At 58.0% G+C, this 55,202-nt stretch carries 35 protein-coding genes and 1 tRNA gene (1 of these 36 running past the window's edge); 21 read left to right on the top strand and 15 right to left on the bottom strand.

The genetic code is table 11. From position 1 onward, the window contains the following. Positions 1-135: 135 nt before the first annotated feature. A complete protein-coding gene (locus DSM3645_RS28420) occupies positions 136-3,978 on the top strand; it encodes a PVC-type heme-binding CxxCH protein (protein ID WP_002653182.1) in 3,843 nt (1,280 codons plus the stop codon). Between the two features lie 50 nt (positions 3,979-4,028). Here the strand turns inward: DSM3645_RS28420 and DSM3645_RS15540 are convergent, their stop codons facing one another. The 4 genes from DSM3645_RS15540 to DSM3645_RS15525 all read right to left on the bottom strand — a co-directional run bounded on the left by DSM3645_RS15540 (position 4,029) and on the right by DSM3645_RS15525 (position 9,574). Further along, on the bottom strand, positions 4,029-5,753 hold the full coding sequence (locus DSM3645_RS15540; RefSeq protein ID WP_131282620.1) for a chloride channel protein: 1,725 nt from the start codon (positions 5,751-5,753) through the stop codon (positions 4,029-4,031). Positions 5,754-6,435: 682 nt separating this feature from the next. Next, positions 6,436-6,876, bottom strand: coding sequence for a hypothetical protein (locus DSM3645_RS15535; RefSeq protein ID WP_002653178.1), 441 nt, complete (start codon positions 6,874-6,876; stop codon positions 6,436-6,438). Between the two features lie 141 nt (positions 6,877-7,017). Further along, positions 7,018-8,022 (bottom strand): DUF1559 domain-containing protein, encoded by a 1,005-nt coding sequence (locus tag DSM3645_RS15530; RefSeq protein WP_002653177.1) that lies wholly within the window; start codon positions 8,020-8,022, stop codon positions 7,018-7,020. Positions 8,023-8,371: 349 nt separating this feature from the next. Beyond that, complete coding sequence (locus DSM3645_RS15525) at positions 8,372-9,574, bottom strand: AraC family transcriptional regulator (RefSeq protein WP_002653175.1); 1,203 nt, start codon at positions 9,572-9,574, stop codon at positions 8,372-8,374. Between the two features lie 384 nt (positions 9,575-9,958). Here DSM3645_RS15525 and DSM3645_RS15520 point away from each other — a divergent pair, with 384 nt between their 5' ends. From DSM3645_RS15520 to DSM3645_RS15510, 3 genes are read left to right on the top strand one after another with little or no spacing between them, the layout of a single operon-like run. Continuing rightward, the gene (locus DSM3645_RS15520) at positions 9,959-11,263 is read left to right on the top strand and encodes a carcinine hydrolase/isopenicillin-N N-acyltransferase family protein (RefSeq protein WP_002653174.1); all 1,305 of its coding nucleotides are present in this window, start codon (positions 9,959-9,961) and stop codon (positions 11,261-11,263) included. Positions 11,264-11,323: 60 nt separating this feature from the next. After that, positions 11,324-12,127, top strand: a complete 804-nt coding sequence (locus DSM3645_RS15515; RefSeq protein ID WP_116344413.1) for a BPL-N domain-containing protein — start codon at positions 11,324-11,326, stop codon at positions 12,125-12,127. Between the two features lie 53 nt (positions 12,128-12,180). Beyond that, positions 12,181-12,879 carry a hypothetical protein gene (locus DSM3645_RS15510; protein ID WP_237564826.1) on the top strand — a complete coding sequence of 233 codons (699 nt, stop codon included), beginning with the start codon at positions 12,181-12,183 and terminating at the stop codon, positions 12,877-12,879. Between the two features lie 43 nt (positions 12,880-12,922). Here the strand turns inward: DSM3645_RS15510 and DSM3645_RS15505 are convergent, their stop codons facing one another. Further along, a complete protein-coding gene (locus tag DSM3645_RS15505; RefSeq protein WP_050769446.1) occupies positions 12,923-13,399 on the bottom strand; it encodes a VOC family protein in 477 nt (158 codons plus the stop codon). A 497-nt stretch (positions 13,400-13,896) separates the two neighbouring features. Here DSM3645_RS15505 and DSM3645_RS15500 point away from each other — a divergent pair, with 497 nt between their 5' ends. From DSM3645_RS15500 to DSM3645_RS15470, 6 genes are all read left to right on the top strand, one after another. Further along, positions 13,897-14,829 carry a YybH family protein gene (locus DSM3645_RS15500; protein ID WP_116344511.1) on the top strand — a complete coding sequence of 311 codons (933 nt, stop codon included), beginning with the start codon at positions 13,897-13,899 and terminating at the stop codon, positions 14,827-14,829. A 34-nt stretch (positions 14,830-14,863) separates the two neighbouring features. Next, the gene (locus tag DSM3645_RS31370; protein ID WP_131282616.1) at positions 14,864-16,477 is read left to right on the top strand and encodes a protocadherin; all 1,614 of its coding nucleotides are present in this window, start codon (positions 14,864-14,866) and stop codon (positions 16,475-16,477) included. 103 nt (positions 16,478-16,580) lie between these two features. Next, positions 16,581-17,228, top strand: a complete 648-nt coding sequence (locus DSM3645_RS15485) for a hypothetical protein (protein WP_002653168.1) — start codon at positions 16,581-16,583, stop codon at positions 17,226-17,228. Positions 17,229-17,261: 33 nt separating this feature from the next. After that, positions 17,262-18,923, top strand: coding sequence for a HEAT repeat domain-containing protein (locus tag DSM3645_RS15480; protein WP_002653167.1), 1,662 nt, complete (start codon positions 17,262-17,264; stop codon positions 18,921-18,923). Positions 18,924-19,215: 292 nt separating this feature from the next. Further along, a complete protein-coding gene (locus DSM3645_RS28410) occupies positions 19,216-24,141 on the top strand; it encodes a PVC-type heme-binding CxxCH protein (protein ID WP_050769394.1) in 4,926 nt (1,641 codons plus the stop codon). A 58-nt stretch (positions 24,142-24,199) separates the two neighbouring features. Next, positions 24,200-25,225, top strand: coding sequence for a ThuA domain-containing protein (locus DSM3645_RS15470; protein ID WP_002653165.1), 1,026 nt, complete (start codon positions 24,200-24,202; stop codon positions 25,223-25,225). A gap of 43 nt (positions 25,226-25,268) precedes the next feature. Here the strand turns inward: DSM3645_RS15470 and DSM3645_RS15465 are convergent, their stop codons facing one another. Together DSM3645_RS15465 and DSM3645_RS30930 are read right to left on the bottom strand one after the other, a co-directional pair. Then, a complete protein-coding gene (locus tag DSM3645_RS15465; RefSeq protein ID WP_002653164.1) occupies positions 25,269-26,660 on the bottom strand; it encodes an RtcB family protein in 1,392 nt (463 codons plus the stop codon). 737 nt (positions 26,661-27,397) lie between these two features. Continuing rightward, positions 27,398-27,565, bottom strand: coding sequence for a hypothetical protein (locus DSM3645_RS30930; protein ID WP_202594948.1), 168 nt, complete (start codon positions 27,563-27,565; stop codon positions 27,398-27,400). Between the two features lie 298 nt (positions 27,566-27,863). On the opposite strand from DSM3645_RS30930, the gene DSM3645_RS15455 reads away from it, so the two are divergent. Continuing rightward, positions 27,864-29,201 (top strand): GDSL-type esterase/lipase family protein, encoded by a 1,338-nt coding sequence (locus tag DSM3645_RS15455; protein ID WP_002653162.1) that lies wholly within the window; start codon positions 27,864-27,866, stop codon positions 29,199-29,201. Positions 29,202-29,323: 122 nt separating this feature from the next. Here the strand turns inward: DSM3645_RS15455 and DSM3645_RS28405 are convergent, their stop codons facing one another. From DSM3645_RS28405 to DSM3645_RS15440, 3 genes are all read right to left on the bottom strand, one after another. Beyond that, positions 29,324-31,744 (bottom strand): protein kinase domain-containing protein, encoded by a 2,421-nt coding sequence (locus DSM3645_RS28405; protein ID WP_002653161.1) that lies wholly within the window; start codon positions 31,742-31,744, stop codon positions 29,324-29,326. A 5-nt stretch (positions 31,745-31,749) separates the two neighbouring features. Beyond that, a complete protein-coding gene (locus DSM3645_RS15445) occupies positions 31,750-32,358 on the bottom strand; it encodes a sigma-70 family RNA polymerase sigma factor (RefSeq protein WP_002653160.1) in 609 nt (202 codons plus the stop codon). Between the two features lie 579 nt (positions 32,359-32,937). Then, positions 32,938-33,008, bottom strand: a tRNA-Gly gene (locus DSM3645_RS15440). 580 nt (positions 33,009-33,588) lie between these two features. On the opposite strand from DSM3645_RS15440, the gene DSM3645_RS15435 reads away from it, so the two are divergent. Beyond that, positions 33,589-37,686 (top strand): DUF1592 domain-containing protein, encoded by a 4,098-nt coding sequence (locus tag DSM3645_RS15435; protein WP_002653157.1) that lies wholly within the window; start codon positions 33,589-33,591, stop codon positions 37,684-37,686. A gap of 30 nt (positions 37,687-37,716) precedes the next feature. Beyond that, the gene (locus DSM3645_RS15430; protein WP_040351880.1) at positions 37,717-39,021 is read left to right on the top strand and encodes a DUF1552 domain-containing protein; all 1,305 of its coding nucleotides are present in this window, start codon (positions 37,717-37,719) and stop codon (positions 39,019-39,021) included. Positions 39,022-39,039: 18 nt separating this feature from the next. On the opposite strand, the gene DSM3645_RS28400 is transcribed toward DSM3645_RS15430, so the two are convergent. Both DSM3645_RS28400 and DSM3645_RS15415 read right to left on the bottom strand, forming a co-directional pair. Beyond that, on the bottom strand, positions 39,040-39,876 hold the full coding sequence (locus DSM3645_RS28400) for a formyl transferase (protein WP_002653155.1): 837 nt from the start codon (positions 39,874-39,876) through the stop codon (positions 39,040-39,042). 553 nt (positions 39,877-40,429) lie between these two features. Next, positions 40,430-41,404, bottom strand: coding sequence for a DUF4886 domain-containing protein (locus DSM3645_RS15415; protein WP_161603353.1), 975 nt, complete (start codon positions 41,402-41,404; stop codon positions 40,430-40,432). A 269-nt stretch (positions 41,405-41,673) separates the two neighbouring features. Between DSM3645_RS15415 and DSM3645_RS15410 the strand changes: the two genes are divergently transcribed. From DSM3645_RS15410 to DSM3645_RS30925, 8 genes are all read left to right on the top strand, one after another. After that, positions 41,674-43,032: a Gfo/Idh/MocA family oxidoreductase gene (locus DSM3645_RS15410; protein WP_002653152.1), complete on the top strand. Its 1,359-nt coding sequence runs from the start codon at positions 41,674-41,676 to the stop codon at positions 43,030-43,032. 223 nt (positions 43,033-43,255) lie between these two features. Continuing rightward, complete coding sequence (locus DSM3645_RS15405; RefSeq protein WP_002653151.1) at positions 43,256-43,795, top strand: sigma-70 family RNA polymerase sigma factor; 540 nt, start codon at positions 43,256-43,258, stop codon at positions 43,793-43,795. After that, a complete protein-coding gene (locus tag DSM3645_RS15400; RefSeq protein ID WP_002653150.1) occupies positions 43,792-45,201 on the top strand; it encodes a hypothetical protein in 1,410 nt (469 codons plus the stop codon). Before DSM3645_RS15405 ends, DSM3645_RS15400 begins: the two co-directional genes overlap by 4 nt. 57 nt (positions 45,202-45,258) lie before the next feature. Next, a complete protein-coding gene (locus DSM3645_RS15395) occupies positions 45,259-46,227 on the top strand; it encodes a DUF1559 domain-containing protein (RefSeq protein ID WP_002653149.1) in 969 nt (322 codons plus the stop codon). A gap of 120 nt (positions 46,228-46,347) precedes the next feature. Continuing rightward, entirely contained in the window at positions 46,348-46,767 is a 420-nt protein-coding gene (locus DSM3645_RS15390) for a hypothetical protein (RefSeq protein ID WP_002653148.1), read from the top strand. 121 nt (positions 46,768-46,888) lie between these two features. Further along, positions 46,889-49,855, top strand: a complete 2,967-nt coding sequence (locus tag DSM3645_RS15385; RefSeq protein ID WP_050769392.1) for a PVC-type heme-binding CxxCH protein — start codon at positions 46,889-46,891, stop codon at positions 49,853-49,855. Between the two features lie 69 nt (positions 49,856-49,924). Then, entirely contained in the window at positions 49,925-51,310 is a 1,386-nt protein-coding gene (locus DSM3645_RS15380) for a hypothetical protein (protein WP_002653146.1), read from the top strand. A 61-nt stretch (positions 51,311-51,371) separates the two neighbouring features. Then, positions 51,372-51,965 (top strand): hypothetical protein, encoded by a 594-nt coding sequence (locus DSM3645_RS30925; RefSeq protein ID WP_202594947.1) that lies wholly within the window; start codon positions 51,372-51,374, stop codon positions 51,963-51,965. A gap of 76 nt (positions 51,966-52,041) precedes the next feature. On the opposite strand, the gene DSM3645_RS15370 is transcribed toward DSM3645_RS30925, so the two are convergent. The 3 genes from DSM3645_RS15370 to DSM3645_RS15360 all read right to left on the bottom strand — a co-directional run. After that, positions 52,042-52,854, bottom strand: a complete 813-nt coding sequence (locus DSM3645_RS15370; RefSeq protein ID WP_002653144.1) for a hypothetical protein — start codon at positions 52,852-52,854, stop codon at positions 52,042-52,044. Positions 52,855-52,972: 118 nt separating this feature from the next. Then, positions 52,973-53,359, bottom strand: a complete 387-nt coding sequence (locus DSM3645_RS15365) for a hypothetical protein (protein ID WP_002653143.1) — start codon at positions 53,357-53,359, stop codon at positions 52,973-52,975. 447 nt (positions 53,360-53,806) lie between these two features. Further along, positions 53,807-55,202 carry the 3' portion of a serine/threonine-protein kinase gene (locus DSM3645_RS15360; RefSeq protein WP_002653142.1) on the bottom strand. It continues 884 nt past the right edge of the window, so the window shows 1,396 of its 2,280 coding nt (coding positions 885-2,280); its start codon lies off the right edge, out of view; it ends in the stop codon at positions 53,807-53,809.

The raw sequence follows: 55,202 nt of genomic DNA, 5'->3' as shown, positions 1-55,202 counted from the left end.
CTGGACGATCTAAAGGCCCGCAATTACAGGGTTTGCGGCACTTGTGTTCGCGATTTCCGGTAGTTACTGTAAGACCGGCTTGAGCCCCGAGTTGTGATTTTTTTCGCCTCACATTCCTTCCAAGTACCGCCAGAAATGAAAAAACTTACCTACCTACTGAGCGCCTTTGCGCTGATCGGAATGGTCCTCGCATCGCCTGTGAATGCTCAGAAATGCCTCCTTCCCAACTTCGAAATAAAACTGCTGGCCGAAGTCCCAGAAATTGAACATCCGTCGGTCGTCACCTGCGATGACCAGGGAAATCTGTTCGTTGGTCTCGACCCGATGGACATGCGGGGGCCGACGACCAAAGAGTTCGATCGGATCGTGCGGTTCGAGATGGACGCCGCTGGCCGGCCGACGCGTAAGACGGTCTTTTGCGAAGGTTTGGCCGCCGTGTTTGGCATGGTCTGGCACGACGGAGCGCTCTATGTGTTGCACGCGCCGCATTATTCGGTCTTTCGAGATACTGACGGTGATGGGATCGCCGACGAACGCAAAGAACTGGCCGATGGCTTTGGTCCGCCGGCTGGCGTCTACGGCTTCAATGATCACATCGTGACCGGCACGCACTTGGGGATGGATGGTCGCGTCTATATCAGCGTCGGCGATAAAGGAATCCCGAAAGCGGTCGGCGCCGACGGCTCGACCATTACGCTTGAAGGGGGCGGCATCGCCCGAATGAAACTCGATGGGACCGAGCTGGAGATCGTCTCGTCGGGAACGCGCAACCATTTGGATGTCGCGATGGACTCGCTCGACAATATGTTCACCTATGACAATACCGACGACGGAGTCGGCTGGTGGACCCGCTTCACGCATCATGTGCCGTCCGGCTACTTTGGCTATCCGTACGACTATCACCCCCATCCCGAACGTCACTTGCCGCGCATTTCGGAGCATGGAGGCGGTTCGCCGGTGGGCGCCGACGCCTATCGAGAAGCGGCCTGGCCGGCTGATCTGGTCGACGTCCCTTTCATGTGCGAATGGGGTAAACAAAAAGTGCAGCTCTTCCGTCTGACCCAAGATGGCGCTACCTTCAAGTCGCAGATGGAGGATTTTCTGGTCGCGGACGACAGCGGCGAACCCTTTCGCCCGCAGGATATTTGCTTTAGTCCCAACGGCAAGCACATGTATGTCGCCGACTGGAACTACAACGGCTGGGTCAACAAGCAGGTGAAAGGCCGCCTGTTCCGCGTCACCTACACCGGTGATCAACCGGCAGTCGCAAATGAACCGCCGCGAGCGCCGTTTCAAGCGGCGACCGTTGACCAATGGATCGCATCGCTGGCGCATCCTTCGCACGCCGAGCGAATGCGGGCCGAGTTCGCGATCGCCAAGTCAACCGACGGGGTGAAAAAGGCGAATCAACTGCTGAGCGACTCCGGCGCTGCTCCCCTGGCCAAGATTCATGCGATTTGGGCTGGCTCGGTCCATCGCGAGAGTGATGCGATTCCGGCGGGTGAAAAAGTCGATTCAACCGGTGTTTGGATCTCGGCATTGAACGACGCCAACGCCGACGTTCGCGCCCAAGCCGCCAAAGCGCTGGGATTGCATCGCAGCCAGCACGCGATCGATTCGCTTGCTCAGCGACTTCAAGCGGACAACGACGCGACGGTTCGGTTGCACAGCGCCGTCGCGCTGGGGCGCATCGGCGACATGCTGGCCGAGCAAAAGTGGCGCAGCGTCGATAGCGGTGAGCCCGGCGTCGTGCGAGCCCGCGAAGACGACAAGCACTATGTACTGCCGTCGCAAGGGGACCGCGATTTGGCCCAAGTGCTGTGGCCGGCGCTGGCCGATGCAGATCCGACCGTGCGTCACTGCGTGATGCAGGCCCTACGTCAAGTGAACAATTGGCAAGACGCCGCGGCGTATTTGCAGGACGAGAAGACTGCCGCTGCCGCCCTGGTGACGTTGACCGGCGTCTATGACCTGGCGGCGATCAACGCGTTGCAACAGTACGCTTTGCAGGGATCGAAGCCCGCCGAACAGGCGCAAGCGGTCGCCGCACTCAAAGAAGTTTACATGCAGGCTCCTCCCTACGAAAAAGGTTGGTGGGGAACGCAACCGGCCCGAGGAAAACCGGCCCGCAGCAAAACGATCGCCTGGTCTGGGACTGAACCGGTTGCGGCGACCTTGCGTGACGTGCTCAACTCCGCCGCGCCCAGCGAAGTGCGATTAGCGGCGATCCAGGCGCTGCAAGATGTGCAGGACGATCGTTGCAAGGCGCTGCTGCGTAAAATCGCGGCGGCGGGCAAGTCAGCGGAAGAGTCGACCGCGGCGATCGCCGCGCTGGGCCAGCTGAAAGATCGTGAATCGGCGACGTTGTTCGCGTCGATCGCCGCTAACGATCAATTGGCGGATGCGACGCGACGAGAAGCGATCAAAGGCCTGGCGGTGCTTGGTTCAGACTCAGCGATCGATCAGCTGTTGGCGATTACCGCGGCCGCTAACAGTACGGCCGCGCTGAAGATCGTCGCCCTCGAGACTTTGAGCACGCTTAAAAGCGACAAGTCGATCGAGCCGGTCCGGAAGCTCTTGTCAGACGGCAATCCCGCGATTCGCGTGGCGGCGATTCAAGCGTTGGGCGCAATCCAAGGAGAAGAAGCGGTCTCTGCTTTGGTCCAGTCGCTGCAAGATGAGAACGTTGATGCTCGCAAAGCGGCTTTGGCGACTCTCGCATTGCTTAACTCAAGCGAAGCGATCCCAGCGATGTTGGCGGCCGCCGATGACGTCGCGACTCAATTTGACGCTCAGATGGCGCTGGCTGCCGTGCCGGATCGGCGTGCTTTGCCGCAATACCTGCGTGCGGTCACCAGCGCTAATCAAGAGCTGCGCAAAGCGACCATGAACGCGCTATTGGCGCTGCGTGAATTGGTGCGTGACGATATTGTCGCTTTGAATCAAAGCGGCGAGTTATCCAATCGTGCTCGTGGTCCGCTGCAAAGCGTCTTCGAAACGCCGGTTCCCGTGCAACAGTGGCAGTTGATTGGTCCCTTTCCGAAAGTTGGCGATAACAACAAGCCGCCGGCCTTTGATTTTCGGGATGCGCCGAATGCGGAACAATTGATCCACGTCGGCAGTCGCAGCCTGCAATGGGAGTCGATTAAGACCGACGACAAAGATGGCCGCGTTTCACCGGCCAATTTTCTTCAGGGATCGCGGCAGAGCGTTTGGTGCTACGCCTATACGCCGGTGGTTCGCGATTCGGCAGGTTCGGCGACGTTGCAAGTTGGCAGTGACGATCAATTGACCGTTTGGGTCAACGGCATGCAGGTTTATGAGTTCGACCGCAATAGCGGTTGGTCAAAAGATCGCGACTCGTTCAGCGTCGACTTGAACGCCGGCGTCAATCATGTTTGGTTGCGCTGCGGCAATGACGGCGGACCTTGGGATTTTTCGTTGGCGACCAGTCAGCGCGATCCGCAGCTCGCATTTCTTTATCAAGATGTGCCGGAGAAGCTCGACATCGCGGCGTTCCGTAGCTTCGCCGGTTCTCATTCTGGCGAAGCCGCGCGGGGCAAGAAGTTCTTCGAGAACACGCAAGGCGCCGCTTGCATTAAATGTCACTCGGTTAGCGGTATCGGCGGCAAAGTCGGGCCCGATCTGGTCGGCATCGGAACCAAGTATCCGCGTGAAGAACTGATTCGTTCTATCTTGGAGCCTTCGCTGCGGATCGCCAACGGTTACGATACCGGCGTGGTCATGACGGTCGACGGAAACGTGCTCACCGGCGTGTTGAAACTGGAAAGTCCCGAAGCGGTCGAACTAGTGACCGCCGAAGGCAAAACGGTTCGGATCGCCGATGCGGATATCGACGACTTCAAACGGAGCCCGTTGTCTTCGATGCCCAACGGCATTCAAGAAGGGATGCAGTTGCAAGACTTCGCCGACATCGTCGCCTATTTGGAAAGTCTGAAGATTGCCGAAAGCCCGTAGTTGAGCGGCGATCATTTACGAATTTCTGATTGGGCGCAGCTTGCGCCCAATCAGAGGAGTTCGGACCAACGCGTGAGATAAACTCCCAACTCGCGCCAGGTGATCACGCCGGCGATGTCGTCGACCCGATCCGAGTCGGCATGGGAGAAGACCACTGCGCAACTCGCTTCGGCCTGTTGCATCTCGCGCATCGCTTCGACCAAGGGGGTCTTGGGGCCTAGGCGAACGAACGTTTCGCCTTTGTCGGGCGAAGCTGACGATTGGATCTCACCGGTTCCGAAAGGATGGAACACGCGGACCACTTGGCCTTCGTGCGCCTGGATCGTTACGCCGGCATAGGGACCAATCGCGGCATGCTCAGCGACGATTTGATAATTTTTCTCCATGACGTCTTCAACATGCCGCGCGTCATCAAGCGCCGCCTGCAAACCTTCTGGCACGATGCGCCCGCGACGCAACAATTTCAGCGTGTAGATGCTGGCCGGGCAAAGCAGTTTGCGGACGGTGCACGCGACAATCGTCGTGACGATGATCGGCATCATGACGTTGTTATCGTCGGTCATCTCTTGCAGCATGACGGCGGCCGTGATCATGGCCCCGGTCGAAGCTCCTACGCCAGCGGCCATGCCGGCCAGCGCGAAGGTGACGGGATCGATTTCGACGCCTGGCAGCATTTGGTTGGCAAAATGAGCGAACGCCGATCCCAGCGTCGCCCCCATGAAGAGCGCCGGCGAAAACACGCCGCCTGATCCGCCCGAGCCGAGCGTTAAAAAGGTGACGAACAGCTTTAGTACGCACAGCAGCAGCAGAAACGCCGGATTAGTCAGTTCGCGGGTCAAGACGTCCATGATCGACGCATACCCGATTCCTTCTAGATAGTAGCGACCGGTCGAGCGCCACATGATATAGAACAAAATGCCTGCGACCAGCATTCCTGACGCATGTCGAACCAGATCGCCGCCGGGCATTTTTTCAAATTGATCTTCGGTCCAGTAGATCCCTTTGATGAACGCGACCGAAGCCAAGCCCATCACAACGCCAAACGGGATCAACAGCAGCAGCATCCCAGGGGAATTCAGTTCAAATTGGTTGACCTGCAGCGGCTCGATATTAAAGGCCGGGTAAACCCCCAGCAGGGCTCGTCCAATATAGGTGGCCGTGATCGTCGCCAGCGCTACCGGCAAGAGCGTCCGCACGTTGATCGAAATCAACAATAGTTCGATCGCAAAGACGACTCCGCCCAATGGCGCGTTGAAGGTTGCGGCGATTCCGGCCGCCGCGCCGGCGGCGACCAGCGTCACTTGTTGCCGCGCCGGGACGTTGATGATTTCGCCGAGCGTCGCGCCAAAGGCGCTGCCGATTTGAATGATCGGACCTTCTCGGCCCACCGATCCGCCGCTGCCGATGCAGATCGCCGACGCGAGCGACTTGATGACGGCGACAATCGGACGGATGATCCCCCGCTTGTAGTGAATCGCGTCGATCACCTCGGGCACGCCGTGTCCTTTGGCTTCCGGAGCAAAGGTTTTCACCAACCACGCGACCATCAATGCGCCGATCACCGGCACGAGAATGATGCCGGCGCCCCAAGGGTTGGCGGCGGTGTGAGCGTTGGCGTCGTACGAAAGACTCCACTCCCCCAGAAAGAACAGATTGTGCAGCACGCCGATCAACAGGCGAAACAGCCAGGCGCCCAGTCCGCCGATCGTACCGATCGCCAGCGAAAGAAGACACATGACGAGCAGATTCACAGGCCGTTGCGGCGTTGAGGTCACGCATTTAACTCCAAGAAAGGCGGAATACTCTAAGGTCTACTCGTCATGATAAGCCGTAAAAATCAGGGAAAACGGCCCGCATAGGCGTCCGCTGGAAATTGCCTCGCCGATTGTATCCGGAAGCTGCTCTGCAAATTGCGGTTGTAGCGAAAAGAGCGATTAATCGGTTTCCCCAACAGCGAAAAAGCGGGAGAAAATGATCCCCCGACGGAACGCAGTTTGGAACCAATTTCACCAATAGAGTCACGTCGGATTGCCTACTCATCGGCTCGCGGCGCGTGGATGATGCGCGACGGCAATGCGACAGGCTTGATCGGCGAATGGGGATGGGACTATCCCGATCACCTCTGGCGCAACCGATCGGATGCGGGGACGGTAAAACAGAAACAAGCGGTCGGCTAGGCGTAATTTCGGCGAAGGCCTGATTCACTTCGTCTTGATCGACTCCCCCTCGCGAAAGGCGGTCAGAGGAAGGATCGCGCTGGCGCTCTGAATACGGCGGTAAATCGATTCGGTTCCCAGCGGCAGGTAATTGATTCCTGCGGAGCGGAGCGTCGTGGATCTCGTGCTGGGATCGCCGTGAAGAGGTCGCGCATTACGCATGGATGACAGGCGAAGCTGAGACAGAGACGCTAGCCGCCATCCTCCTGCGCTTCATTTTTTCGGCGTCATCCGGATGCCGCTATTGCTCGCTTTCTGGGTCATCCAACACAGGAAACTTTTTCGGCGGCTTGCTGACGAGATGAAAGTCAAACTTGGTTCCTTCCGCAGCGTTCACCGTGACAGCGGCGACTCCCTTGTCGCTGTAGACCTGGGGAATCACCAGCTTTTTGTGGGTGCCGCCCTCGGCGGTATCCATGGTCATGTGGATTTTTACGGTGTAGGCGCCCGGCGATGCCCCTTTTCCATAGCGTCGCGTCGATAATTCATATTTGCCATCCACATCCGTGAGGCCAAACGCCATCGGAAATTCCTCGGAGATAAATGCGACCTCCGCATTCTCGACCGGCTTGCCTTCGAGTTGCACAACCCCCGACACCGAAATCGTATTAACTCTGTTCGAATAGGGATTACAACCGCAGCAGGCGAACCAAGCGGTCGCAATTAACAGGCAGTATTTCATCGCGTAGTCTTTCTGCGAGCGAGAAGGGGGCAGTGGGTGGCGTTGCTCCAACGCAGGCGTCTTCCAGTCTGGCTTTCGGCTTAAGCGCCATGGAAAGTCGAAAGCAGCGTTTGCGTGCCTAGGTCTCTCTGCTGGTCTCGTTTAGAACTCGCTGATTACTTCCCCATCATTGCGGGCCGAGATTCGATTCATGATCTTCGAGTCGAGCGTCTCTGGAATAAATCGAGCGCTCGCATCCGCCAAGACGAATTGAGCCCCGCCGTTGTGATGCGATCCAAAAGCATAGCTGCTCGTTCCGTTAATCGCGTTCAAGGTGCTGACCGCTCCGCTGGCGGTTACCCCGCGAAGGGTCTGGATGGTGGCGACGTTGCTGCGTACGCCGGCAGTCGAGTTGCCGTTAGCGGTGATCCCAATCCAAACAGCGCCGCGATAGTCCACTAGCCCTGACGAACCGGTCGTTCCATTGGGGCCGTAGGGGACCTCGCCGATCATCACGGTGTTAGAAGTTCCGTCGGTAATATCGCGGAACTTGACTTTGCTATTTGCAGAGAACACGCCGTTGCCCCCGTCCACGCAACTGCCTGCATAGTAGGAGCAATTCGGCAGCGCATCGGTGTAGCGCGCTTGCGTATTGCGATCGCCAAAGACCCCTTTGTAGGTGGATAGGCCGTGCGCCGGAGCGCTGGAGGAGTTGGGAAGCGACTCGTTCAAGTCGCCGCCTGGAGCGCTGGGACAGCGATAGGCGCTGATGGGCGGTTGCGAGTTGGCGACAATATCGGCGTCGTCAGAAGCGGGTCGTGAATTGACCTGGAGCGCCTCAAAACGATTGTTCTCTTCGATTTGGGGCAAAATCATCGCTCCCCATCCCCAACCTGGCCCGTCAAATGCCGAGACGCTGTTGTCGTTGTTGTGGCGATAATATCCTGCGGGGAACGACCCATGGATATCGTGATAGTTGTGCAACGCCAGCCCCATCTGCTTCAGATTGTTGGTGCACTGCAAACGCCGAGCGGCTTCGCGTGCTTGTTGGACCGCCGGCAAGAGCAGCGCGATCAAAACGCCGATAATGGCGATCACCACCAGCAGTTCGACCAAAGTAAAGCCGCGTCGAACTTGAGCAGCAGCCGATCGGTTTGGCGAAGGCATCAGTTCCCCTTTTGGTTCAGCAATGGAGTTGGGATCAATGAAAATTAAATAACTGCGACCAGCACCAGCACTGCTTTACGATGGTCTGGACGGAAACTAACCTACGCCGGCTGCTGGGCGGTTCCTATGGTCGTTCACGCAAAATGATTAACCGATTTTGCAATGAACGACCAATTTTTCATTTCATCGCTGCGATGCGCATCTTTTTTGTGCATCCTTGCCATCGGAGCGGTTTGGCGTCGGCGACGGCGTCGAATTTTGTTCCAGGTTTTCGGAATTCGCCCCGTTTGAGAATGCCTAGTAATCAAGCACGTCCCCCATTCAATCGCGCGAACAAGATGGCGCAGAATCAGAGCGACTGTCTCGAAGACGCCGCGATGGGATCATAGTTGCGACGATATTCGCCCGGCGTCATCCCGGTCATGCGCTTAAAGAAACGGAGCGTTGAGTTCTCACAACTGAAGCCTGATTTGGCGCTAATTTCGGCGAGGGAAAGGTTCGTTTGCCGCAAAAAATCTTTCAATACCAAGAGCCGCGCAAATCGAATCTCCTCGGCCGGCGTCCGGTTCAACGCTTTGCGAAATCGGTCTTCGAGCGACCGCCGAGAAACATCGAGAAATCGGGTCAGGTCCGAAACGTTGATCGCGGAGTCGGCGTTTTGTTTGATGTAAGCGACGGCGTTTTGAACCATCGAATCGGCCGCAAAAATCGTATCGGTCGACGGCTTTTCAATAATCCCTTCCGGTGCGATCGCGATCGGCTCGTCACGCGGAGTTCCTCCCGAGATCAGACGTCGCAGTTCTCGAGCAGCTTCGTAGCCGACTAACTCGGGCCGTTGCTGGATGTAAGAGATCGGCATCGGCGAAAGCTGCGAAATCAGCGGATCGTGTTCGACCGCCAGCACGGCGACATCGTTCGGAACATTAATGCCTTCCGCTGAGCAAGTGAGCATGATTTCTCGAGCCACGACGGTCGAAAAGGCGATGACGCCGATCGGTTTGGGAAGCGAACGGACCCATTGGACCAATCGCGACCGTTGATAGTCATAGTCGGACGAGGGAGAAGCGGGGTCCGGCGAAAAGCTCCGCAGCGAATACCCGGCCTCTTCAATCACGCGCTCCGCAGCCGGTTGAACCGGGTCGCGGTAGTTGTAACACAGCGGGGGGCCGATATACCCAAAATGTTGGAACCCGCGTTGGACAAAGAAATTGCCAGCCAACTCGCCGCTTCCCTGGGGATCGGCGATCACTTTGGGAAACCGACGCGATTGTTCGCTGTGCCAAGAAACATTGATGGTCGGCATGTCATGACGTTCCAGGGACGCTCGGACATGTTCGTCCGCAATCCGCGCGATAATCCCTTCCCCTTTCCAGTCGGCAGGCATCAGCGCCTGCGTTTTCATCGCCCGGGGGTGAAGCCAAAAGTCCCAACCGCCATGCTCGGCGGCGAAGCGCGATACCCCCTCAAGAATCGAGCGGCTCCATTGGCTTTCGTTCAAGACCAACAAAGCGATACGCAAACGATCTGGATACACGGACAGTCGTCGAATCATTCGATGATGTTTCAATCTACTAAGTTAGGTAAGCAGTCGGCGAACTCTTAATCCTTTTGCAGAACAGCGATCCAACCGATCACAACGCCGCCCCCGAATATGGTTGGAAAACTTGTTCCTGCAATTCGGGGGCCGAAAATAACAGAAAGGAGCATTTCATCAAGGATGCGCACAGTGATCCAATCGCCGTAGGACTGACTTGGAAAAAATCGGCAGGGGAAAAAACGAACATTTTTCTGCGCATAAAATCATTGTGGGGGAGTTTGAAGATCGCGATACTTCATAAAAATCAGGCGACCCTGCCCAGAATAAGAGCAATCGATTTGTCGCCTATCCCTCTTAAGCCGCTGAATGCTTACCCCAAACGAACCCCTGGGACGATTCATGAATCGACTTAACATCCCTGATCGCCGAACGCTGCTCGTTGGCTTGTTGGTCGGGCTGATTTCCTTCCTCGGCGCTGCCGAAAGCGATGCTTGTACCACGGCCGTCATCAGCGGCAAAGCGACCGTCGACGGTCGGCCGATTCTTTGGAAAAACCGAGACACAACCTCTTCCATTCATAACGAAGTCGCTTTGTTCGACGACGGAAAATACCAAGCGATCGGCGTGGTCAACGCCGGCAACCGCGCCGCGATCTGGATGGGAGTCAACGAAGCCGGACTTTGCATTGAGAATTCCGTAAGTCGGGACCTGAAAATCGAAGGGTCCGCCAGTGGTCCCGGCAACGGCGGTTTGATGAAGAAGGCTCTTCAGACCTGTGCGACCGTCGCCGACGTTGTCAAACTGCTCGACAAAACCAACATATCAGGACGTAGCACGGTCGCCAATTTTGGGGTGATTGACGCTGCGGGGGGCGCTGCGTTGTTTGAGACCGGCCCCAAATCGTATGTCATGTTTGACGCCAACGATCCGCAAGTCGCGCCGCAGGGCTACATCGTCCGCTCCAACTTTTCGACCACGGCGCGCAAACTAAACGCCAATCCCAAGTCGGAAGATCTGGACGAGATCTACTCGGCCGAGCGCTACATGCGGGCCTGTTCGCTGATGTCGATCGGCGAACAGCAGAAGATCTCGTTGGAACATGTCGTACGACGTTGTACCCGCGACATGGCGGATAAGAATCTTCCGCATCCTGGCAGCGTCAACGCGCCGGAGGGAACGTTGCCCGAGATCATCAACACGACCAACACGATCAGTCGCACCACCACGGTTTCGGCGGCCGTGTTTCAAGGAGTTGCGCCAGGCGAAGATCCTGCTTTAACCACGATGTGGACGATCTTGGGAGATCCCAAGTTTTCAATCGCCGTCCCTTGCTGGGTCGCCGGCGGTGTCGCTGACGAACTAACGGATGAGCGGGGAGGTGAGTTGGGCGAGATCGCGATTTCACTTCGAGACTGGAATCTGACGCCTGACAAAGAGGGCGTTTATACGCAGAGCTTGCCTGGCATCTGGAGCGACCTTTGGAGAGTGGAAGACGCGCTGTTGGTCGATACGCAAAACGCCAAAGCGTCTTGGTCAAAACGAAAAGTCATCGCGACGACGATCGCAAAATTTCATTCGCAAGCGGCCAAGCGAGCGATGAAAGCGATGGAGCAAGAGTTCCGCGAAACCAAGGCCGCCGCGTTGGCGACGCCGCAACCGGCGACGCCAGCGTTCGAGCCGACATCAACATCCGCGTCTCGCTAAGAAATAGTCGTTGTTCGATTCTTGAATCCTCGCTCAATCCAAACCGAAATGGACCGAAAGATGACCCGCGTTTCCTGCAAACTCGCATCGCGCATTCTGCCGCTCACGGCGGCGATCATCGCGCTTTTGCTTCCCGCGATTGCGATCGCGGAAACGCCGAAAGCCGCGACGGAGCGCGACCTGATTCGGGTTGCGATCTATAGCCATTCGGCCGAAAACGGCGAAGGCAGCGGACCGACCAATCTGCAACGATTTTTGGTGGCCGAGAACGGTTTCGAGAGCGTCGTCGTCTCGCCGAACGAGATTCGTAGCGGCGTGCTGAACAATTTTGACGTGCTGGTCATGCCAGGCGGCTCGGCCAGCTTGCAAGCCAAAAAGCTGGAAGACGCCGGTTGCGAAATGGTCAAAAACTACGTCCGTGACGGAGGCGGATATGTCGGCATCTGCGCTGGATCTTATCTCGCCTCTGCTCAATATTCTTGGTCGCTAGGGATCGTCAACGCCAAAGTCTGGGATCGCTCGCATTGGGCTCGCGGCACCGGCGCCGTATCGCTGGGACTCACGTCAACCGGCTGCGATCTTCTGAAGAGCGACAAAGAGCATCTCGACGTCTACTATGGCCAAGGGCCGTTGCTCGTTCCTCATAACGACCCTCAACTGCCGGGCTACGAAGTGTTGGCGACCTATCGAACCGAAATCGCCAAAAAGGGAGCTCCGGTGGGCGCCATGGTGGGAACGCACGCGATCATTCGTACGATGTATGATGAGGGTCGGGTGATCTGTTTTAGTCCGCATCCGGAAAAGTCGGGCGGTCCTAATTCCATCATGATGGAAGGTATTCGCTGGGCCGGTTCGCGTCCCTAATCGCCCTTTTCATTCCTACTCTTCCGCGTTCTCCGAGCCGAGGTCACGTCGTCTTGCGATTTTCAAGCCACGCCCAGCTTCCTGCTTTGGCCGGCAAGGCATTGTCCAACTTATCTTCGTTGTGTACGGCGTGGGACGCGGTCGAGTACCGATATCCGTGGCGCGTTGACGAGTTGTTCGCTTCCCCATCCGATCGATTGTCGTTGATCGGCTATGGCAGCTTGATGAATCTCGCCTCCGCGCGACGATCGTTAAACGCGGAATGCCTGGCGTCGGCGCAACCGGTGGTCGTATTCGGCGCACGCCGCGTTTATGAATACGTCATGAGCCCCACGGGCCGCCGCGTTTATGGCGAGGTCGAAGGGGAACAACGATTCGGCGTTCTTAATGCGCAGGCAACCGGAGATCGCGCCGATTGGTTTAACGGGATGATGTTTCAGATCGGCGCGGACGACATACCCGCGTTGCTTTCACGCGAATCGGCCTACGATCTGTTGCCCGCTTGGACACTGGCGTGGGAAGATGATACTCCTCGTCCACAGATCGCTTATTTCTTCTCGTGTCGACAAAAGACGTTCGCCGGTCGCCAAACCATCGATTCGCAGATCTTGCCGCATCCGCGCTATCATGAGATCTGCGAATCGGGCTGTCTGGCGATTTCTCACGAATTCTTACATGCGTTCCGCACGACCACTTGGGTTCGGCAATCGCGGCTGATTGATAGTGCGGATCGTTCCCTGGTAACGGTTTGATCGCGCCGCGACGACTCTCTTTCCATGTGCTCCTCGCTCGCAACTACTTGGCGAACAGCGATCGCAAGTCACGGAACCCTTTGATCTCGATCGCGTTGCCGGAAGGATCAAAAAAGAACATGGTCCCTTGTTCACCCGGCTCGCCGGCAAAGCGGATGTAGGGAGCGATCACGAAGTTGATCTCGAGCGCTGTGAGACGCTCCGCTAGTTCGGACCAAGCGGCAAGGTCGAGCACGACCCCGAAGTGAGGAACCGGCACGCCGTGGCCGTCGACTTCGTTGTAGGCAAGCGACTCGTTCGTTTTCTGCTTGTTCAAGTGACAGACGAATTGATGACCGAAGAAATCAAAATCGACCCACGTCTCGGCGCTGCGACCTTCCGGACACCCTAACCGTTCGCCATAGAATTTTCGGGCAGCGGCCAAATCATGAACTTGAATCGCCAGATGAAATGGTGAGAGCGACGGCGCGCTGTGCGACGCGTTATCTTCTGGCAGAGGCGCTGCAGGCGAATTCGGCATTTTGACGATCTGTTTTCTCAGAAATAATAAGGTCTGCCGCATCACTTGGATGTTCAGTGACAGTGTTTACCAGAATCGTACCGATTCGGGACATCCAATTCGAGACGCAGCGGCTTGGTTTCCGCCAAACTCTTGGTTAGGGAGATAGACCGGAGATCCATCCCAGGCTGAGCGAACGTACTCTAACTAGTCGAAAGAGAGCACCATCGGTATCGGAGGAGACGCCAGCGGCTTGATGGCGTAGTTTCGATGAAGATTATGACGAATTTCGGACTGACACCGATTTCTCAGAGGCCGATAACGACAATTTGTAGTCGAATCAAGTTGCTTCGGAGAAATTGCGTTTCAACAAATTTCCGGCAAATTTGCTGGTAATATGCAAAATTGTCGGCGATGCCAAACTATGCTTTACTAAACTCGTCGTCATAATTACCGGTAGGAAACCGGCTACCCCATCGCACGGCCGCGTCGCCCTCTTTTCATTGGATTGCATTCTGGTGACTATTTTGCACGCGACGGCTCGAGCCGCATTGCTCGTCTGCCTGCTTTCGCCGATCTCCGTATTTGGAGCTGAAGACGCCGCAAAACAGGTCGTTGCGAGCGATCAAAGCGAAGAACTAGCGGCCATTCGTGAGCAGTCGAAGGCGTTTGAAACGGCCTTTAATCAAGCCGATTCGGCGGCGCTCGCGGCGCTTTGGACCGCGGACGGCCAGTTTGTCGACGACTCGGGACGCAGCTTCACTGGCCGTAAAGAAATCGGCGCCGGCTATGCCGACCTCTTCGCCAAACACCCCGACGCCAAGATTCAAATCACGATCGATTCGCTTCGTCTGCTGAGCGACGACGCGGCGCTGGAGGAAGGACGCGCATTGGTCGGTCCCAAACTAGCCGGCGCGGCAGGCTACAGCACCTATACCGCAGTCCATGTGAAAGTGGATGGTAAATGGTTGATGGCCTCGGTCCGCGATCGCTGGGTTGACACGCCTTCGGCGAATCAGAACGTCGCCGATCTGGAGTGGCTGATCGGAAAATGGACCGCCGAAGAATATGGCGTCCGCATTGAATCAGAATGCCGCTGGGTCGCCAACAAGACCTTTGTCGAACGAATGTACACGACCACCGCCCCAGGCGGAATGAAAACGACCGGCGTTCAGTTGATTGGTTGGAATCCGTTGCAAGGGCACGTTCAATCGTGGAACTTCAGCGCCGACGGCGGACATGCCATCGGGATCTGGTCGCCGCAAGAAAATGGCTTTGTGGCCGAGATGCATGGAGTGACCGGCAGCGGGATTCCCACGATGTCGGTTAATACGGTGACCAAACTGGATGACAACGCCTACACCTGGCAGTCAAAGCAACGCTCGATCGGCGGCGCGGCGCTGCCTGATACGGACGAAGTCGTGATCAAACGCCAGTCGTCCAATCCCTAATTCTTCTTCCACGCTCGCCTATCGGATGGATGCCATGATTCGTCAACGACTTACTTGGACCGTAACGTTCGGTTTGATCCTAGCAATTTCCTACTCGCAGTGCTGGGCTCGCGGCGGCTTTGGCGGCGGAGGCGGCCGAGGCGGATTTGGCGGCGGAGGCGGAGGTTTCAGTGGAGGCGCTCGCGGCGGCATGGGGGGCGGCGGATTCAGCGGGGGCGGCGGGTTCAACCGCGGCGCCGGCGGCCTCGGCGGAGGTGGTAACTTCGGCGGACTCGGCGGCGCAGGCGGAATCAATCGCGGGGCCGGTGGTCTCGGCGGTGGTGCTGGAAACTTTGGCGGACTCGGCGGCGGCGGCGGACTCGATCGCGGGGTTGGTGGTCTCGGCGGCGGCGCCGGAAACTTTGGCGGACTCGGCGGCGGCGGACTTGATCGCGGGGCCGGCAACTTCGGTGGATTAGGTGCCGGCGGGGCCGGTGGTTTGGATCGTGGCGCTGGCAATTTTGGCGGGCTCGGCGGTGCTGGTCTAAACGGCAAAGCTCCCAGCCGGGGACAACTGAACAACTTTTTGGGGCTCCCTTCGGATGAAGGCCTGCACAACCTGGGCACGAACGTCAACCACAACAGCTGGGACGGCAACAATTTCGATGTGAACCACGGCTCGGTTGACGGACCTCGCGGCGGCGCTGCGGCCGGAACAACCGTCACTGGACCGCGGGATAACACCGTCGGACGCGGAGCGGCGGTTGGCCCCAACGGCGGCGCCGTGGCTGGTCGCGGATTTGAAGGCGCCGGCGGAGCCGCTGGCGGACAAGCCATTGGTCGCGGCCCCAACGGCGGTGTCGCCGCAGGCGGAGCGATCCGCGGTCCCAACGGAGGCGCGGCCGCTCGCGGAGCGGTGGTTGGCCCCCATGGGGGCGCTGCTGCGGGATTCGCCCGGGTTTCTCCTTCTGGACGATACAACTGCGCCGTCGCGGTGCGCGGCAATTTCAATCACTGGGGCGTCTATGGTCACGGTTGGTACACGAATCATCCTGGCGCTTGGTTCGCCGCCGGTTGGACGGCCGGCTATTGCTGGCGAGCCGCGACCTGGAACTCGCTTGACAGTTGGATGGGTTACTATCCGGTCGCGCCCGTTTACTATGACTATGGCAACACGGTCGTCTATCAAGACGACGGCGTCTATGTGAACGGCCAAAACGCCGGAACTCCGCAGCAGTACTACGATCAGGCGAGTACGCTGGCGACCGACGGGGCCGATGCGTCGGCGTCGAAAGAAGGCGACTGGCTGCCGCTCGGCGTCTTCGCTTTGACCAAGACCGGCGAAACGACCTCGGACGTGACGATCCAGCTGGCGATCAACAAGCAGGGAATCATTCGGGGAAATTACACCGATACGAAGACCGACAAGACGCAGGTGATTCAAGGCTCGGCCGATAAGAAGACGCAACGCGTCGCTTTTACGGTGGGCGACAATACGACCAACGTGGTGGAAACGGGGCTTTACAACTTGACCAAAGACGAAGCTCCCGCACTGATCCATTTTGGAACCGAGAAGACCGAACAATGGTTGCTCGTGCGGCTGAAAAACCCAGATGACTCTGGCGCCGACGCGGATTCCAACTCCAATTCGGACCCCTTGAGCGAGTAGCGACTTTTCGCTGCAATTGGATAGCGTTTCGGCGATCTCGGTGGAGAACGCCGTTTCGCGTTACTAGCACACTTAACTTTCTCAATCTCTGAGAGTTCACACGATGAAACTGATTTTGTTTTCCATTCCCTTCCTGTTGCTCGCCGGAACCGCGTCGGCACAACCCGGGTATCCTGGCGGCCCGCCGTATTACGGCAGCTATACCAATACCGCAACGGCCGAACAAGGCGCACTCAATGGCATGGCCAATTTGACCAGCGCTCGCGGTTCGTACAATTTGCAAACCTCGCAGGCCGCCGTCTATGCGACCCAAGCGCAAAGCAACGAGATTGCGAACCATCAGCAATACGCGGACACCTACTTCCAGATGCGTGAAACGCGCGACGCCTATGTCGCCAAGAAGAACCCGCGACCGACCGAAGAGCAGTTGGTTTACCTCGCTCGGTCCAGTGCTCCCAAACCGCTTTCGACCGATCAAATGAATGCGGTGAGCGGCGAAGTCCAATGGCCGACCTTGTTGCAGTATCCTTCCTTCGAATCAGAGCGAGACGCGCTGAGCACTCTGCTCGAGAAGAAAGCGACCCACGGCGGACTAGGCTATCAGGATGTGAACACGTTCATCCAAACGGCGGACGAAATGAACGCCAAGCTGAAGAGCGGCATCAAAAAAGTCCCGCCGCAGCAGTACGTGCAAGCGAGCACTTTCTTGAAGAGCTTGCTTTACGCGACTTGCCAGGTCGACTTGCAGTAATTCCTTGACGCCCACACCTGAGATAGACAAATCATGAACTTCAATATTCCGCGATTTCTGGCGTCGACGGCTTTTGCTGCAGCGCTTGCTTTTTCTGGTTCGGCTTTGGCCGACGCTCCGACCACCGAACAATCGATCGCCGCCCTCTCGTCTACCGACGAGCTGGTGCTGATGAAAGCGATCGATCAACTGGGCGCGCTACGCGACGGCGGCGCCGCCGCGGTTGAGCCGCTGATCGAGAAATTGAAATCACCTTCGGCCGCAGTTCGAGCGCACGCCGCTCACGCGCTCGGACAAATTGGTTCCGCCGCAGCGCCTGCCGTCGACAGCTTGGTGAAACTGGTCGGCGATCCCGATCCGTTGGTCCGTCGCCAGGCGATCAGCGCGATACCGGCGACGCACCCCGATCGCCAAAAAGTGATCGGCCTGTTCGTTAAACTTTTGGGTGGTTCGGATGACGCCGTTCGCCTGCGAGCGATGCAAACGATCACCATCGCCGGCAAACAGGCGGTGCCCGGTTTGACGGAAGCGTTGAAGAATGAGAAAGCGGCCTTCTGGGCCTGTCTGATTTTGCGTGACATGGGGCCGGAAGCCGCTGACGCCGCTCCGGCGCTGACCGCGTTGTTGGCCGACGCACCGATCGAAACGCGTCGCGAAGCGATTCTCGCGCTGGCCGGCATGCCGGAAGCGGCGGAGCCGTCGATTCCCGCAATCGCCAAATGCTTAGACGAAGATTATCTGCAGCTCGCAGCGACGTTCGCGTTGGGGCGAATCGCCAAAATTCCGGCGGACGATCAGGCGAAGATCCTGGCCAACGTCGGCGGCAAAGATCAGGTCTTGAGCCTGGTTAGCGAATGGGCGTTGGCGCGAGCCAATCCTGACAACCAAGAGATGCAGAAGCAGGTCGTGACGCGACTTGCCGTTGCGCTGGCTAACGAAGATCCCTGGGTTCGCTCGACCGCCGCGAAAGCGTTGATCGCATTGCAGGCCCAGCCCGAGTTGGTCATTGCTGAATTGCACAAATCGTTGCCAGGCGCCGACGCTTCGATCCTGGGTGAAGCGATCGAAGTGCTCGCTAGCCTTGGCCCTCCGGCCATCCCGCATTTAACCGCGGCCCTGAAAAACGAGCAACTGCAGCAGCCGGTTGCCGCGATCCTCGGCGACATGGGCGAAGGCGCCGCGCCGGCGGTTCCGGACTTGGTCGCGCTGATTGACAACGAGAATCCGCGGACCGCGAACGTCGCGATTTTGGCGCTGGGTGGAATCGGTCCCGCCGCCGCCAAAGGCAGCGTGCAGCGATTGATCCAGGCCTTGCAAGAGGGCGAAGGCGCCACGCCGCATGATGCGGCTCTTTCCCTTGGCAAAATGGGGCCAGCCGCCGCCGAAGCGGAGCCTGCGTTGCTGAAAGTGATGTCGAGCAGCGATGACATTTCGCTTCGCGTCCTGTGCGCCTGGTCAGAGATGAAGATCAGCGGCAAGTCGGACGAGACCGCTGCGAAAGTACTGCCGGAACTGACGGCCGCCTGCAAAGCCGAGCATCCCGTGTCGCGTAAAGGCGCCGCCGAGCTGTTAGGTCAACTCGGTCCGGCCGCCAAATCGGCGACGCCCGCGCTGCAGTCGCTGTTGAAGGATCAAGACCAAGCCGTGCGTGACTCGGCTGCCCAAGCGCTGGAAGCGATCGGGCAAGACAAGTAGTCAAAACCTTGTTGCGACTACCGTCGGTTGAAATTTCTGCAAGCCGCCAGCCCGCATTGGGTTGGCGGCTTTTTCTGTGGGATGCACGAATGATCGCGGCGAGAAGCACAAGCCATCGGAAGTTGCGATGTACGGCCGAATTCGCCGCTGTAATCGATCACAACGCCCCTAGAAACCTTATCCGCGTCTGGAAACTGTCCGTCGGGAAGGTTAAGATCGGGGGCAATCCTCGTGCGCCGCGCAGTCAGTGCTGCGACCTGCCTTCGATCCTGCCTCCTTGAGAACTGATTCTATGCGAAGCGCTCTGCTTTCTCTCTCGGCATGTCTGTTCCTTCTTCCCGCGGTAGTGACGAACGCCCAGACGCTTGATCTGAAGCAGGGAGATCACATCTCGATCATCGGCAACACGACCGCCGATCGGATGCAGCATCACGGTTGGCTAGAGACGTATATCCACGCGCTCCATCCCGACCTGAATCTCACGTTCCGCAACTTGGCCGTCCCCGGCGACGAGCTAAAACTGCGACCGCGCGAAGATAACTTCGGCAGCCCGGACCAATGGTTGACCAAGAACGAGACCGACGTCGTCTTCGGCTTCTTCGGCTACAACGAGGCGCTGCAGGGTCCTACGAAGCTGGCCTCCTTTCAACAGGATCTGGTCGACACGATCGACGGCATGCGCCGTCAAAAATACAACGGGACCAGCGCTCCGCAGATCGTCCTCTTTTCGCCGCTCGCCCACGAAAATCTTTACAGCCGTCATCTCCCCGACGGATCGCAGAACAACGTCAACCTGAAGCTCTATACCGACGCGATGCGCGAAACGTGTGCGGTGAAAGACGTCTTGTTCGTCGATCTCTTTACGCCTTCGCTGGAGATGTACGCCGCCGCCGAGAAGCCGCTGACCATGAACGGCATTCACTTGCTTGAGCACGGCGACAAGGCGATCGCCGAAGTCATCATCCCACAGCTGTTCGGCAAGCCGGCGCCCAGCGCCGATTCGACGCTGGTGCAAAACCTGCGCGACGCAGTTCTGGAAAAGAACTACTTCTGGTTCAGTCGCTATCGCGTGGTGGATGGTTACAACGTGTTCGGCGGCCGCTCGAAGCTCGCTTGGTTTGGGCAATCCAACGCCGACGTCATGTTGCGCGAAATGGAGATCTTTGACGTCATGACCGCCAACCGCGACAAGGTGGTCTGGGCGGCTGCCTGCGGCGAAGCGTTGGAAGTCAAAGATGATAATCTGCCGAAAGAGCTGACGGTCAAACCGAACCGCGACGGCGATCTGGCCGACGGCCGCTTCTCGTACCTTGCTCCCGAAGCCGGTTTGGAAAAGCTGACCCTGGCCGCAGGGTTGCAAGCCAACATCTTCGCGTCGGAGGAGATGTTTCCTGAGTTGATCAACCCCGTCCAAATGGCGGTCGATCCCAATGGCCGCCTGTTCGCGTCGGTCTGGCCCAGCTATCCCCACTGGAACCCGGTGGAGCCGCGGCATGACCGCATCGTTTGCCTGCCGGACGATAACGGCGACGGCGTGGCCGATCGTTGCGTCATCTTCGCTGACGGGTTGAATAGCGTAACCGGTTTTGAATTCTGGGGCGGCGGAATGATCGTCGCCGCGCTGCCGGAGCTGTGGTTTTTGAAAGATACCGACGGGGACGACAAAGCGGACGTGAAGATTCGCATGTTGCAGGGGCTTTCTAGCGCCGACTCGCACCACTCGGCCAACGCGATGGTATTGGGCCCCGATGGTTGGATATACTGGTCGCGCGGCATCTTTAATGTCGCCACCATGGAAACGCCGACGCACACCTATCGCTCGACGCAGACCGGCGTGCATCGCTTCAATCCCCGCACGTTTGAGATGGAGTTCCACTACCCCATCGGTCCGAATCCGCACGGCGATGTTTTCGACAAATGGGGCTATCAGTTCGCCAATGACGGCACCAGCGGCACCGGTTCGTACGTGAACATCGGCAAAGGCCGCGGCAACAAACAATGGTTCAAAAAACGGGTTCGTCCGGTGGCTGCGACCGGGATCATTTCGAGCAGCCATTTCCCCGAGAAGTTTCAAGACAACTTTTTGATCTGCAATTGCATCGGCTTCCTCGGCGTCTTGCAGCACGAAGTGAAGTACGACGGCGCTGACATTACGGCGGAAGAGATCGAACCGATCCTGGTCTCGTCCGATCCCAACTTCCGCCCTTCGGATGTCGAAATCGGCTCGGACGGCGCGTTGTATGTCGCCGACTGGGCGAACGCGCTCATCGGCCACATGCAGCACAATATGCGTGACCCCAATCGCGACCATCAGCATGGAAGAATTGTGCGCGTCACCGCGAAAGATCGCCCGCTCGTAACGCCGGTAAGATTGAAAGACAAACCGCTGGCCGAAGTGCTGGACGCGTTCTACGCCCAAGAAAACTCGACGCGTTATCGCGCTCGCATCGAACTCAGCGGCCGCGATTCGGACGAAGTCGCCCAAGCGATCGCCGCTTGGGTAGCGACCAAGGACGCCAGCCAACCGGATGACGCCCAGGCGATGCTCGAGTGCATCTGGGTTCACGAAGAACACCGGCTCCCCAATCGCGATCTGGTCGCCGCCGTGCTGGCGGCCGCAGAGCCGCGCGTCCGAGCCGCCGCGATTCGTTCGCTCGGTCATTGGGCCGGGGCGATCGAGGACTGGGAGCCGCTGCTGTTGCAAGCCGCGCATGACGGCTCTCCACTGGTTCGCGCCGAAGCGATCAAGTCGGCTGTCAACTTTGCCGGCGCGGACGCCGCGGAAGTGATTTTTGTCGCCGCGTCGCAACCGACCGATCCGGAACTGGACGCCGTATTGGCCTATGCTCGCAGCCAGATCGACGTCGATGCGATGATCACCGACGCGCTCGCGTCGGGGCGCAAGCTTTCGCCGGCCGCAACCTCCTACGCATTGCAAAAGGCGAGCACCAATCTGCTGTTGAAGCTCACTCGCACGCCGGAAGTCTACGCGGCGTTTTTGAGCCGCGCAGGCGTTCCGAGCGCCGACCGCCAAGAAGCGTTGGCGGCCCTCGCCCAAAAAGCGGGCCGCAGCCCAACGGCCGAGTTGATCTCTTGGATCACCAAGGCCGAACAGGAAAAGCTGGCGAGTCTGAACGACCTGACCAAGTTGTTGGCCAAGTCGTCGCCAGAGAACTTGGCCGCATCGCAAGCAGCGCTGGCCCAACTCGCCGCGACGGCGTTGACCGCGCCGGTGCGCACGTCCGCCTATCAAGGTTGGATTCAAGCCGGCGGGGCCGAAGCGGCCTGGCAAGCAGCGTCGCAATCGCGAGACAAGCTCGCGGATCTCCTGATCGCCGCCAAGCGAATCAGCAAATCGGCCGCCGCGTCCCCTTTGTACGCACACATCCAGCCGCTGATGTTCGAGTTGCCGGCTCACTTGCAGTCGAGTTCTCCGCAAACCTCGGCGGACGCCCCCGCCGTCGCGTTTGAATACTACGAGCCGAACCCGGCGCAGAACGTCGCCAACGAAACGCTGGATGCGGTCAAGCCAACGTTGGTAGGCCGGATCGACAATTTCCAGAAGTACGTTCCGAAAGGGCGGAAGGATGCGTTCGCGACGCGTCAGACCGCGGCGATCGATATTCCGTCGGCCGGCGAATACACGTTCTTCACCGCATCGGACGATGGTTCGCGAATCTACATCGACGGCGTGCAGCTGGTCAATCATGACGGCCTGCACGGCATGAATGAAAAAGGCGGGGCGCTGAATCTGACGGCTGGATTGCACGAGATCGTCGTCACCTACTTTGACAACGGCGGTGGTGACGGCCTGCAGATCTCCTGGAAGGGGCCCGGAATCAAAAAGCAGCCGATCCCCGCGTCGATGCTTCGTCCTGCCGGTCAAACCGACTTGCGTCGGGCCGCGATCGAAACGATTTCGGCCTGGCCCGACCATCAAGCGGAGAAGATTGATGACTTCACCAAGCTGATTGCGATCGAGTCGATCGCCGCCGCCGGCCTGGAAGCGCTGGCCAGCTTGCCTTCGCGACCGGTCATCGATCGTTTGTCGCTGCAAGACCGCGGTCAGGTGCTGACGACGTTGATTGATCTCGCGAGTTCGGCGACTCCGGTCGAGCGCCAAACGGACCGATACGCCCGTCAATTGGCGTTGGGCGAAGTGCTCGCACGCAGCTTGTCGTCCGATCAAGAGAAGTATGCCGCGACGCTTCGCGAGCTGCGCAACAGCATTCCGGTCAAAGTCGATCCGCAGCTTTTGGCCCTGGGCAAAGAAGTCTATACCCGCGAAAGTCACTGCGCCACTTGCCACCAAACGCATGGCCAAGGGATGCCGAACCTGTATCCGCCGCTGGATGGCAGCATTTGGGCGACCGGTTCCGAAGATCGCTTGATCAGCATGGCCCTGGACGGGATGCACGGTACGATCGAAGTGAAAGGGAAGCGTTATAGCTCTCCTCCCTTGCCGCCGATGACCGGTTTCCGCCAGTTGCTGAATGACGAGGAAATCGCGGCGGTCCTTACCTTCGTCCGTAACTCGTGGTCCAACCGCGCGAAGCCGATCGAAGCGAAGCAAGTCGCCAAGCTGCGCGCCGTGGATCGGGGAGACGAGACCTTCTGGTTCGCCAACGACTTGTTGGCCAAATATCCGCTCGAAGATGGGAGCGCAGCGATCGCGGCGAATCCTGCCGGCGACCAATGGACCCCCAAGTTTGTCAAAAACTGGACGTTCGATCAGCTGAAGACCGATCAGGTCACGTCCGGCAAACGTTCGTTTGAGACCGGCCAGATCTACTTTGGTCGGCTGGGCTGTGCTCAATGTCACCAGTTGAACGGCAAAGGGGGAAACTTTGGTCCCGATTTGTCGAAGCTGGATGTCAAACGCCAGACGGCCAAACATGTGCTCGAATCGATCTTGGATCCGTCGAAGCAAATCGATGAAAAGTATCGCATGCAGTCGATCCTGACGCTCGACGGCAAAGCGATCTCCGGCATGGTGATCCTGGATAAGCCGGATGAACTTCACTTGTTGACCGATCCGCTGAGTCCTGACAAACCGACGATCATCAAGAAGGATGACATCGACGATCAGGCCAAGACCAAAACGACGATCATGCCCAACGGCCTGATGAATTGGCTGACGGAAGCAGAGATCTATGATCTGGCCGCGTTTGTACTCGCCGGCGGCGATGAGCAGCACAAGATCTATGACAACAAATAGTCGAGTTCTGATTGCGTCGACCTCCATCACTTCACCTCGATACCTCGGTTATACTCCCATGCGTCGCATCGCTATGAGCTTGCTCTTCGGACTGTTGGCCGCTCCTGCACTCGCTGCGGCCGAGCCGCTGGTCTACGAAGGTGATTCCGGCGTCGGCAAAGGGAAGCACATCGTGTTTCTCGCCGGCGACCATGAGTACCGCTCGGAAGAAGCGTTGCCGGCGCTGGCCCGCATCTTGGCCAAGCGCCACGGCTTCAAGTGCACCGTCCTGTTTTCGGTCGATCCCAAGACCGGCGACATCTCGCCGGGCTCGAGTTACATGCCGGGGACCGCAGCGTTGGAAACGGCCGATCTGATGGTCATCTTCCTCCGCTTCCAAAACTTTCCGCCCGAGCAGATGCAGCCGATCGTCGATTACTTGGAGCGCGGCGGTCCGGTCGTCGGTATGCGAACTGCGACCCATTCGTTCAAGATTCCCGGCAATTCTCCTTTCGCTCGCTTCGACACCAGCTATGGTGGCGAAGAATACAAAAAGGGATTCGGTCGTCAGGTCTTGGGCGAAACCTGGGCAGGGCACTACGGCACGAACCATAAAATGTGTACGCGGCTCGATATCGTCCCGGCCGAAAAGGACCATCCGGTCCTCCGCGGCGTCGAAAAACCTTGGGCGCAATCCGGCGGCTACTGGACCGAGCCGATGTCCGATAGCCAAGTGTTGGCGATGGCCCAACCCCTTAGCACGATGTCGCCTGACTCCGATCCAGCCCCCGGCAAAAAACCTTGTCCCGGCGTTTGGGTTCGCAGTTATGCAGGGAAGGATGGCGCCACCGGACGCGTCTTCACCACGACCAACGGCGCTTCCGAGGATATCCTGGATGACGACTTCCGTCGGATGATGATCAACGGGTGCTTCTGGACGATCGGCCTGGAAGACAAGATCACGTCGGATCTCGACATCGATTTTGTCGGGCCGTACCAACCGGTCACGTTTCGCTTTGGCGGCCACCGCCAAGGGGTGAAACCGGCCGAGCTGTCAGGCTGGGACGCGCCAATTCTGCCCGATCACTCGCCAAAACAAAAATAAACGAGAGCGCGTCCTAGAGACCGACGCTCTCGTCTGCGGTTATTCAATCTTCGGCCTTGCTGCCGTCGTCGCACATCTTGACGATCCGTGGATCGAAGCGTGCGACGATGTCGACCAGGTCGGCCTGCTCGTTCATCACCTGGCGGATATCTTTGTACGCGCCAGGCACTTCGTCCGCGCCTGCCGACAACACGCGCACGCCTTTCTTCTCGAGGTCGTTCTTCACCGCTTTCCAGCTGAACTTATCCCGCGCCTTGGTGCGCGACATTTGCCGACCGGCGCCGTGCGAGGCCGAACCAAGCGACGCCGCATTACCTTTGCCGCGGACGACAAACGCCGGATCGGCCATCGAACCCGGAATCACGCCCAGCTCGCCGGCGGCGGCCGGAGTCGCTCCTTTGCGATGCACGATCACTTCCTTGCCGCCGTGCGTTTCTTTCCAGGCAAAGTTGTGGTGATTCTCGACTCCGGCGATGATTTGCGAACCCAAGAGCTTCGATACCTGACGATGGATCACGTCGTGGTTGGCCGCGGCGTAATCTCCCATCAAGTTCATCGCGGCCCAGTATTCCTGGCCCGCTTCGCTCTCGAGATCCAACCAGGCCAGCCGGCCGAGATCTTCGTACTTCTTCGGCAGCGCCGCCTGCGCAATCGCGCTGTACGTCGAACAAACCGCGGCGCCTGCGCCGCGACTTCCGCTATGGCTGAGCAGCGCCACGTACTGACCCGCGTCCAGATTCAATTCTTCATCCCGCTCGGTCAGCGTCAGCAGCCCGAACTCGACAAAGTGATTGCCCGATCCCGAAGTTCCCAGCTGCTTCCACGCGCGGTCCTTCTTTTCGCGAGTGATCCGCGTGATCGACCAGTCGGCGTCCATCACCGCGTGCGCTTGCGGCTTTTGATACTCCTTTCCGACGCCAAACCGCGTTCCCCCTTCCAGCGCCTCTTTAAACCGGTTGAACTGAGAATCGATCGCGTCCGCGGCGATATCCAAGACCGACAGCTTCATCCGGCACGCGATGTCGACGCCCACCGCGTACGGAATGACCGCGTTGTCACACGCCAATACGCCGCCGATCGGCAGACCATAGCCGACATGCGCATCCGGCATCAGCGCGCCAGCGACCGCAACCGGCACGCTGCAGGCCTGCCGCATTTGGAAGTGCGATTCTTGGTCGATCCCCGACTTCCCCCAAGTTTCGTACGCGACCGGTTCGGCCCGCACAAAGTTGCGATCGTCAATAATCGCCTGCGCGAACTTGGCGAAGTAGTCGTCATCTAAAAACGCTTCCGGAGCGTCCAAGACTTCCTTGATTTTTGCTTTGACCTGCTTGCTGTCGGTCGTCCGCGAAGAGATAGCGAACTGAATCGCCGTGATCGCTTCCCGGACGCACTCTTCCGGCACGCCTAATTTTTGCAGCTGTCGTCCGTTCATAACATTGTCGTCAGGTTCTCTACGTCGATGAGAAAGGGTTCTGAATAACTCGCCGCGACGATGGCGATTCCATTTGTAACAGGCTGAGACCCGAAACGCGCCTGGGTGGTTCGGCAAACGACGATTGTCCCACTGCCCAGACTCCCCTTAGCCAACTCGCAATATCGGAGCTGGAATCAGCGGACCGGACCGTAGCAACTTTTTTTCCGTGCACACAAACGACCCGAGCATTAATCGGGGCGGACCACCGGACCGGACCGCATCATTTTTTTTTGCGATTGAGTGGACTGGACCGCGACGTTTTTTTTCGCCCGCTGTGTGAGCGGCAATTAAGTAGCCTCTATTCGTCATGACAAGCGTTTTATGGTGAAGGTGGTTTCCTCGAACTTGCGGCTAACGATCCTTGTGATTCGCTTCACAATGTGGACTGGACCGCAGCGCGTTTTTTTTTCAGGCGCGCAGGTCTGCGGCGACGCGAGCCCGAGTGCGCAAGTTGAGAGAATTTGGTCTCCCATTCCGGCACACATAACCAATCGCTGATATCGAGCCGTTCGCTCTAACGGATCTGTAAATCGGACCAGACCGCCAGCGTCACAGCGGCGAGAATCGCGAATTACCAAAGAGCGCCGGAGCCCAACATGCCGGCGAGCAACTCGAATCTTCGCCACTGGGCAATCAACCATCGATCCGTGCGCTTTGTCAACCGAGACCTTTCCCAAAATGAGCCCCGGCCTCCCCTAGGCAAGTTTGGGACTGTCGATTGACAACGCGGCCGAATTTACCGAGGCCGCAAACTGCGCGGCATCGTCGCTCAAAAAAGTGGCGACCATCGGGAACACGGCGTCACGGAAGCCGCCGAGGGTCAAAATGTCGGCGCGGTCCGGCTGGATGTCGATGCAGACCAACTTGGGCGACGTCGCTACTTGAAGACCGTCATGGTCTCCCCACAGGCGGTCGGACGATTCTGTGTTTCGATCAAGCCCAACGAAGAATCGCCAAGATACGTGCGCCTTGCGGCGCAACACAGGTGAGGTGATGCAATCCCGGCAGTCAGTTGGGTACAGAAGTAGACGACCCACTGCGAAAAAAGTTCAGCCCCCGTCGATTACTCCCGGTAGTGGTGCATCCCCCTTTTCCGCCGACTACAATGGGGCTTCTAATCCCTTACCCATTGCTTGCCTCGGATTGTGACGGAACTCCTCGATGACCTTCAGAAACTCGTGCCGCGCGTTGATCGCCGCTTCGCTTGTCTTGTTGATCACTCTGCCTACGGCGGCGCAAAAAACTGCGGACGCCGACGCGAAGTTCGCGATTCCGGCGACGGACGAAGGATTGCCAGGCACGGGCCCGATTCGTCGCTATGACTGGTTCCGTAACCTGTGGCAAGCGAAGCGGAGCGGTTGGTCCCAGCAAGTCGCCGCCGACCAAGGCGCCGTCGTCTTTCTGGGCGACTCGATCACCCAAGGCTGGGGCGACAATCTCGGCGGTAGTTTTGGCGATTTGAAGGTCGCCAATCGTGGGATCAGCGGCGATACGACCCGGGGGATGTTGGTTCGCCTGCAGGAAGATGTGCTGTCGCTCCACCCGCGCGCCGTTGTGATGTTGATGGGGACCAACGATCTGGAGGAAAACGCCGAGCCGGAGACGATCGCCGCCAATTTCAAACAGATCATTGCGGCGCTAAAACAGCACAATGCCGAAATGCCGATCATCGTCTGCAAGGTCTTCCCGAGCTCGGCGAAGAAGAGTCGCCCGGCCGATAAAATCCAACAGGTGAACCAGCTTTACGAACAAACCGTGCATGGCGATCCGCAAGTCACGGTTCTCGATACCTGGAAGCTATTCGCCAACAAAGATGGCGACGCTAAAGCGGAGGAGTTCCCCGATCTGCTGCACCCGAACCAAACCGGTTATGCGATGTGGGCCGCCGCATTGCGACCGATCTTCGCCACGCTGGGCTATCTTGAGACCGAACAGGACGATTTTGAAAACGAGCCAGGCTTCGTCAGCCTATTCAACGGCAAAGATCTGACCGGCTGGCAATTTCATGCGACGCCGCCGCGCAAAGGAAAACCCGGCGGCATTTCTCGTCCCGAGGTTCCGCAGGCCATCGCGTTCGACGGCCAGACCGCGAGCGATGATGGTCGCTACGTCGCCGTCAACGGACGTCTGGTCGTCACGACTCCGGCCGAAGGACGCCGCATTCAGCAGCTTTGGACCACGCAAGAATTCCCTCACGACTTCATCTTGAAGCTTGAGTTTCGCGCCACCCCCAACGCGGACAGCGGCGTCTTCATCCGCCAACCGCAACTGCAATGCCGCGACTATGGTTTGGCCGGTCCGTATACCGCGCTGAAGAACTACAAACCGCAAGCTTGGAATGAGCTGGTCGTCACGGTCAAAGACAACACGGCCCACTGCACCTGCAACGGCGAACTGCTGGAAGCGGCGCTGAAGGTCCCAGCAACCGGCGGCATCGGCCTAGAAGGAGATCGCGGGCAGATGGAGTACCGGCGGATTCGGGTGAAGGAGTTGAAGTAAGACGCGACAAGACTGTGCTATCAATTGAAGGGCCCGACAGTCCTTAATCGGTAAGCAAGCTTTGGCCGCCGCGGCGACGCCGGAGAAAATTGGCCGCGCTGCCTGCGCATCGGTTCATCGCATCAGGGAGCGAGTTGTCCGCCTGACGGATTCGTCGGCGGCACGGTAAGATCACGCACTCGGATGTTGCGGAATTCGACGAGGTTCGCAAGTCGCTGAAATGCGAGGCTCCCCGTTTGATGAGGGAGATTTAACGAGTGACTCAGGACATCGTTATTGTCGATCGCGACTTGGACCATAGGGGGCTGATAGCGAATTCGCATTTTGTGCCAACCTGGCATTCGCGTCTCGACGCGTTGCTTTGCCGCCGCAAGATTGTGCAAACTGCCTGTCCGCTGAATATCAGGAATGTTTCTAAATTTGGGCGCGGCGTCATCAATAATCTGAATCTCAAGAAACTTACTTCCCACTAATGGCTCTCCGGGGCGACTATTCAGAAAGACGCCGCTATTTCCACCTTCTTCTAGTTTGTATTCAAATTCTAGTTCATAGGCGTCATATTTTTTTTCGAGCATAATCCAGCCGGCCTCCTGAGGCGACGTTCCCACTCCAATGAGTGATCCACTGGCTACTCTCCACAGCGTAGGTCCTTGGATGGACCAGCCTCGCATATCACGACCGTTAAAGACCGAGACCCAGTCTTGTGCGACGTCTGTCGTCGGCGGCACGTTGCTAGAGGCCGCTGCAGGTAGAGAAGCAGCGGCGGGCTTTTCCCAGGAGATCTCGACCTGCGAGTTTTCGCCGCTGGTAATGGTGAACTGCGAGACATCAGTCTTCAAACCGCTGCTTGTTTCTATCGCAAATTTGTAGGGCCCCGCTGGGAGCGGCGCGGTCAGTTCGGTCCGGTCTAGTTTGATGTCCACCGTTTCGTTGGTCTTCGTATTGACGACATGGATCTCTTGATCGCGCAGGTGCGCGACAAAGGCGTCTCCCTTTATCGATACGATCAAATTGCCATGGGGAGTGGATACCTTGAACAACGCGCCAAAACCAAAGTATCCGATGATCGTTAGCAACAACGCGACAGCGACCGCGCCGCCATAAAAACCGGGCGAACCGCCGCCTGCTTGGACGGTGCGTTTGCGACGACCTGGGGGAGCCGGCGAAACCTGTAGCTGAGGAGCGACAAGCGGCGCACCGCCGACATGCTGCTGCGTTTCCAAGAAGGACGTTGGCGACGTGTCCGCTTCCGCCTCCGCTTCTGGAACGATCTGACGGATTGCAACCTTCCCTTTATCGTGCAGCCGCGGACGAATCCTCTCCAATTCCGCGATCAATTCTGTCGCTGATTGATAGCGGTCTGCCGGCAGCTTCTCTAGACATTTTTGGTAGATCGCGTCAAGCTCTAGCGGTACGTCGCTGCGAAACTGCGACAATGACGGTGGAGTCTGTTCGCGATGCGCCAGCAACTTGACCATCAGTTCTTCGCCTTCAAACGGGGGTCGACCGGTTAGGAAGTAGTAGAACGAGCAACCTAAGCTGTAGAGATCGGCCTGCGGCTTCACCGTCTTGGAGCTGACGGCCTGTTCTGGCGACATGAAATCGACCGTCCCCATCACCGAGCCCTCTTGCGTCAGTCCCGCGGGATCGTCTTCGGACGTCAAGCGGGCGATGCCCATATCGAGGATTTTCAAAACGCCCTCCTCGTCGATGAGCAGATTGGCCGGCTTGATATCGCGATGCAACAGGCCGACGCGATGGGCGTATTCCAAACCGCGGGCCGCTTGGATGAAATAATCGACCGCTTGGGTTACGGAGAGCGGCCCCGTCTTGCGGACAATCTTATGGAGGTCGCTCCCCGGAACATATTCCATGACCAGGAAATGAACACCTTCGGCTTCGTCGGCGTCAAAAGCGGTCACGATATTGACGTGGCGAAGTTGGGCCGAGGCCTGAACCTCTTGATAAAAGCGAGCCAGGGCTTTGCTTTTGTTTTTGACCTGACCGTGGATCACCTTTAACGCCACTTCGCGGCCCATCTTGCTGTGCCAAGCTTTGAAGACTTGCCCCATGCCGCCGGCGCCGATGCGGTCTTGAACGATGTAACGTCCCAGTTTCAGTCCGCGAGTCTGACCTCGAGCGATCGCGCGTAGTTGAAACCGCGTCAGTAGTTTGGATGTGAGCAGCAGATTGCAAAACTGATAGACGTTTTTCGTCGGTTGGGCGCTGAGCGTCTGTTTTAGTTCTTCGGCGTCGATGACGTCGGCCTTGGTCAGGTGCGCCTGCAGCGTCGCCAATTCCAACCCTTCAGGCAGCAAGAGGGAACTTCCCAACTCTTGCGGCGTGGGAAGATGCAGCTCGCATTCGACCTGGTTAGCGCGTTTTAAACTGTCGAAACGTTGGAGTGAGCCGACATAGCCGCGCAGCTTTGCAGCTAATTTCGGATCGTTCCCGGCCAGCGAAGTGGGGTCCACCGGAGTCCCCTTCGCGACGGTCTCTTCCCATTTCTCCAGCAAGTCCAAGATCTGGTCGTCGACTTTCATTGCGATTACGACTCCGAAGGTTTCAGTAAATCAGGAGCCAAATCGGCCAATAACAAACGTGCGTGCAAGTAGCGTCGTTGAATTGTTTTTGTCGAAACGCCCAGCAGTCTGGCCGCGTCAGCATGCGACGCGTCGGAGTACCACAACAGCGAAAACGTTTCTCGCAGATCTTCTGGCAACTGGTCGACCGCTTCGTGAAACTCGGCCCACTGCGCCAGTGTCACCGGAGCGTCCAACTCATTTCGATCAGGCGCGTCGTCCAGGGCGAAGTTCGACTCATGATTCGCCGCCGCCGACATAGGCCCCAAGTGCTTGCGGGCCAGATCAATCAACGTTCTGCGAATTTGCAGATTCGCCAGATTAAAGTAGTGTCGCGCGGATGTCGGCTTCACTTCCTTTAAACTGCGGTAGAGACGAATCGACGCCTCTTGAAACACGTCGTCAGTTTGCTCCCAACGCGCCAATCGCGGATAAGCTTGCATCATCGACTTCGTCAAGCGCTGCAAATGGTTTAACGAACGAGCCAGGATCAAATCATAGGCGACGGCCGGGCGTTGGTGCGCGGTCGCTAGAATCTCGTCAATTTGGGAATTTGTCCCCGATATCAATTCCACCAATGCGCTATCCCTTGCGGAGGCCTATCGGATCGAATTTGACCTGTCACTTGTCGGCGCCCTTTCGAAACACTCTCCCGCTACTATCTAATGCGAGCGAATGCCGACCAACTGGGCAGAGATTTTCAAAAACTTTTGACATCGACACGTTTACGTCAGAGTTTTCCCGCTTCGCCGACTTGCGCGGGCCGAAACGCCTGCCTGAGTCAATTTCACCTCAAATTGAGTCGTCAAGCAACGAGATAGGCGTGCTCGAGGTGAAGGAATAAGCAAGTACTCTCGTACTCGACCTGGCTTGGGCCCACCGACCAATGCGCGGCGGTTGAAAAACCGAGCAGCGGATCCGAGACGGAAGAAATGGGAGTCGAACACCGATGGCTCTGGGAGAGGCGCACCGCTTTTCTAGATTCGGAATGGCGAACGCATTCCTTTGGCTTGCGCCGCAGGCTTGTGTTCTGATTTTGTGAGCATTGGCTTTTTTGTTCCGATTATTACTTCCCAAGCTGCGACAAAGCGATTAACAGTCGCCTTCCCGTACCAACACAGGACCCACCGCAAAAATTGTCATCAAACGGACAGAGCGCCCAGTGGGAGTCGAACCCACACTTCCGCCATGGCAAGGCAGTAGGCTGCCGCTACATCATGGGCGCATGGTTGGAGGGAAAATGGAAAAGCACCGGGTCGGAGTCGAACCGACGTCGCCGCATTACGAATGCAGAGTCTTCGCCTCGAGACGAATCTTCTTCGTAAGCCCCGCCGCGAAGAGAAAAGTCGCATGCGACTTTTAACAAACTGGCTTTGCTTGGTTCACGAAGGTGCTTGCGTCGCATTGTCTGAAAGTTAGACGGCGAACTCGCTGGGCGGTTCGCTTTTTTCCGCCAGAGATTCGCCGCGCAGCCGGCGACGCATTTTTCGTCGTTCGAGATTTAGCCGTCCGGCGGCGGCAAATATCGGCCGGATTTTCCGGCAGAACCTGCTAGAACGACCTGTTCGCCAGAGAAGAAAACAGGGATCGCTAAGCTTCTTATTGCCGAAAATAGCATGCTACATTTTGTCGAGGGAAAAATGTGACAATATCCGCCGTATCAAGTAGATTCAGAGTTCACCTAAAACTCCTCCCGTTTTTCGTTCCGCTGCTTGTTCCCCGCCCCCGCTTCCTTCAGCACATTGGACCCGCACATGCGGCCTCCTGGTCTTGCGGCACGCTTTCAACACCGACCCTGCTGGCGAATGCTCGCGGTTTGCGCTTTGACGACGATGGCTCCGGCGGTGCTGCTGGCCGAACCGTTTGCGCCCCTTGGTCAACAGTATTACGAGCAGGTTCAACCGCTCCTCAAGACCTATTGTCTCGATTGCCATTCGACCGACGCGAAGGAAGGAGAACTCGATCTCGAACGGTTCGCCGATTTCGCCGCGATCCGACATGACCCGGAGATTTGGCAGCGCGTCGCCGAGATGATCGCCGGTGGTGAGATGCCGCCCGAGGAGAACGCGCAGCCGACGGCCGCCGAGCGCCGGCATTTGTTGGCCTGGACCACCAGCTATCTCGACGCCGAAGCGAAAGCCGACGCCGGCGATCCTGGCCCGGTGCTGCTTCGTCGCTTGAACAATGCGGAGTACGCCTACACGCTGCACGATCTGACCGGAATCGATTTCGACCCGACGCGCGAGTTTCCGGTGGACGGCGCCGCCGGCGAAGGGTTCACCAACACCGGCGCTTCGCTGGTGATGTCACCAGCGCTGTTTCGCAAATACTTGGACGCCGGTCAGGCGATCGCCCAACATGCGGTGCTGCTGCCGGATGGGTTTCGCTTTATCGAAGGAACGACCCGCCGCGACGCGACCAACGAGATTATCGCCCAGATCCGTGAGATCTACACGCGACATACGTTGGACGGCAGCGACCCGAGCGTCCTCGACCTCTGGACCATCGCTGACCCTCAGGTCGGCACCAAACTGGATGGACGCGTTGATCTTGATCTGTATCTGCCGGCGCTGGTTCGCCATCGTGAGCGTCTGCAAAGGGAGCCAACTGCGGCAGTGGAGATCGCCGTCGCCGAGAAAATCAATCCTTCGTATTTTGCAAGGATGGCCGAGTTGCTGCTGGGCAGCGCGTCTCAGTCGCCGCTGCTGGATGACTTGCGACGGCGCATCGCCGGAGCGAACGAAAAAGAGGCGCTGCAGATCGCCAGCGATATTCGCGCCTGGCAAGAGCGACTTTGGAAATTCAATCGGGTGGGCCATTTCGGCGGTATTCGCCCCTGGCAACAAAGCCAAGACGCCGTCGTCGCGTCGCAAGACTTCCGGATCCCCGTCAATCTGGAAGCTGGAGAACCAGACCTCCTATTGCTGACGACTGGCTCCTCCGGCGATGCGAATCAAAACGATGTCGCCCTCTGGCGCAATCCGCGATTTGTCCGAACCGGGGGACGGATCATTCCGCTTCGCGAGCTGCGCGGCGTGGCCAGCGCCTATGAACAAAATCGCCAAGCGGTGCTGCAGCATCTCACGCGTTATCTGAGCGCCGCATGGGAGATCAAATCGACCGACCAAGCGCCCGATTTCGCTGCCACAGCTCATTCGCATCAGATTGATCCGGTGCTGTTATCGGCATGGGTCCGCTATTTGGGGATTTCCGCGATCGAGCCGGTGACGCTCGCCGAGTATCTCGATCAACCGCTGGATAACAGCGCGGCGATCCGCGGCTGGGGCAGGGCAGGGCTGAACGATCTTTCGCTGGTCGCCAACTCGACCGACGAAACGATCCGCATCCCCGGCGACGTTCGCCCCCACTCGATCGCCGTCCATCCTCGTCCCGAGCGGTGGGTCGCCGTCGCTTGGCGATGCCCGGCGGATGGGACCTATCGCGTCCAACCGCAAGCGTTTGATGCGCACAATGCGTGCGGCAATGGATTTCAATGGCGACTTGAACATCGTCGCCCAGGAGAACAGCGGATTCTGGGAGCGGCCGATGTCGGTTCCGGTCTGACCGCCGAGTTTCCCGCGCTTCCCGAACTAGCGATGAAAACAGGAGACATGCTGGCGCTGCTGATCGGCCCCCGCACTCAGGAACATACCTGTGACTTGACGGGGATCGAATTAGAGATTCAGTCGACGACGGACAAGGGCCGAACCTGGTCCCTATCGCGAGATTGCGCCGATTCGATTGCGGACGGCAATCCGCATGCCGACAAGCAGGGTAACGCCGACGTTTGGCATTTCTTTGCGCAGACGTTCAACCTCTTGGAAAACGACCGGAGAGTTCAAGACTCGCTCGTCGCGCAGTGGAGCCGCGCCGGGGATGAGATGCGAGCCCGCGAAATCGCCGCCGAGATGGAACTGCGCGTGCAGTTGGGCTCGATCGCCGGTCGGGAGGATCCCAACCCGAACCTATTTCGCGAGTTGACTTCGATCGACGGTCCGTTGCTCGCCTCGTTGACCAATGAAGATCTCGGCCAAGTGAAGATTACGACACCGATGAATCACGGCGTCGCGCCGGATCGTTTCGTCACCGATTCCGCCAACGACTTGATTTCGCGCGCGCCGGAGATCCTGGAAGTCGCACTGCCGGCCAACATGCTGTCAGGCTACGAGTTTGTCGTCACCGCGACGCTTGCCGACGCAGCGCAGAATGAGGGAAGCGTCCAGGCCGAGGTCGGTCGCACACGAGCGGCGGCCGATCGCCTGATCACGGGCGCGTCGATCATCGCCGCCCCCGGCAGCGCAGCCGCCGAGCGGTTTGCGAGTTCGATGAGCCAATTCCGCGAGCTCTTTCCGATTGCGTTCTGCTATCCGCAAATTGTGCCGGTTGACGAAGTAGTGACGCTGGTGCTGTATCATCGCGAAGATGAGCCGCTGCGACGCTTGCTGCTAACCGAGACCGAAACCGCTCGCTTGAATCGTCTCTGGTCGGAGCTCCGATTTGTCAGTGGAGACGCGCTGACGATCGTCGGCGCTCTTGAACAGCTGTTGGAATACGCGACGCAAGATGGTCGTCCGAGCGACTTTGATCCGGTTCGCCAGCCGATCCAAGACAATGCGGATGCTTACCAGCGGCAACTGGCGGAGGCCGAACCGGTGCAGCTGGACGCGTTGGTGGAGTTCGCCGCGAAACTCTATCGCCGTCCGTTGACAACCAAAGAAGAGACCGGCATTCGCACCCTTTACGACAAACTGCGCGAGCAGGAATTTAACCACGATCAAGCGTTTCGCTTGTCATTGGGCCGACTATTCGCTTCCCCAGCGTTTCTCTATCGATTGGAAACTGCTCGCCCAGGACGCGGCTCGTCGCCTGTCTCCAGCCGAGAGTTAGCGATCCGGTTGAGCTACTTTCTCTGGTCATCGCCGCCGGATGCAAAGTTGGAACATCTCGCCGCGGCGGACCAACTACAAGACGAAGCGACCTTACGAGCAGAAGTCGAACGAATGCGGGTCGATCCGCGAAGCCGGCGTCTGGCGATCGAATTCGCTTGCCAATGGATGCACATCCGTGACTTCGATCAATTTGACGAAAAGAGCGAACAGCACTTTCCAAATTTCGCCGACCTGCGCGGTTCCATGTACGAAGAATCGGTGCAGTTCTTCGCCGACCTGATTCAGCGCGACGGTTCAGTTTTAGAGATCATCGACGCCGACCACACGTTTCTCCATGAAACGTTGGCCAAACATTACGGGATCCCCAACGTGGTCGGCTCGCACTGGCGGCGCGTGGATGGGGTTCGGCAATATGCGCGCGGCGGAATCCTTGGCCAAGCGTCGGTCCTTTCGATGCAAGCTGGCGCATCGCGGACGAGCCCCATTTTGCGCGGCGCGTGGGTCTCAGAAACGCTGCTGGGCGAACGACTGCCGCGACCGCCGAAAGATGTGCCGATTTTGCCGGAAGCGGCGCCGGCCGGTTTGACCGAACGGCAACTGACGGAACAACACACATCGGTCGCTGCGTGCGCCAAATGCCATGCGCGAATTGACCCGTATGGTTTCGCGCTGGAAAACTTCGACGCGATCGGCCGTTTCCGCCGACAAGATGTGCAAGGTTCGCCGATCGTCACCGACTCTGTCTTGCTCGATGGGACTCCGCTCGCCGGTTATCGTGATTTGCGCGACTATCTGTCCGGCGCTCGGCGCAGCGCATTTGTGCGACAGTTTTGCCGCAAGTTGCTCGGCTATGCGCTAGGTCGATCGATTCGCTTGTCGGACCAGCCGCTGCTAACGAAGATGGAAGCGGAGCTGGCCGAAAACGACTATCGCATCGGCGCCGCGATCGAAGCGGTCGTGTTGAGCCGCCAGTTTCGCGAGATACGCGGCCAAGAGTTCGTCGGCATCGATTGATTTGCCCCTACCCCACTTAGGAATCGAACCATGAAACGTCGACTTTCCCGCCGCACGATGTTGCGAGGTCTTGGAGTGAGTATGGCGCTGCCGTGGATGGAGTCGACCGCGGTCTGGGGCGAACAACGTAACCAACAGAATACCGGAGCGGAGGCGCCGCTGCGGTTCGCCGTGCTGTTCGCCGGAAACGGATTTCATGGCCAAGAGTGGTGGGCCAAAGGCGCCGGCGCAGCGATGGAGTTGGGCGGAGTTCTCACTCCGTTGACCGACTACCGCGAGCGGATGCTTTTTCTGGAAGGGCTCTACAACGAAGAAGCGCTGAAAGGAAACATCCATAGCTCGCAGACCGGCAACTTGCTGTCCGGTGCTCCGCTCGCCTCAGGCGGCGAGATCCGCTCGGGCGCCAGCATCGATCAGGTGTTGGCTCAGCGATACGGCCGAGGGACCAAAGTCCCCAGCTTGGTGTTGGCGTGTGAAAAGTCGAATCCTTCGGTCCACAAGAACTATTCGATGCTCTATAGCTCGCATATCTCTTGGAGCTCGCCGACCACGCCGACTCCGCTCGAACTTTACCCGGCGCTGGCGTTTGATCGTCTGTTTAAAGAAGGCTCGCATCGTTCGGACGAAAGCGTGCTTGACGCGGTCCTCAGCGACGCATCCGATTTGCGCCGCAATATCAGCACCGCCGATCGTCGCAAACTGGACGAGTATCTCGACTCGGTTCGCGAAGTGGAACGACGAATCGAATTGGCGGCGGAGCGCGGCGAACTGCAAGGTTGGAAGCCGACGCTGCAGCAGCCGAACATCGCTCGTCCGGCTAACGGCGCGCCGCAAGATATCGGCGAGCATATGCGCCTGATGTGCGACCTGCTGGTGCTGGGTTTTCAAACCGACGCGACGCGGATCTGTACGCTCAAGCTAAACAACGACCATTCGTCGCTCCGCTTCGCAAATCTCGGCATTGACTACATGATTCATCATCTACTCTCGCACCAGGACTCCGACGACTGGTTGAAAGTAAATCAATTTTTCGTGGAGCAGTTGGCCTACGTCGCACGCAAGTTGGACGCAATTCAAGAGGGAGAGCGCACGGCGCTCGACAATTCGATGATTCTCTTTTGCTCCAGCATGCTGACCGGCCGGACGCATGATGCGACGCAATTGCCAGTCCTGCTATTGGGCGGAGCCGGCGGCAAGTTGGAGACGGGGCGCGTCCTTAACTATCGCGACCAGCCCAACCGCAAGATGTGCAGTCTGTATCTGTCGCTAATGGACAAATTTGGGGTGACGCTCGATAAGTTCGGCGATTCGACCGAGCGATTGAAGAACATCTAACGACGCCGCGTGCGGACTTTAAAAGTCCGAAGCCGGCTTTCCGATATAGATCGCGTCGCGAGCCGTTGCGATTTGCTGGTTGCGCTGTTGCGATCGGCGGCGCCACCAATAGGCCAGATCGTGTCGCCAGGTCCGTTTTCGTCCCAGATAGAGCGTTCCCTTTTCTGGGGCGACGAAACCCTCGACCGTTTGCGTCTCTTCGATGCGAGCCAGAACTCCCGGCAGCAAGCGCGCCGCGACTTGCGCCGCTTTGACCGTCAGCGTATCCTCGTTATCGTCTGAGGTGACTTCGATAAATCCATGCGCCAGAACCGGACCGGTGTCGATACCGGCGTCGATGCGGTGAATCGTCACGCCGACATTGTTCGAGTCGCCGTGGTAAAGCGGCCAGAAGAGCGTGTTCTCGCCGCGATACGCGGGCGCGATGCCCCAGTGGATGTTAATCGTCGCCAGACGCGCTAGCCCAAAGATCTCCGGCTTCAAGATGGGACATCCTGACGTAATGATCACGTCGGGTTGCAGTTCTCGCAACAGCGCAACGTTGGCTGCGCAATTGAATTCGCGGATCGAAACGATCGATGGCTCCAGGTCTGAAAACTTGGAGTCGGCAGTCGGGCCGAGCAGTTTGGCCACCGTTTGAAAATGTCGAACGCCGCGCCAGGAATCGTAGCGCGACTGTAATCGTCGGCCGATGACCCCCAGCGGCGATCGCAAAACCTTCGCATATTGCCGCCAGGTCGTTGGCTGCGAGGTCCAGACAGGCTGAATCAGATGCCGCAATGGACTTGCTTCGTGCAACTTCGCCAACACATAGCGGTGCTGCGGCGTAAGGGTACTGATCGCGACGACGTTCAAGAGCTCTACCTTGTGCTACGGATAAATTCGGAATCCGATCGATTCGTTTTCGCAATCGCAGCAGCGAAAAAACGAAGTAGATCGGAGTCCCCGCGCAAAAGACTCTTCAGAAACTTCACCCGATCCAATGCCGGAACACATTTGCCCATGCGCTCTGATCAAATCGTGTAAACAAACTTCGGCTAATCGTCTCTTCGGATACATCGTCAAGACCGTATCCGACATTTCGACGTTCACCGTCGCGGCAATCAATGCCTCGATAGCTATGGTAATTACCGTTGGCCAAAACGGAACGACAATTTACGCAAAATACGCAAGTCCTTGCCTGTCGAGATGCAATCCACAGTCGTGGCTTAGCTCGCAAGGCGTAATAGGTATCCGTCCAGAAGTACCGGAATCCCAAGGTCAGGCGGACCAGCGTCAAGGAGACCTGCCAAGGGATTAGCATTGACGGACTCGGCGTCGTCAAGTCACATCGGAGCCTGCAACCGCTAGAAGGGGGGGCGATTTGAATTTGCAGCAGACCAACGGTCAACCGGCGTGAGCCGTCCACCTATTTCTGCAAAGCAGTCAGCGGGACGGCTGGCTGCTGGAAACTAGCAACCGTGTCATGCGCGATTGCCTGCAGCACTTTCAATTCGTCGGCCGGTATCCCTTGCGGTGCAAAGTCGTTCTTCCGAATGTCATGACCGATCAATGCTTCGTACCAGACGGCGCCGAGGAGATATTTTCCGCGCTCATTCATGTGCTTGGGATCCAGCTTGAGCTTCCCTTTACCTTGGTCTCGATACCAGCCGACCACCAGTGAATTCTCCTGTCGCGGCAATCCCTGAGCCGGAGGCGATTGGAAGTTGAAGTCGTTGTCCACTGCGTACTGCCGATCGGGGCGCTGACGGTAGGCCTGGATGGCGGCGCCAGACGGGATGACCGGCGTTTGAAATTTTTCGGCGACTTGCCCGTAGGCGTCGGTAAGCTGCTGGTACATTTCCGCTTGCGAGATCTTCCACTGCGCCAACAAGGGAGCGTCCGTGCGGTAGGCCCAAGTTTGATGAAACGCGATCTTCGCTTGCGGCGCCGCTTTGCCGATCATCGCGACCAGGTTGTCGACAGAGGGATGGTAGGTGTCAGGCCGCCAACTATCGCTGCTCGCTTGCTGCAGGGTGATCACGTCCCACGGCTCGGCGGCCAGCATTTGTTGCAACGACGCCGACTCTCTTTTGCCGTCGCGGACCAGTCGATATTCTTTTCCCCCTTGGCCGGTCACCGCCGCCGCCGCGTTGTTCCAGTGGCGCTGAAGGGTGCAGCCGCCAAGATTCGCTTTCTTCAAGAAAAGCTCGGCGGTCGGATCGGCCTGAAAGATCTCTGGCAGATAGGTGCAAGCGTTGTCGGCGAAACTATTGCCGATCGTCAGCAGACGAACCGTTCGCACGTCGGCTGCTGGCTCGGCGCCTTGGGCGACGTTTGGGATCGGAAAAAACAGCGCAATTGCGGCCACCCAGAGCAGGCCATTCGACAGAGACGCAAGCATAGAAAGAAACTCCGGCGGGATATTGTAGAGAAGCCCCCAGTCTAGCATCTCGCCGGTCGGCATGCGAACATCTCATTAGATGCTGCAAGCTATTGCAAAGTCTAATTCTTCCTCGTGGTTTAGGATGGCCGCTGGAAATTGACCTCTCGCGCTTGGCGGCGATTTCCCAACTTCCTGCCTCCTTGCCCCTTCCACCTCACGCAGCAAAGCGTCGCGAATGAATGTCGGCCGACAGCGACGTGGCTACTACCTATCTCTAGGGAACTCTCATGGCGAAAAACACTACTTCGCGGCGCGTCTTTCTTCAATCGACGGCGACCATTACCGCCGCCGCTGCCGCGCTGGGGCCCAGTCTGTATGTCTCGGCGGCTGAGACGCCCAGTAAAGAAAAGTTGAACATCGGCATCATCGGCGCCGGCGGACGCGGCGGGGCCAATCTAAGTGGAGTCGCCGGCGAAAACATCTATGCGTTTTGCGACACCAATCCCGACGCAATTGAAAAAGCACGTGACTTTATCCCGGGGACCAAGATCTTCACCGACTGGCGCGACCTGCTGCAAGAGAGCGCGATCGACGCCGTGGTGATCAGCACGGCAGATCATCATCACACGCCGGCGGCCCTGGCGGCGATGCGTGCCGGCAAGCATGTTTACTGCGAAAAGCCGCTCGCTCATACCGTGCAAGAAGCTCGGCTGATGCAGGAGGTCTATCTGGCCAACAAGGACAAGATCGCCACGCAGATGGGGACGCAGATTCACGCGACCAACAACTATCGTCGCGCCGTCGAGCTAATTCAGTCAGGCGCGATCGGCCCAGTGACCGAAGCGCACGTCTGGTGCAGTCGCACGATCAATCCCGTCGAAACCGCCGTACTGGCGCAAGAAACGACGCCGGCCGGGTTTGACTGGGACGTCTGGTTGGGCCCCGCCGCGATGCGTCCATACAATACGCAATATTGGAAGGGGGGCAATCTCAACTGGAATCGCCGCTGGGAGTTTGGCAACGGCGTGCTGGGCGACATGGGCAGCCATTTGATTGACTTGCCCTATTGGGCGCTTGGCCTGCATCGTCCCACGAGCGTCGTGTCGGAAGGCCCCGCCGCCGATGAGATCGCCTGTCCGCCGTGGCAGCAGGTCGCCTGGGAACATCCGGCTCGCGCAGGAAACCCGAACTGGGCCGCGCCCACCAAAGTCGTCTGGTATCACGGTCCCGAAGGGATGCAGCGTCGCAGCGATTACCTGCAGCCATTGGTCGGGGATGCGACCAAGATCAACGATTGGTCGATCGGCGTCGCATTTATCGGCCCGCAAGGAGTGTTGGTCGCCGACTATGGCAAAGTGGTGCTCGCGCCTGCCGATAAGTTCCAAGATTTCCAACCGCCGGCGCCAACGATCGCGCCGAGTCTCGGTCACTATCAAGAGTGGATCCAAGCGGCGAAAACCGGCGGCGAGACGCTTTGCAACTTCGCCTATTCCGGCGCGCTGATCGAGCACAACCTGCTGGGTAACGTCGCTCATCGCGCCGGTGAAAAGCTGGAGTGGGACGCCGCTCAGCTGCGAGCGACCAACTCGCCCTCAGCGAACGCGCTGCTTACCAAAGAATATCGCAACGGCTGGGGCCTCTCATGATTCGGGACCGAAATACCGCGTGATATCACGCTAACCCCTTAGCTCGTCAAACCTTCCGAACCAACCAGCGCGGTCGCCATGTTCCTGGTGGCCGCGTTTTTCTTGCGCCGTAAACCAGAATTTCGGCCGAGTTAGAAAATTCTTTGTAAGGTGCGGCCTCTTTCTGTAGATAGTAAAGCGAGACCGACGCCCCCACGTCACCCGCAAGCCGGACCTGGCATTGATGTCGCATACTGACCCAACGTTGACCGACGAAGATTTCATTCGTCTCTTAACCACCTATCACGGGCGGATTTTGCATTACGTCGTCTCACTCGTCCCCAATCGGGCCCAAGCCGAAGACGTGATGCAAGAGGTTTCGCTGGCGCTGTGGGAGAAGCGGTCGCAATACAATCCCGACCTCAACTTTCTGACCTGGATGCGAGCCTTCGCGCGAATCCAGGTGCTAACGCACTACCGCAAACAATCGCGAGCGCCAACGCAATTGTCAGACGAAGCGCTGCAGCGGGTCGTCGCTTCGATCGACGCTCAGCAGCATATGGTTGACGATCAGCTGACCTTGCTGCGCAGCTGTCTGCAGAAGTTGCCGCTGCCGCAGCGAGATCTGGTCAGCCGCTTTTACGACGGCCGACTCGACGTGTTGGCGGTCGCCAAAGAGCTGCAAATTCAACCGAACACGCTGTACGTCAAGATTCATCGCATCCGCGAACGCCTGTTGTCCTGCGTGCAAAAACAATCCGCTTCGATAGGTATTCTCGTATGAGCGACGCTCGCTCGGACAATTCGCGCTCTCCAATTTCCCACGAAATCGCTCAATTGGTCGGTCGTTGCCTGGGCGAGTTAGGGACCGCAGAAGATTGGCGCACGCTGAATCATCTGCTGGAGACCGATGACGACGTCTTGCAGTATTACGTGGCGCACAGTGGACTGAACGCGACTTTGGGCGCGTTGGTTGACTGGGACGCCGATCGAGTCGCAGGTCCCGCACAACGTCGTTTCTCGGATTGGCGGATCGCGGCGACCGCGGCGCTTGCTTGCAGTCTCTTGATTGGAGTATCGCTCACCTTGCTCTGGGCGTTTCCATCGGATCAGGCCGAGCCTTCGCATGTAGCGCGACGAATCTTCTCGACCGCCAGCGACTTGAAGATCACCGGCAATCCGGAATATGAAACGCAAATTATGCCGGGCCAACGCATTACCTTCAGCGACGGCACGGTCGGCTTTTCGTTGCTTTCCGGCGTTGACCTGGTTGTCGATGGTCCCGCCGAAATGGAAATTGTTTCGCGCGACTACGTCCGTTTGATCTCAGGACGCTTGATCGCGAACGCCCAAGAGAAATCGGAGTCGATCACGATCGAAACGCCTCATTGCCGTATCAACGATCACGGAGGCCGGTTTGGACTCGTCTCGTTGGTGGGCGAAGCCGACAACATCGCCGTCTTTCAAGGCCAGTTGAATCTGTCGCGACGCAGCAAGACGCATGTGCTGCGGACGGGAGACGCCGTCCGAATTGACGCCGAGGGAGCAATCTCACGATTGCCGACGGTCTTGGCCGGATTATTTCCGAATGACCGCGACATCAACCATACGACGCTCGCCGATAACGTCATCGAATCGGTCACCGACAACGTGAACGACGAATCGGTCTACGCGTTCTATCATGTGGCGCCCAGCGGCTTTGGCGAAGACGCCGTCGCCTATGTCGATCGCCACCATGAATGGAATAGCCTTGGCCCAAACGGCATCCCTCCATTTTTGCGAAACGCCGAATATGTCATGACGATGAACGACGATCGCTTTCACGAAGCGGCGCTGCGAATTGATTTGAAAGTGCGCAAACCGGCGATGGTCTATGTGCTGTACACCGAGTGCATGTACGTCCCCGATTGGCTCTCACGCGACTTCGTCGATACCGGTTACAAAGTTGGAATGGATGAAGGGCCCTATCTGATGGATGGGGGATTCGTTCACCAAGAATACAGTCTGGCCGTCGGTCCCAATCGTAGCGTCGACAGCAACTTTCGCGTCTGGGCGCGGAAAGTAGAAGCGCCCGGCGTGATCACGCTGGGAGGGGTCGATATCCGCGAATACGATCTGCCGAAGCCTGAGTTTGGCGCTCACAACGGAACCAACATGTACGGCATCGTCGTGACGCCGCTCAAAAAATAATCAGGATTCATTTCATCGATTCATAATTCCGCTACTCTACCCGGGAGGTCGACGCATATGCGCGCCACAAGACATGGTTTCACGCTGGTCGAATTGCTGGTCGTCATCGCGATCATCGGCGTACTGATCGCGCTGCTGTTGCCGGCTGTGCAACAGGCGCGAGAAGCGGCTCGGCGAATCACGTGCACCAATAATCTGAAGCAATTTGGACTCGCGCTGCACAACTATCACGACACTTTCCTGGCGTTTCCCGGCGTGTCGCATAAATGCGCCAACGCGTCCGTCGGAACAGAAGGAACCCATGCTCATTGGACCTGGGGAACGCAGATCATGCCGTTCATTGAGCAGTCCAACACGTACGACATTTTGTCGGCGCCCAATGACTATATGCATGACGCGATTGCTGACGCGAGCCGGTTTGCGATTCTGCAGACTCCGATCAAAGCGTTCCGCTGTCCCTCGGACGTTGGTCCTGATTTGAACTCCAAATATTTGTGCGTGGGAGAGGAGATCGCGCTCTCCAACTACATCGGCTGCAATTCGCCGCAGGAAGTTTGGCGCGGCAAGCCGCGCGGTCTTTTTGTCGCCGGCAGCCGCGTTCAAGGGGATGATTCAGAAAAGCGACGTCAAATGCGCGATGTCATCGACGGCACGAGCAATTCTATTGCAATGGGCGAACGCGCTTGGAAAATCAACGGCGTCGAACTAGGGGCCGGTCTCATCTACGGCATGAGCGGCAATTCGGACGTGCAGTTAGTCGGCGATTATAACCACGGCTTTATCTCGGTGGTCGGCGCCGGTAAACCGCCGATCAACTGGACCTTGACCTGCGGCAGCACTTGCAACGATGTCGACGGACGCGAAGGCTTTTCCAGTCTGCATCCCGGCGGCGCGCAGTTTGTGTTTGTCGACGGATCCGTCAAATTGCTTTCGGAGACGATTTCGCATACGCCTGGCGGCTCGGTCGAATCAACCTACGAACTGTTACTTTCCATTAACGACGGCCTGGTAATCGGCGAGTACTAACGTCCATCGTGATTCTTCCCGAATCTAACATTCCGGCGATCGTGCGGCGAAAGACGCAATTTGTCGATATGACAGCGTTGTCGTCTGGTCGTCCTGTGCATTTAGTCAAGGAAAGCGAACATGTTGCGTTGGAAACTTCAAATGGTCCTGTTAGGCGCCGTTTGCGCGCTTGGCGGCTGTGCCGATAACGGGCCGGCGATTGGTTATGTCGCCGGCGAGATTACGCTCGACGGCGAACCGCTGGAGAACGCGATGGTGTTGTACTCGCCGATAACGCCGGGTCGCCCCTCAATGGCCGTTACCAATAGCGACGGCAAATACGCGCTGACTTTTTCCGGTACGCGAAAGGGGGCGACCGTAGGGGATCACACGGTTTCGATCACCACCGCCCAAGATGCGAACTATGACGACTTTGGGAATGTGACCAACGCCGCGGTGAAGGAACGCGTTCCCAAAAACTACAACACCGATACGCAACAACGAGTCAGTGTCACTGCTGGCGACAACCAAATCGACTTTCACATTTCGTCCGAAAAGTAGTATTTCCGAAAACCGCCTCGCTCAGCGGCGTTCGCTTGGACGTCGTTTCCTGCCTAATTCAACTCGCGTAATGCGACAAATCGTTGTCGTACGCGGAGCCCGCCATTTGGAGCCTTTTTGCATGTCTTTTTCTCTGTTCGCCTGCGGGCGAATTGCTATCGTCATATTTCCGTTGTTCGCGGCCTGCGGTTTCGCCGAAGAATTTGACTTCTCCGACCAACTCCCCCGCATCGCGCCGCGCGAGCCTGCCGAAGCGCTGCAGACGATGCAAGTCGCTCCCGGCTTTCGGGTCGAACAAGCGGCGTGCGAGCCGAACGTGGTGGATCCCGTCGCGATGGCGTTTGACGAAGATGGCCGTCTGTTTGTCATCGAAATGCGCGGTTACTCAGAGGATGACGGTCAGATTCTGGGCCGCGTCCGATTGTTAGAAGATCTCAACGATGACGGGGTTTACGAAAAGAGCACCGTCTTCGCCGATCATCTCTCGTGGCCGACCGCGATCACCTGCGCACGCGGCGGAGTCATCGTCGGCGCGGCGCCTGACATCTTCTTTTTGAAAGATGACAACGGCGATGGAGTCGCCGACCAGCGGCGCGTCGTCTTTACCGGTTTTGGCAAAACCAACGTGCAAGGGCTGCTGAACACCTTCAAATGGGGACTCGATAACCGCATCCATGGCGCGACCAGCAGCAGCGGCGGAGTCGTTAAACCGGTCGTGGATGGAGAGCCGCAAGGAGATGGAATCAATCTCCGCGGACGCGATTTCGCCATCGATACCGGCGCGATGACGATGACGCCGACCAGCGGCGGAGCGCAACATGGGATGAGCTTCAACGACTGGGGAGACAAGTTCGTCTGCTCGAATAGCGACCACTTGCAGCAGGTGATGTACGAAGATTCGTATTATTCCCGCAACCCGTATGTCGCTCCTCCGGCGTCCCGACAAAGCATCGCCGCCGATGGGCCCCAAGCCGATGTTTATCGCACGAGTCCCGTCGAAGACTGGCGCGTGATTCGGACCAAACTGCGTGCCGAGAAAATCGTGCCCGGCGTGGTCGAAGGGGGAGGGCGGCCGGCCGGTTATTTCACCGGCGCAACCGGCGTCACGATCTTTCGCGGCAACGGTTGGCCGGCCCAGTTCCAAGGCAACGCCATTGTCGGCGACGTCGGCAGCAACCTGATCCATCGCAAACAGCTGAATTCGCAGGGGATCGCCTACAGCGGTACGCGTATTGATGAAAAAAGCGAATTCCTCTCGTCGAGCGATATCTGGTTTCGGCCGGTTCAGTTCGCCAACGCTCCCGATGGATCGCTCTACATCGCCGACATGTACCGCGAAGTGATCGAACACCCGAAATCGCTGCCGCCGATGATTAAACAGCATCTTGATCTGACCAGCGGTCGCGATCGCGGCCGGATCTATCGCATCGTCGGCGACACGTACGAGCGCCCGCCGACGCTGAAACTCTCTGAAATGTCAGCCGCTGAGTTGGTCGAGCTCTTGGACGACCCGATCAGTTGGCGACGAGAAACAGCGGCGCGCCTGTTGTACGAACAGAGCGACCGCTCGGCCGTGTCGGCATTGATTTCGCAGGTGACCAAGGGAGCGACGCCGCAAGGCCGCGTCCTGGCCCTTTATGCGCTCGCCGGCTTGGATTCGCTCGATGCGGCGACAGTATCGTCGGCGCTCGGCGATCCCCATCCGCGGGTGCGGCAACATGCCGTTCGTCTGAGCGAGCCGTTGCTCCGCAACTCGCCGGCGCTGCGGCAAAAGGTCGCCGCTTTGGTTAGCGACAGCGACCCGCATGTTCGTTATCAGTTGGCCTTTACGCTGGGCGAATTGCCGGTATCAGAGAAGCAAACGCCGCTGGCGGAACTTGTTCAGACCGACGGCGCCAATCCCTATTTCGCGGCCGCGATTCAAAGCAGTGTCGCCGCAGGCGCCGGATCGCTGCTGGCGGAGCTGATGACTAAATCGGATCCCTTGTCGAGCGGCGAAACGAAGTTGATCCTCGCGCTGGCCAAACAGGTCGGCAAACAGCAGCGCAAGGAAGATGTCGCCGCGATCTTGGCCGCGCTGCCGCAGTTGAACCAAACCAACGCTCCCCTCACGTCGCAATTGATTCAGCAAATGGCCGCCGGCGGCGATTCGACCTTGGCGACGCAGTTGGCCGCTTCGCTTGACGGCAACGGCGCATCGATGTTATCCCGAATGTACGATCAGGCGTTGGCCGTCGTCGTCGATAACAAAGCGCCAATCGACAAGCGAGTCGCTGCGATGCCGACGCTCCGCTTTCGTCCGTTCGACGCCGACCTGTTCGCTGACTTGTTAGAACCGTCGCAGCCGCTCTTGCTGCAACAAGCGGCGCTGCAGACGTTGGCCTATTTCAAATCGGCCGAAGTGGCCGATTTGGTAATCGCACGTTGGTCCGCGATGAGCCCGGCGCTGCGGCAGTCGGCGTTTCAAGTCCTCGCGGCGAATCCCACAGGCATCACGCAACTTCTCAATGCGGTGCAAGCCGAGCAGATTCGGACCGCCGATCTTGATCTGACGATGCTGCAGACGATGAAGTCGCTGGTCAGTGACAAGTTGGCGCTACGGATCGACGCACTGCTGAAATCCGAGACCAAATCCGATCGCGACGCGATCGTTCAGGCCTATCGCGGGGCGCTGCAAATCTCTGGTGACGCGACTCGGGGAGAAGCGGTCTTTTTGAAAAATTGCGCTAGCTGTCACCAAATGAATGGAAAAGGTCATCCGATTGGTCCGAATCTAGCCGCGATGAAAAACCGCGGCGCCGAGGCGATCCTCGTCAACGTGCTGAATCCTAATTTGGAAGTCAATCCGCAGTATCTCAGTTATGTCTGCCTGACCAACGACGGCCGCGCGCTGACCGGCATCATCGCCAACGAGACCGCAACCAGCATCACGCTGCTGCAAGGTGAGAACAAGTCAGAAACGATTCTCCGGATCGACATCGATCAACTTCGCAGCACCGGCGCGTCGCTGATGCCGCAAGATCTAGAAAAGCAAATCGACCCACATGCGATGGCCGACTTGCTTCGTTATTTGCTCGATCAAAACTAGTCGACTTGTCGCCGAAGCGGACTGCGTCCCTTCCATCCAATTCCCTCCTTCCGAAAGATCGCTCATCCTATGCGAAACGCAATCGCCCAACTTCGACGGATCGCGGCCGGCGCTCTGCTGGCAATTACCATCATGGCCTCGGCTTCACCGGCCCAAGAGCTTCGCCTGGCGACGTTCGCCGCGGACGCGTCGCCTCCGGTCGGCAGTCCCTTGGCTTATGTGACGACGCTCGGCGTGACCGAGCCGCTCAGTTGTCGCGGGATCATTCTCGCAGGCAAAAAAACGATGGTCTTTTGCACCATCGATTGGTTAGGGGTCGCCAATCAATCGCAAGATGATTTCAAGAAGGCGATCGCGACGGCCGTGGGGACCACGCCTGATCTGGTCCTGTTGCATGCGCTGCATCAGCACGATGCTCCCCGCGCCGATCATACAACGGCCGATATCCTGCAAGAAATGAACGCGCCCAATCAGCACTTTGATGAGAAGTGGATCCAGCAGGTCGTCCGCGGCGCTGCGGAAGCAGCCCAAGCGGCGACGGCAAACATGCGGCCAATCACCCACTATGGACTTGGTGAGGGAATCATCGAGCAGGTCGCGTCTAATCGCCGGATTGTGGGTGAAAGCGGCAAAGTCGAGTTTACTCGCAGCTCGGCGACGAAGAACGCCAAGGTCCGCGCCATGCCGGTCGGGCTGATTGATCCCATGTGCAAATCGATCAGCTTTTGGAATAACGATCAGCCGCTCGCCGTGCTCACCTACTACGCGACGCATCCGCAAAGCTACTATCGGACCGGCTGGGCCAATCCCGATTTTCCCGGCATGGCTCGCAACGCGCGTCAAAAAGAGACCGGCGTCTTTCATCTCCATTTCAATGGAGCCGGCGGCAACGTGACGGCAGGCAAGTGGAACGACGGCGCAAAAGAGAACCGCCAGGTGTTGGCGGATAAGGTGACCAAGGGGATGAAAATTGCCTGGGAAGCGACCGAAAAATTTCCGCTGACCGCCGACGACGTATCGCTGAAATCGATCGACGTGCTGTTGCCGTGTGCGCTGCATCTGAACGAAGAAAATCTTCTCGCGCTGGTCAACGATGAAAAAGCGTCGGCGTTTGATCGCATGAAAAGCGCCTCGCGACTGTCATGGTGGCGCCGCTGCGATCGCAAAGAGCCGATCGCCGTCTCTTGTCTGTCGATCGGCGACGCACGCATCTTGTTCATGCCGGGCGAATTATTCGTCGAATACCAACTGGCCGCGCAGAAGATGCGGCCTGACCTGTTTGTCGCGATGGCGGCTTACGGCGAGTACGGGACCGGCTACATCGGCACCGAAGTTTCGTATAGCCAAGGAGGCTACGAAACGAGCCCTACCGCGTCGTACGTCTCGCCGCGAGTCGAGCAAGTTTTGCTCAGTACGATCTCGGATTTGCTGCAAGCCGACGACATTTCCAAATAGCGCAGCAGCGCCGTAGTCCCCATTTTTTCGACTTTTGCGGCCCAATCGCGTAAGATAGTACTTGGTAACACAACGCGAATTAGTGCCGCTGGGAGAAATGAACTTGGGATTTACCGTTTATTACCGTTCGACTGAACCTGTTTCGGATGCGAATTCTGTTCGAATTACCGACGGCGCGAGCGCGATTTGTCGTGAGCGCGATTGGCTGAGCTGCGAGCCGGTTCGTTTCTCCAATACGACCGACGGGCACTTAAAAGGGGGAAGCAAACCGAACTTCTCCCCTCATCCGAAAGAGGTCGCCTCTTTCAACCAACAAGAACTGCCCGACGGCACCATGCACGATGCGTTGGAAGTGCTGTGCGAACTTTCGCGCGAGCACGGCGTCAACTGGGAGTTTTCGCACGATCATGACGAAGGCCCGATCGGCTTTATCGTCGCTGGTAAATGTGACGATAATCTGCTCGCCCAAATCGAGGCGCTGGACGAACTGGTGACGATGATCTCCGGCGTCGAGGGCTCCAACGCCGAATCCCCCAATATCTATGTCGAAGATGACCTGGTCGATGACATTATCGACGACCTGGACGATTTCGCTCCAGAAGTCGAAGTGGAGACCGAAGAAGAGGAACCGCCGATTCTAAAATTCCCCGGCTAATCGCCGCGGACAAGAAATAAAACCGCTCATCACGATCGCGTGATGAGCGGTAAAGCTGCAACTTCACTCCATTCAACTAGCGAATGCGAACGGCGGTCTGTTCCGCTTCTCCTAGCTCAAGATCGTCCAGGTCGATCGAATCCATCGGCGAGGTCGGAGCCGCCGGCGCGGTGATCCCACCTTCAACAACCGGCACCGTATCGACCGCCGGAGGCGTCGTCGTTTCGATCGATTCATCGACCACGGTCGTTTCTTCGCCGGCCAGCGGTGCGATTTCGCCACGATTGAGAATCAAAACGTTGTTCACTTCGTTGCATTCAATCAGCTCGTCAAAGCTGTCAATTGCGACGATCAGCGTGTTAAACTCGACAGCGACGCCTGCAGGATTGGGGATCGCCAGGCAAGTGAGCGGCAACTGAATCTGCAGCTCGAGCACCGCGCCGGCTTCGATACGCGGAACCGTCACGATTGCCGTGGGCGAAAAGGGTTGGATTTGGCCGCAAGCGCCGACGACCGACACGCGGAAGTCGCCAACCGGAATTTCGCTGCAGTTCTGCAATTGAATCTGATAGATCGGCCCGGCGCCTTCCCCAGCGTCGGAAATCAGGCTGACGCTCAGCAGTTGCAGATCGCCTGGCTTGGACATCGCGCCCAAGTGGGGATTGTACATCGCTCCGCCGAATCCGACCTGGCCCGACTGACGCAGTATTCGCGTCTGCATCAGCAAGTGAATGACATGGCCGCAGCTATGCGTCCGAATGCCCAACACTTGATCGGTCCGAATACTCTCGGCGTTGATCGGCGCCACGCCGGGCTCGGCGAAACAGTTGGTGATTGCTATGCCCGAGACAAAGCTCAGCGTTAACAAAACGTACTTCCAACGAGACATGATTCCTACTCCGGTATGATTGGATTGATTGGCGTTGTTGGGTTTGGATTCAAAAAGAGCCCGACGGCCGTCAACGGCACGTCGGGCTGCAAAGGTTTGGGTTTCTTCACGGCTCGGCTTAGTAGCAACCCCAGTAGCTGGTGTAGCAAGGCGTGTAGCAGACCGGAGCGTAGTAAACCGGACGATAGCAGCTGTAGTAAGGACGGTAGCAGTTGTAGCCGTAACCATATCCATGGCCGCCGTATCCGCCGCCGTAGCCACCATAGTTGCGGTAGCCGTAACTGCGATATCCAAAGCTGCGGAAGCAGGCCTCGACCGCTTCATCTTCGCTTTCGGCGCCGGCATTGCTGGCCAACTGGTCGACGTCGATGTCAAAACTTTCGTCGACGATCGATACGTCAGCGTCTTGAATGTTGCTCAGATTCAGCCCGAGGGTGTCATCCGCACGCAAAGCGACAGTGAACAAAAAGACCGGAACGATCGCAAACAAAACTTTCTTCAACATGGCTTGGTTTCCTGGTACGGCGTGGTTTGGTTGAAGGTCAACTGATTCGCCGTGTTTTCAGTTGACTTGGTTAACTTGTTACTCTGCACAGCGGTAAGCCGAACCGTTTGTTACACCCATTCCCAGAAATATTTCAGGCGGCGAGAAATGCCGAGAAAAGACCACGAATAACTTCCCGCCAGCGCTAGGCGTCATGCTCTTGCGGTTTGAAGTTGCGGTATTTTGCCAAACCACGTCCGGTTGGCCCGGATAGCTCCGCTATCGGGGCGGCGCAGCCGTTAGAGGCATTGGTTCCCGGTATGCAGTTCGGGGCCATTTCGCCATTTCAAACGGTGCGGCAACCGCCGCTCTAGGTCCGACCACGGCTCGATGCCTCTTACCGACTTTGTCGGCCCCGATAGCGAAGCTATCGCGGCCAACCGATGAAATAGCGCAACTTCAAAACGCTTACGAGCGGCTAGAATCGCGCGTATCGGCGAATAGATCGGCCGTTTTCAGCAGCGCTTCGATATCGGCATGCACCGAGCGGGACAAACTGAGCGCAAATCCAAAGCCGATGGCGCCGGCGGCGCTAAGCACTTTGAGCGCTAAGCTACTGTGCGGATCGTCCACATGCCCGGCCGAGAGCAGCAGCATCACGCCGGCGGCGGGGACTCCGCCGGCTAAATAGAGAAACCAGTCCATATGTTTCGCCATCCAGCGCAGCTCTCGAACGTCCGATCCGCTTAGCGGCTCCGCTTCTAACAGCGGCGGTATAAATGCGCGAATCGCGAGCGTCGACAAAAAGAAGAAGGGATAGGCCGCGGCGATCATGCCGCAGATCAACAGAGAGCCAAGAAAATGAGCGTACCATTGCCGCTCGAGTCCTCCCAAGATCAGGTGCAACGCAACCGGATAGGCGATGCCGGCGATCGTCCATTCGGCGATCCCCAGATAGCTGATAAATCGACCAATCCGAAAAGCGCGCCGCCGCGCCAATTGCAGATCGGTCGGCGGTTCTTGATTCAGTACATGACGCAGCCCTTTGACAAAGGGCCAGATATAAAATCCCCCCAAGATGATCGCCAAAGGAAATGCGATCGAGTTGATGACGAACTGGACATTCCAGAACACGTCATACGAATGGGTCCCTTCCAGCTTGCGAATGATGGCCTGATCGTTGTATACGAAGTTGAAGAACCCGGCGATGGCGTTCGGTCCAATGCCGGCGATCGTTGTCGCCAGCAACGGATGTCGCGACGCGAGCGCCAACAGGCCCCGTTTCGAGCGATCTTGCAGTCGCGCGACGCGCGGTTCGAGACAAAGCCCCAAATCTCGCGCGAGATGATCGGCCGTTTGATAGCGATCTCGCAACTCGGGCTGCAAACAGCGGCGCAAGATCGCTAACAACCGCCGGCCGACGTCGTCAGTCGGCATCTGTTTCGGTTGCGGAGTTTGATCGCGACGAATATCGGCCATCCCCAGCAGCGACGTGTACCAACTGCCGACGATCGCTTCGTCGCCAAAGGGGCGCTCGCCGAACATCAGCTCCCACAGCAAGACGCCGAGCGAAAAAACATCGCTTCGCCCGTCCAGGTCGCTCGCCTGGCGATGATGCTCGGGATGGCACGCTTCCAACTGCTCAGGCGACATATAGGCAAGACTTCCGCCAAAGTAAGCGGCAGGGCTCGTCCCTTCCAACTGCGAGCTAAAGCTAATGTTGAAGTCGGCTAGTTTCGCCGTGCCGTTCGCTTCTAACAAAACATTGGCCGGCTTCACATCGCGATGCAAAATTCCCTGCAGATGGGCGTAATGCAGGGCGCTGGCCAATTCCATACCGATTCGACAGGTAATCTCAGACCAA

It is taken from the genome of Blastopirellula marina DSM 3645, from assembly GCF_000153105.1.
GTDB classification, from domain to species: domain Bacteria; phylum Planctomycetota; class Planctomycetia; order Pirellulales; family Pirellulaceae; genus Blastopirellula; species Blastopirellula marina.
The sequence above is the reverse complement of the archived record's forward strand: the minus strand, read 5'-3'. Positions and strand labels throughout refer to the sequence as shown.

Excerpts from the sequence above, each read along its gene's own strand:
- DSM3645_RS15455 (WP_002653162.1), top strand. The coding sequence starts at position 27,864 with ATGACCTTCAGAAACTCGTGCCGCGCGTTGATCGCCGCTTCGCTTGTC.
- DSM3645_RS31370 (WP_131282616.1), top strand. The coding sequence starts at position 14,864 with ATGATTCGTCAACGACTTACTTGGACCGTAACGTTCGGTTTGATCCTA.
- DSM3645_RS15520 (WP_002653174.1), top strand. The coding sequence starts at position 9,959 with ATGAATCGACTTAACATCCCTGATCGCCGAACGCTGCTCGTTGGCTTG.
- DSM3645_RS15385 (WP_050769392.1), top strand. The coding sequence starts at position 46,889 with ATGTCTTTTTCTCTGTTCGCCTGCGGGCGAATTGCTATCGTCATATTT.
- DSM3645_RS15365 (WP_002653143.1), bottom strand. The coding sequence starts at position 53,359 with ATGTTGAAGAAAGTTTTGTTTGCGATCGTTCCGGTCTTTTTGTTCACT.
- DSM3645_RS15430 (WP_040351880.1), top strand. The coding sequence starts at position 37,717 with ATGAAACGTCGACTTTCCCGCCGCACGATGTTGCGAGGTCTTGGAGTG.
- DSM3645_RS15390 (WP_002653148.1), top strand. The coding sequence starts at position 46,348 with ATGTTGCGTTGGAAACTTCAAATGGTCCTGTTAGGCGCCGTTTGCGCG.
- DSM3645_RS28410 (WP_050769394.1), top strand. The coding sequence starts at position 19,216 with ATGCGAAGCGCTCTGCTTTCTCTCTCGGCATGTCTGTTCCTTCTTCCC.
- DSM3645_RS15415 (WP_161603353.1), bottom strand. The coding sequence starts at position 41,404 with ATGCTTGCGTCTCTGTCGAATGGCCTGCTCTGGGTGGCCGCAATTGCG.
- DSM3645_RS15525 (WP_002653175.1), bottom strand. The coding sequence starts at position 9,574 with ATGATTCGACGACTGTCCGTGTATCCAGATCGTTTGCGTATCGCTTTG.
- DSM3645_RS15400 (WP_002653150.1), top strand. The coding sequence starts at position 43,792 with ATGAGCGACGCTCGCTCGGACAATTCGCGCTCTCCAATTTCCCACGAA.
- DSM3645_RS15470 (WP_002653165.1), top strand. The coding sequence starts at position 24,200 with ATGCGTCGCATCGCTATGAGCTTGCTCTTCGGACTGTTGGCCGCTCCT.
- DSM3645_RS15515 (WP_116344413.1), top strand. The coding sequence starts at position 11,324 with ATGACCCGCGTTTCCTGCAAACTCGCATCGCGCATTCTGCCGCTCACG.
- DSM3645_RS15410 (WP_002653152.1), top strand. The coding sequence starts at position 41,674 with ATGGCGAAAAACACTACTTCGCGGCGCGTCTTTCTTCAATCGACGGCG.
- DSM3645_RS15535 (WP_002653178.1), bottom strand. The coding sequence starts at position 6,876 with ATGAAATACTGCCTGTTAATTGCGACCGCTTGGTTCGCCTGCTGCGGT.
- DSM3645_RS15480 (WP_002653167.1), top strand. The coding sequence starts at position 17,262 with ATGAACTTCAATATTCCGCGATTTCTGGCGTCGACGGCTTTTGCTGCA.
- DSM3645_RS15465 (WP_002653164.1), bottom strand. The coding sequence starts at position 26,660 with ATGAACGGACGACAGCTGCAAAAATTAGGCGTGCCGGAAGAGTGCGTC.
- DSM3645_RS15370 (WP_002653144.1), bottom strand. The coding sequence starts at position 52,854 with ATGTCTCGTTGGAAGTACGTTTTGTTAACGCTGAGCTTTGTCTCGGGC.
- DSM3645_RS15405 (WP_002653151.1), top strand. The coding sequence starts at position 43,256 with ATGTCGCATACTGACCCAACGTTGACCGACGAAGATTTCATTCGTCTC.
- DSM3645_RS15395 (WP_002653149.1), top strand. The coding sequence starts at position 45,259 with ATGCGCGCCACAAGACATGGTTTCACGCTGGTCGAATTGCTGGTCGTC.
- DSM3645_RS15435 (WP_002653157.1), top strand. The coding sequence starts at position 33,589 with ATGCTCGCGGTTTGCGCTTTGACGACGATGGCTCCGGCGGTGCTGCTG.
- DSM3645_RS15380 (WP_002653146.1), top strand. The coding sequence starts at position 49,925 with ATGCGAAACGCAATCGCCCAACTTCGACGGATCGCGGCCGGCGCTCTG.
- DSM3645_RS28420 (WP_002653182.1), top strand. The coding sequence starts at position 136 with ATGAAAAAACTTACCTACCTACTGAGCGCCTTTGCGCTGATCGGAATG.
- DSM3645_RS15485 (WP_002653168.1), top strand. The coding sequence starts at position 16,581 with ATGAAACTGATTTTGTTTTCCATTCCCTTCCTGTTGCTCGCCGGAACC.
- DSM3645_RS28405 (WP_002653161.1), bottom strand. The coding sequence starts at position 31,744 with ATGAAAGTCGACGACCAGATCTTGGACTTGCTGGAGAAATGGGAAGAG.
- DSM3645_RS15505 (WP_050769446.1), bottom strand. The coding sequence starts at position 13,399 with ATGCCGAATTCGCCTGCAGCGCCTCTGCCAGAAGATAACGCGTCGCAC.
- DSM3645_RS15530 (WP_002653177.1), bottom strand. The coding sequence starts at position 8,022 with ATGCCTTCGCCAAACCGATCGGCTGCTGCTCAAGTTCGACGCGGCTTT.